The 57,671-nt window shown below is 37.2% G+C and carries 49 protein-coding genes, 1 pseudogene and 1 other annotated feature (2 of these 51 running past the window's edge); of the genes and pseudogenes, 42 read left to right on the forward strand and 8 right to left on the reverse strand.

The features are described 5' to 3' along the window. From CD001_RS17115 to CD001_RS17230, 23 genes are all read left to right on the forward strand, one after another. A protein-coding gene (locus tag CD001_RS17115) for a Rieske (2Fe-2S) protein (RefSeq protein ID WP_096188835.1) crosses the window boundary here: on the forward strand, positions 1–1,303 show its 3' portion. 461 nt of this gene lie to the left of the window's left edge; only the last 1,303 of its 1,764 coding nucleotides appear in the window; its start codon lies beyond the left edge, outside the window; it ends in the stop codon at positions 1,301–1,303. A gap of 275 nt (positions 1,304–1,578) precedes the next feature. Beyond that, positions 1,579–1,830: a hypothetical protein gene (locus CD001_RS27145; RefSeq protein ID WP_096188836.1), complete on the forward strand. Its 252-nt coding sequence runs from the start codon at positions 1,579–1,581 to the stop codon at positions 1,828–1,830. A 373-nt stretch (positions 1,831–2,203) separates the two neighbouring features. Beyond that, the gene (locus CD001_RS17125) at positions 2,204–2,407 is read left to right on the forward strand and encodes a hypothetical protein (protein ID WP_096188837.1); all 204 of its coding nucleotides are present in this window, start codon (positions 2,204–2,206) and stop codon (positions 2,405–2,407) included. Positions 2,408–2,429: 22 nt separating this feature from the next. Then, positions 2,430–2,723, forward strand: a complete 294-nt coding sequence (locus tag CD001_RS17130; protein WP_096188838.1) for a spore coat protein — start codon at positions 2,430–2,432, stop codon at positions 2,721–2,723. A 73-nt stretch (positions 2,724–2,796) separates the two neighbouring features. Continuing rightward, positions 2,797–4,257, forward strand: coding sequence for an alkaline phosphatase family protein (locus CD001_RS17135; protein WP_096188839.1), 1,461 nt, complete (start codon positions 2,797–2,799; stop codon positions 4,255–4,257). A gap of 207 nt (positions 4,258–4,464) precedes the next feature. Next, positions 4,465–5,427, forward strand: coding sequence for an oxygen-dependent tRNA uridine(34) hydroxylase TrhO (trhO, locus tag CD001_RS17140; RefSeq protein ID WP_096188840.1), 963 nt, complete (start codon positions 4,465–4,467; stop codon positions 5,425–5,427). A gap of 335 nt (positions 5,428–5,762) precedes the next feature. Continuing rightward, positions 5,763–7,421: a PucR family transcriptional regulator gene (locus CD001_RS17150; RefSeq protein WP_257009844.1), complete on the forward strand. Its 1,659-nt coding sequence runs from the start codon at positions 5,763–5,765 to the stop codon at positions 7,419–7,421. A 182-nt stretch (positions 7,422–7,603) separates the two neighbouring features. Beyond that, positions 7,604–8,812 (forward strand): M24 family metallopeptidase, encoded by a 1,209-nt coding sequence (locus tag CD001_RS17155; RefSeq protein WP_096188842.1) that lies wholly within the window; start codon positions 7,604–7,606, stop codon positions 8,810–8,812. Positions 8,813–8,854: 42 nt separating this feature from the next. Beyond that, positions 8,855–10,078 (forward strand): cystathionine gamma-synthase family protein, encoded by a 1,224-nt coding sequence (locus CD001_RS17160; protein WP_179298795.1) that lies wholly within the window; start codon positions 8,855–8,857, stop codon positions 10,076–10,078. Beyond that, complete coding sequence (locus tag CD001_RS17165) at positions 10,075–11,130, forward strand: homoserine dehydrogenase (RefSeq protein ID WP_096188844.1); 1,056 nt, start codon at positions 10,075–10,077, stop codon at positions 11,128–11,130. The genes CD001_RS17160 and CD001_RS17165 overlap by 4 nt, the downstream gene beginning before the upstream one ends. 41 nt (positions 11,131–11,171) lie before the next feature. Beyond that, the gene (locus tag CD001_RS17170; RefSeq protein ID WP_096188845.1) at positions 11,172–12,617 is read left to right on the forward strand and encodes an aldehyde dehydrogenase family protein; all 1,446 of its coding nucleotides are present in this window, start codon (positions 11,172–11,174) and stop codon (positions 12,615–12,617) included. A 258-nt stretch (positions 12,618–12,875) separates the two neighbouring features. Then, on the forward strand, positions 12,876–13,628 hold the full coding sequence (locus tag CD001_RS17175; RefSeq protein ID WP_179298796.1) for an alpha/beta fold hydrolase: 753 nt from the start codon (positions 12,876–12,878) through the stop codon (positions 13,626–13,628). Positions 13,629–13,714: 86 nt separating this feature from the next. After that, complete coding sequence (locus tag CD001_RS17180) at positions 13,715–14,164, forward strand: DMT family transporter (RefSeq protein ID WP_257009845.1); 450 nt, start codon at positions 13,715–13,717, stop codon at positions 14,162–14,164. A gap of 238 nt (positions 14,165–14,402) precedes the next feature. Further along, on the forward strand, positions 14,403–15,293 hold the full coding sequence (locus CD001_RS17185) for a nitrilase-related carbon-nitrogen hydrolase (protein WP_096188847.1): 891 nt from the start codon (positions 14,403–14,405) through the stop codon (positions 15,291–15,293). A 61-nt stretch (positions 15,294–15,354) separates the two neighbouring features. Continuing rightward, a complete protein-coding gene (locus CD001_RS17190) occupies positions 15,355–16,722 on the forward strand; it encodes an NAD(P)-dependent oxidoreductase (protein ID WP_096188848.1) in 1,368 nt (455 codons plus the stop codon). A gap of 86 nt (positions 16,723–16,808) precedes the next feature. Then, positions 16,809–18,092: an NAD-dependent dihydropyrimidine dehydrogenase subunit PreA gene (preA, locus tag CD001_RS17195; RefSeq protein ID WP_096188849.1), complete on the forward strand. Its 1,284-nt coding sequence runs from the start codon at positions 16,809–16,811 to the stop codon at positions 18,090–18,092. Positions 18,093–18,103: 11 nt separating this feature from the next. Beyond that, positions 18,104–19,519 (forward strand): dihydropyrimidinase, encoded by a 1,416-nt coding sequence (gene hydA, locus CD001_RS17200; RefSeq protein WP_096188850.1) that lies wholly within the window; start codon positions 18,104–18,106, stop codon positions 19,517–19,519. A gap of 153 nt (positions 19,520–19,672) precedes the next feature. Continuing rightward, positions 19,673–21,139, forward strand: a complete 1,467-nt coding sequence (locus CD001_RS17205; RefSeq protein ID WP_096188851.1) for an NCS1 family transporter — start codon at positions 19,673–19,675, stop codon at positions 21,137–21,139. Positions 21,140–21,181: 42 nt separating this feature from the next. Next, positions 21,182–21,397 carry a hypothetical protein gene (locus tag CD001_RS17210; RefSeq protein ID WP_096188852.1) on the forward strand — a complete coding sequence of 72 codons (216 nt, stop codon included), beginning with the start codon at positions 21,182–21,184 and terminating at the stop codon, positions 21,395–21,397. Between the two features lie 438 nt (positions 21,398–21,835). Continuing rightward, positions 21,836–23,446 carry a PucR family transcriptional regulator gene (locus tag CD001_RS17215; RefSeq protein ID WP_096188853.1) on the forward strand — a complete coding sequence of 537 codons (1,611 nt, stop codon included), beginning with the start codon at positions 21,836–21,838 and terminating at the stop codon, positions 23,444–23,446. 201 nt (positions 23,447–23,647) lie between these two features. Then, complete coding sequence (locus CD001_RS17220) at positions 23,648–25,114, forward strand: CoA-acylating methylmalonate-semialdehyde dehydrogenase (RefSeq protein ID WP_096188854.1); 1,467 nt, start codon at positions 23,648–23,650, stop codon at positions 25,112–25,114. 26 nt (positions 25,115–25,140) lie between these two features. Next, a complete protein-coding gene (locus tag CD001_RS17225) occupies positions 25,141–26,499 on the forward strand; it encodes an aspartate aminotransferase family protein (RefSeq protein WP_096188855.1) in 1,359 nt (452 codons plus the stop codon). A gap of 204 nt (positions 26,500–26,703) precedes the next feature. Then, positions 26,704–27,063 carry a hypothetical protein gene (locus CD001_RS17230; RefSeq protein ID WP_096188856.1) on the forward strand — a complete coding sequence of 120 codons (360 nt, stop codon included), beginning with the start codon at positions 26,704–26,706 and terminating at the stop codon, positions 27,061–27,063. Between the two features lie 201 nt (positions 27,064–27,264). Here CD001_RS17230 and CD001_RS17235 read toward each other — a convergent pair whose 3' ends face one another. Continuing rightward, entirely contained in the window at positions 27,265–27,552 is a 288-nt protein-coding gene (locus CD001_RS17235) for a hypothetical protein (RefSeq protein ID WP_096188857.1), read from the reverse strand. 200 nt (positions 27,553–27,752) lie between these two features. Between CD001_RS17235 and CD001_RS17240 the strand changes: the two genes are divergently transcribed. The 15 genes and pseudogenes from CD001_RS17240 (at position 27,753) to proS (ending at position 46,131) form a co-directional block, all read left to right on the forward strand. Next, a complete protein-coding gene (locus CD001_RS17240; protein WP_096188858.1) occupies positions 27,753–29,426 on the forward strand; it encodes a sigma-54 interaction domain-containing protein in 1,674 nt (557 codons plus the stop codon). A gap of 199 nt (positions 29,427–29,625) precedes the next feature. Continuing rightward, on the forward strand, positions 29,626–30,795 hold the full coding sequence (locus CD001_RS17245; RefSeq protein WP_096190659.1) for an acyl-CoA dehydrogenase family protein: 1,170 nt from the start codon (positions 29,626–29,628) through the stop codon (positions 30,793–30,795). A 171-nt stretch (positions 30,796–30,966) separates the two neighbouring features. Next, a complete protein-coding gene (locus tag CD001_RS17250) occupies positions 30,967–32,112 on the forward strand; it encodes an acyl-CoA dehydrogenase family protein (protein WP_096188859.1) in 1,146 nt (381 codons plus the stop codon). A gap of 12 nt (positions 32,113–32,124) precedes the next feature. Next, positions 32,125–33,750, forward strand: coding sequence for a long-chain-fatty-acid--CoA ligase (locus tag CD001_RS17255; RefSeq protein ID WP_096188860.1), 1,626 nt, complete (start codon positions 32,125–32,127; stop codon positions 33,748–33,750). Between the two features lie 24 nt (positions 33,751–33,774). Continuing rightward, entirely contained in the window at positions 33,775–34,644 is an 870-nt protein-coding gene (locus tag CD001_RS17260; protein WP_096188861.1) for a 3-hydroxyacyl-CoA dehydrogenase family protein, read from the forward strand. Positions 34,645–34,682: 38 nt separating this feature from the next. Next, entirely contained in the window at positions 34,683–35,462 is a 780-nt protein-coding gene (locus CD001_RS17265) for an enoyl-CoA hydratase/isomerase family protein (protein WP_096188862.1), read from the forward strand. Positions 35,463–35,487: 25 nt separating this feature from the next. Further along, positions 35,488–36,336, forward strand: coding sequence for a 3-hydroxyacyl-CoA dehydrogenase family protein (locus tag CD001_RS17270; protein WP_096190660.1), 849 nt, complete (start codon positions 35,488–35,490; stop codon positions 36,334–36,336). A gap of 13 nt (positions 36,337–36,349) precedes the next feature. Further along, positions 36,350–37,497: pseudogene (locus CD001_RS17275) on the forward strand (acyl-CoA dehydrogenase family protein). Positions 37,498–37,524: 27 nt separating this feature from the next. Then, positions 37,525–38,709: a thiolase family protein gene (locus CD001_RS17280; protein ID WP_096188863.1), complete on the forward strand. Its 1,185-nt coding sequence runs from the start codon at positions 37,525–37,527 to the stop codon at positions 38,707–38,709. A gap of 170 nt (positions 38,710–38,879) precedes the next feature. Continuing rightward, the gene (locus CD001_RS17285; RefSeq protein WP_096188864.1) at positions 38,880–40,235 is read left to right on the forward strand and encodes an MFS transporter; all 1,356 of its coding nucleotides are present in this window, start codon (positions 38,880–38,882) and stop codon (positions 40,233–40,235) included. Positions 40,236–40,694: 459 nt separating this feature from the next. Further along, the gene (locus CD001_RS17290; protein ID WP_096188865.1) at positions 40,695–41,867 is read left to right on the forward strand and encodes a TraB/GumN family protein; all 1,173 of its coding nucleotides are present in this window, start codon (positions 40,695–40,697) and stop codon (positions 41,865–41,867) included. 215 nt (positions 41,868–42,082) lie between these two features. Next, the gene (locus tag CD001_RS17295) at positions 42,083–42,958 is read left to right on the forward strand and encodes a dimethylarginine dimethylaminohydrolase family protein (RefSeq protein WP_096188866.1); all 876 of its coding nucleotides are present in this window, start codon (positions 42,083–42,085) and stop codon (positions 42,956–42,958) included. Positions 42,959–43,169: 211 nt separating this feature from the next. After that, positions 43,170–43,532, forward strand: coding sequence for an S-Ena type endospore appendage (locus tag CD001_RS17300; protein ID WP_306454078.1), 363 nt, complete (start codon positions 43,170–43,172; stop codon positions 43,530–43,532). Between the two features lie 428 nt (positions 43,533–43,960). Beyond that, a complete protein-coding gene (locus tag CD001_RS26970) occupies positions 43,961–44,311 on the forward strand; it encodes a BclA C-terminal domain-containing protein (protein WP_257009989.1) in 351 nt (116 codons plus the stop codon). 133 nt (positions 44,312–44,444) lie between these two features. Then, positions 44,445–44,648 (forward strand) — a binding site (T-box leader). A 52-nt stretch (positions 44,649–44,700) separates the two neighbouring features. Then, positions 44,701–46,131, forward strand: coding sequence for a proline--tRNA ligase (gene proS / locus CD001_RS17310; protein WP_142303607.1), 1,431 nt, complete (start codon positions 44,701–44,703; stop codon positions 46,129–46,131). Positions 46,132–46,289: 158 nt separating this feature from the next. Here proS and CD001_RS17315 read toward each other — a convergent pair whose 3' ends face one another. The 3 genes from CD001_RS17315 to ectA are packed head-to-tail and all read right to left on the reverse strand — an operon-like array spanning position 46,290 to position 48,573. Beyond that, complete coding sequence (locus CD001_RS17315; RefSeq protein ID WP_096188869.1) at positions 46,290–46,673, reverse strand: ectoine synthase; 384 nt, start codon at positions 46,671–46,673, stop codon at positions 46,290–46,292. Between the two features lie 15 nt (positions 46,674–46,688). Further along, positions 46,689–47,975 (reverse strand): diaminobutyrate--2-oxoglutarate transaminase, encoded by a 1,287-nt coding sequence (gene ectB / locus CD001_RS17320; protein WP_096188870.1) that lies wholly within the window; start codon positions 47,973–47,975, stop codon positions 46,689–46,691. 49 nt (positions 47,976–48,024) lie between these two features. Next, positions 48,025–48,573: a diaminobutyrate acetyltransferase gene (gene ectA / locus CD001_RS17325; RefSeq protein ID WP_257009990.1), complete on the reverse strand. Its 549-nt coding sequence runs from the start codon at positions 48,571–48,573 to the stop codon at positions 48,025–48,027. A 507-nt stretch (positions 48,574–49,080) separates the two neighbouring features. On the opposite strand from ectA, the gene CD001_RS26055 reads away from it, so the two are divergent. After that, positions 49,081–49,581 carry a hypothetical protein gene (locus CD001_RS26055; RefSeq protein ID WP_142303608.1) on the forward strand — a complete coding sequence of 167 codons (501 nt, stop codon included), beginning with the start codon at positions 49,081–49,083 and terminating at the stop codon, positions 49,579–49,581. Between the two features lie 84 nt (positions 49,582–49,665). On the opposite strand, the gene CD001_RS17330 is transcribed toward CD001_RS26055, so the two are convergent. From CD001_RS17330 to CD001_RS17345, 4 genes are all read right to left on the reverse strand, one after another. Continuing rightward, positions 49,666–51,051, reverse strand: a complete 1,386-nt coding sequence (locus tag CD001_RS17330; protein WP_096188872.1) for a class II fumarate hydratase — start codon at positions 51,049–51,051, stop codon at positions 49,666–49,668. Positions 51,052–51,352: 301 nt separating this feature from the next. Continuing rightward, positions 51,353–52,282 (reverse strand): VCBS repeat-containing protein, encoded by a 930-nt coding sequence (locus CD001_RS17335; protein WP_407081111.1) that lies wholly within the window; start codon positions 52,280–52,282, stop codon positions 51,353–51,355. Positions 52,283–52,342: 60 nt separating this feature from the next. Next, a complete protein-coding gene (locus tag CD001_RS17340) occupies positions 52,343–52,798 on the reverse strand; it encodes a CBO0543 family protein (RefSeq protein WP_142303609.1) in 456 nt (151 codons plus the stop codon). Continuing rightward, positions 52,728–53,864, reverse strand: a complete 1,137-nt coding sequence (locus CD001_RS17345; RefSeq protein ID WP_096188874.1) for a DUF2515 family protein — start codon at positions 53,862–53,864, stop codon at positions 52,728–52,730. The genes CD001_RS17340 and CD001_RS17345 overlap by 71 nt, the downstream gene beginning before the upstream one ends. Positions 53,865–53,986: 122 nt before the next feature. On the opposite strand from CD001_RS17345, the gene CD001_RS17350 reads away from it, so the two are divergent. The 3 genes from CD001_RS17350 to CD001_RS17360 form a co-directional block, all read left to right on the forward strand. Further along, positions 53,987–55,879: a terpene cyclase/mutase family protein gene (locus CD001_RS17350; RefSeq protein WP_096188875.1), complete on the forward strand. Its 1,893-nt coding sequence runs from the start codon at positions 53,987–53,989 to the stop codon at positions 55,877–55,879. Between the two features lie 361 nt (positions 55,880–56,240). After that, positions 56,241–57,560, forward strand: coding sequence for a serine hydrolase domain-containing protein (locus CD001_RS17355; RefSeq protein WP_096188876.1), 1,320 nt, complete (start codon positions 56,241–56,243; stop codon positions 57,558–57,560). Between the two features lie 4 nt (positions 57,561–57,564). Beyond that, a protein-coding gene (locus CD001_RS17360) for a M55 family metallopeptidase (protein ID WP_096190662.1) crosses the window boundary here: on the forward strand, positions 57,565–57,671 show its 5' end (the start). Its footprint extends 706 nt past the window's final position; the window shows 107 of its 813 coding nt (coding positions 1–107); it begins with the start codon at positions 57,565–57,567; its stop codon lies beyond the right edge, outside the window.

The following is a 57,671-nucleotide window of genomic DNA, read 5'->3' on the forward strand; positions in this document are numbered from 1 at the left end:
AAAACATAGGCAGAATGGCTGGCGATCTGGATTAACAATCTTAACTGCGATGACAAATGTTTTACCTTATTTAAATAAAAAAGGTAAAATACTCGCACTTTATCAAGGGCTCGTCCACGTAGCAAGAGAAAGTGAAAGAATGGGGACAAGATTTCTTTTAGAACCACTACCGGTAGATAAAAATGCCGACCTTCCGACATTTGAACAGCTGTCAAAATGGTACCGTAATAATATAGAAGTAAGAGATGTCCAAGGTGCTGAGCGAGTCCTCCGAACAGCAATCAGCATCGGGGCGACAACGGAACAACTTTCAAATATGATGATGAATGCGATTACTGACCATTTTTATATGAATGTAGGTCACACGTTAGATTTTCATAATAAAGCTTTCGAAATTCTCGGTCACATCGGTGATCGCCACCAAGAGCAAGTATTGACTTCTGTTCTTCCAGAATTACGTGATGCAACGAGAAGTGAAGAACTTCATAGCTGGCAATCACCAATTAATTTAGTAGAACCTTTACATGCAGCATTCGAACAACTCCCTCATATTGTTCACGAACAAATTGGCTTAAACGAATCTGAACTCATCGATGAGGAATTACTAGTCAATCAAATTCTTAGTGATAAACCTGTTGAGACGATTCAAGCTTTAACTGAAGCTTTACATCACATTTCTCCTATAAGGCTTGCAAAGTTAGTCACTCTCGCAGCAGCAGAACGTGTCGCAAGGTTTCATATTCAAAATGAATTTCGTGATTGGATAACTGTACTTCATACATTCACACATATCCATGCTGTTCATGAAGCTTTAAAACGTTCGACAACCCCTGAATTAACTCGTGCTATTTTTCATAGTGCAATGAGTATTTATTTAGACCGTTTCTTAAATATTCCATCAGCAAGAATACCAACAGGTGAGAAAAATAATCAAACATCAACCGACCCTAATGAATTACTCAACTTATTAAATGAACAACAGCAAACAGACCAAGCTGCCAAATGGGTGATGAATTATTTGTCATCTGGAGGAGACACACAACAACTGTTTAATACACTTGGTCATGCCTTACTTCGTGAAGATGCAGAATTTCATTCATTTCAAATGTATGAAGCCGCACTCATTGAGTATAAAAATTGGGAACAGGAAAACAGTCGAATTGCGACGAAAGCTAAAAACACGATGATTATAGCAATGACAAGATATTTAGCTGCACATGCGCCAACATCACGTGAAATCCCCCACACTGCAACGATCGCAATGAGACTTTTTAAAGGTGAGAAATTATTTGAAAACGATTAATGATTGTAATATAGTCAGAACACCGAGACATTATCCATTCAAACGTTTTCTCATACGATTTAAATATATATAACTTTAGGATGATCTTATAACGTTAACTAAGGCTTTCGCGGTTAAAAAATAGCTGTAAGCCTTAGTTTTGTTTATAAAAACATTATGATGTGTACACACTCTCGATTAAATCGCATAACTCTTGTACAAATTTATAGACAAGTTTTCTCTTTCATAACGTATGTATAAGAAGAGTGTTAATTTTATTGAGAGGAGGCATACACTTGTTTCTAGTAGTAAAAAAGAAATGGCTTATAGCTACAGTCATTTGTATCGTTTTAGCTTTATGTCTATTTGTGTTTATCCCTTTAACGACGGAGTATGGAGCCGAACAAACCGTCTCAACGAATGAGGAATTCAGAATTAATATGATTACGAGTGAATTTAGTACAAAAAACGAGGATGTAGCGAAATCGAATCATATCGTTGGGATCCTGGAACGATTCATCTTCCAAAAGACAAACCTGTTACTTTAAGTATTTATGGTGTAAACGGAAAAGAACATCCATTTATTATTGAAGGTACAGACGTCTCTGGAACAGTTAAGAAAGGGGAAGAAACGTTAGTGAATTTACATTTTAAAGAGGAGGGCATTTATCGCCTTATTTGTACTGCACACGCTTCAATTGATGATAATGGGCCGATGATTGCCTACCTCGTTGTTGACTAAATTTCTATATCGGCTTGTAAAGTGCTAGTCATTTCCGTCTTAGTATGATATTCGGAATAGCTAGTACTTTTATTTATTTCACAGCTAAAAATAGTATAAAACAACGATTTTACTGAAAGTAGCACGGATAAAAATCATACATTAATGAATACTAATAAGAACACTTGGAGGTGTGAGCAATGTATCAATTAACTACAAAAGAGTTGTCTTATATCGAAGATGAAATAAGAGCAGAAGAAATAACAGCGAAAACGATGAATTGGTGTGCTGCTCAATGTAAAAACCCTGATATTAAACGATTTCTAGAACAACTAGCAGAACAACACCAATTGAGAATTGCTGATATTTCCCAATACTTTAACCGTTCGGGGATGATCCAATAACAAAGATTAGGAGGACTGACATATGCCTAATAACATCGAAGGGCGCGGATTGACTGACAGAGAAATGCTCCAACTTTGTTTAGAATTAGAGAAAAGCCGGTGCCGGAGCGTAAGTAACACAATGGTAGAAACTAGCCATGAAGAACTTAGAGACATTTATCACCAGTGTTTTGAAACGGCTCTTTCTAATCAAAAAAAACTTTATGAATTTATGAATGAGAAAGGCTGGTACAAAGGAACCGTTGCTACAAAGAAAGAAATCGGGAAAGTGCAAGAAAACATGCAGAACAATTTACATCCTGATGAACAATTTTAACGCATAAAGGCTCCACAAATGGAGTCTTTCATTATGAATTTATATAAAAGTTATGTTTCGTAAGGAGGTTATTATGGAACGAAGAGTAAAACCAATCATTTTAATCATTATCGATACGTTAATGTCCACACCGTTAGAAGAAGCAGTACAAACGGGGATGGCGCCGGCATTACAATTTTTTATGCAAAAAGGAAGTTATTTTCCTAATATTGTTAGCTCATTTCCAACTATGTCTGTAACAATTGAAAGCAGTTTACTAACTGGTACATACTCTGATTCACATCTCATTCCAGCTCTTATTTGGTTTCATGAAAAAGAAAAGCGGATTATCAATTATGGTACTGGAGTTAAGGAAGTCATGAAAACGGGCTTTTCCCAATTTGTAAAAGATATGTTTTACAACTTAAACAATAAACACTTAAACGAACAAGTTAAAACGATACATGAAGAATTAGCCGACCGAGGACAATCTAGTGCATCTATAAATGCGTTTGTATATCGTGGAAATACGATTCACAAGATGCACTTACCAAAACTTATCCAAGCGTTTACTCGTTATAATGAGATTTGGGAAGTTAAAGCACCAACATTATGGTCTTTAGGTTCATTTTCAAAATTCAGCTCATCGACAAAAACACCGCAAAAATTCTCAGGCAATTATAAAGCAGGTTTTCAGGAATTAAAATATTTAATTCGTAATGGGTTACTTACAGATTTTACCCTCTGTGTGATACAAGATCTTGATTTACGGGTACACATTAAAGGTCCAATGGATTTAAAAGGAATAAAAAAAATTGACCGTGAATTGCAAAACGTTCTAAATTTGTTTCCGAGTTGGGAAGATGCAATTAATGAATGTACATGGGTCATTTTATCTGACAATGGGCACGCTTCAATGGGGAAAAAGAAAGAGCCTTATGTCATTGATTTGAGGAAGCTTCTAAGAGGTTATTCAATTATGCGCGGGACATTTGCCAGCGAAAAAAATGAACTGGCTCTTGCAGTGAATCAAAGAACTGCATTTATATATTGCTTAAAAAAGGAGATTAATAAAAAAAGTGTTATTGAACAATTGAAGGATGATACTCGATTAGACATTATCGCATGGTATGAAGATAATAAAACGAATGTTGTCTCAGGTGAACAAAGCGGAACCTTCTCTTTTTACAAGGGAGGAACTTTTTTTGATCAGTTTGGACAATCGTGGACGATTGAAGGGAATGAAAAGTTATTGAATCTAGCGATTAAAAGTAATGAAATTATTTATAATCATTATCCAGATGCCCTTGCGAGATTATCGAGCAGCTTACATTCACACGGTGGCGACTACATAGTCGTTACAGCAAAACCTGGATATGAATTTAAAGAAAAATCATCACCCTTACATGTAGGCGGAGCGGCTCACGGTTCACTCCATAAACAGGAATCATTAGTCCCAATGATTGTTGCTGGAACGGAAGTATTGCCAGAACATGAGCGTATTATAGATCTTAAGCCGTGGATTCTTCGTTTATTAAACAATAATCACCAATAAAGATTATATACATTTGATTTACGATCAATTGCAGAGATATGTATAGCTACGTTTATAATGATCATATATAGTGTCTTATTAACCCTCCTAGTATCCCCAGAAAAAATGCACGTATATTTTGTCATTCATACGTATTCTTTGTTATAATGTAATAATGTTTTGGTCTTAAAAATTAAATGACAATATTATTTAAAGGTGGTTATTCATATGAGTAATTCATATAGAGTGTTACTTTATTATAAATATGTCTCCATTGATCATGCTGAAGATTTTACCCAAGAGCATCTTGAATTCTGTAAGGGATTGGGCTTAAAAGGGAGAATCTTAATTGCTGACGAGGGGATTAACGGGACAGTTTCTGGTACTATCGAGCAAACAGATAAATATATGGAGGCTATGAAGGAAGATCCCCGTTTTAAAGATATGGTATTTAAAATAGATGAAGCAGATCAACATGCTTTTAAAAAGATGCACGTACGCTATCGAAAAGAAGTCGTAACATTACGATTAGATGAAGATATAAATCCGAATGAAATAACAGGTGACTATTTATCTCCAAAAGAGTTTTATGAAGAAATGCAATCACCTGATACAGTCGTCATAGATGCACGTAATGATTATGAATATGATCTTGGCCATTTTAAAGGTGCGATCAGACCGGATATCCATTCATTCCGTGAATTGCCACAGTGGATCCGAGAAAATAAAGAGAAGTTCCAAAATAAGAAAGTACTCACATATTGTACTGGCGGAATTCGTTGTGAAAAGTTCTCTGGATGGTTAAAAAAAGAAGGATTTGAAGATGTTGGCCAATTGCACGGAGGAATTGTCAGTTATGGGAAAGACCCTGAGGTAAAAGGACAGTTATGGAACGGAAAGTGCTACGTATTTGATGAGAGAATTAGTGTACCTGTGAACCAAGTCGAGCATGTCGTAGTAGGGAAGGATCACTTTACAAACGAGCCTTGCGAACGTTATGTTAATTGCGCGAATCCTGAATGTAATAAACAGATTTTATGTTCCGAAGAAAATGAACATTTTTTCTTACGTGGATGCACACATGAATGCCGCACCCATCCTAGAAACCGTTACGTAGAGGAACAAAATTTAACAGAGGAGCAAGTTCAAGAAAAGCTCGATAAAATTGAAGAACATTTATCTGTTAAATAGAGATAAAGATCTCTTTGTGTTTACGAATACAGATGAACGTTTTTTACATGTTGCTTGTCAAAATTACAAGTTACATGCAGGAAGCGAACGCATTTTGAACAATCAACACAAAACTAATGGCTCCTACAGTGGGGCCATTCTTTTTTATGTTTTTCTTCCGGCGTTAACACCTACATTCGATAAACAACGAAGGAATCTTCGAAAAATTTGTAAATATTATCGTGTGATGACATAATTTTAAATAAATATTGTAAAAATGATCTTATTTAATAATAAATGATCATGAATCAAATTATGAGTAGGAGGGATTCTATGGGATAACAGTTCGTGATATCTTGCAGCTGCCGGTTATGGAAACAGCAAAAGTGAAAACAGGAAAAGAATTATTAGGCGAAAAATGGGTTGAATGGATATCCGTTATTGAAGTACCGGTAGAGAACTTTGTTCGTAAAAATGAATATGTTTTAAGTACAGGTATCGGCTGTGAGGATGACCCTGTTTTATTAGAGCAGTTTGTTAAAGATGTTATTGATTCAGGTGCATCGGTATTAGCATTTGCAACTGGCAGATATATTTATCATATTCCAGATCGTGTCCTTCAAGTAGCAAAAAATCATCAATTTGTTATAATTGACATTCCATGGGAAGTCCGTTTTGGAGATATTTTAGAAACCGTATTACAAGAGATCCATGCAGATAGACAGGAAGAACGACAGCAAGCAGAGGAAATACGTCAGGAATTAATTAATTGCGTTCTCCAAAATAAAGAATTGCAAGATATCGCGAAAATATTATATAACCATATAAAAATCCCAATAGCGATAACCGATAATCTGAATACAATTCGTGCCAACGAAAAATTTAACGAGAAAACATTAAATGTGTTCATTATGAATAAATCAGGAATTCGTCAATTAATTCCCCAATCAGAAGTACTAAACAGTGAGCACCCTCTTTATCATCACATGGACGAATATATGATTGAACAACAAATGTGTTTTCAACTAACCATCGTAAATAACCATAAAAAACAAGGTAGCTTATTAATAAATCCCGAAGACCGCCACCAGTTATCCTGGTATGTAATGAATGTGCTTGAACATGCGTTGACAGCATGTGCACTTTATTTTTTGAAAGAAAACGCAATCGAAATGACAGAAATACGATTAAAAGACAATTTTATTTTAAATTTAGCTAAACATCACAACGAAGTAAATGATCAACTAATCGCGAAAGCACAGTTACTAGGATATGATTTGTCTAGACCTTATTTATGTATCGCTGGTGAAATATCGATAAATGAGACAAAGGCTCAAAAGACCCCGACAGAAGAAAAAGATATGCAGCCAAGGTCATCTTTACAAAGTATGAACTACTATTTACAAAAAGAAATAACGAACGCTGGAAAAGTACTTCATCGAAGAACAATGGCGACATTTGATGAAGGTGAAGTCATCATTTATGTCGAAGCAGATCATCACCCTTATATGGAAACAGCGAATCAGTTTTTAGATTTAATTGAGAGAAGAGTTAATGAGCTTCTCCCAGATATTGAGCTATCTTGGGGGATTGCTACCCATAAAGACGGTCACTTCGTATTTTATGAAAGTTATGAAGAAGCGAGAACCGCACTAGATATTGGAAGAAAAAATCATGGAACCGGAGAGCGAACCTTTTTTAGTGATACGAAAATGAACCGACTATTAATGGCTTTATCACATAAAAAGGAGATTTCCGAAATCGTTAAAGATACACTCGAACCATTGCTGGAATATGATAAAAAAAGGCAGACAGACCTCATTTATACGTTCATGGTCTATAACAAATATAAAGGAAATGTAAGTCAAACTGCGCGTGCATTAAATTTACATCGTCAATCACTGCTTCATCGGCTAAGAAATATTGAATCTCTAACAGGTCTATCATTAGTAGATTCTGATGATTTATTTTTACTAGATTTAAGTGTTCGACTTTGGATGTTAAAAAAAATCTAACCGATTAATCCTAGGTGTTATAAACGCTATCAAAATCGTTTATAACACTTTTTTCAAGTTGTATAAAAAAGGGTAAAGAAAGTTCATACACTTTGAACATTACATTTAGTTATGAATTTGCGTAAAATAAAAGTAACAAAAGTAGATTTAATATTCTGAACAAAGGAGAGGGGGCTAACTTAATGCTTCCATTTGATATTTTAGAATATCAAAGTCGATTGTCAAAAACAAAAAAACGGATGGCGGAAAAAGGAATCGATGTTTTACTCATTACAGATCCTGCAAACATGAACTATCTTTCAGGATACGATGCTTGGTCATTTTACGTCCATCAAATGCTCGTCGTCATTATCGATGAAACACAGCCTATATGGGTAGGACGTCTTCAAGATTCGAAAGGTGCGATGTCAACGACGTGGATTTATGATGATAACGTTATCGGATATCCAGATTATTATGTTAATTCAAATGACTATCACCCAATGGACTTTATTGCAGATATACTAACACAAATCGGTCAAGGTAAACGAAACATCGGTGTTGAAATGGATTGTTATTATTTTACTGCAAAAGCTTATGAGCGTTTAAGAAAAGGCCTTCCTAATGCTACGTTTAAAAATGCCGATCTCCTTGTGAATTATGTAAGAATGATCAAGTCAGACCAGGAAATAGAATATATGAAGCGTGCGGCACAAATCGCAGATCAAGCAATGTATAAAGGAGTTGAATCTGTACGTATCGGGCGAAGAGAGTGCGACACAGCAGCAAACATTTATTACCATATTGTTTCAGGGACAAAGGAGTATGGTGGTGATTATCCTTCAATTGTCCCGCTTCTTCCATCAGGAGAAAATACAGGGATTCCACACCTTACTTGGTCAGAAAAAGCATTTAAAGAAGGAGAAGCAGTCATTATCGAATTAGCAGGTTGTTATAAACGATACCACGTGCCATTAGCTAGAACTGTTTCGATTGGTCAATCTTCAGAACAATTAAAACAATTAGCCCCAATCGTTGTCGAAGGAATCAATGAAGTTTTAAATGTTGTAAAGCCAGGTACGACGTGTGAAGAATTAGAAAATGCTTGGAGGAAAACCATTCATAAATATGGGATAGAAAAAGAATCCAGACTCGGATATTCTGTTGGATTAAATTATCCTCCAGATTGGGGAGAGCATACGGCAAGTATTCGTAATGGAGATTCAACAATATTAAAGCCGAATATGACTTTCCACCTCATACCCGGATTATGGTTTGATCATTATGGAATTGAGATAAGCGAATCATTCCGTGTCACTGACAATGGATGTGAAACATTTACAACGTACCCACGTGAGCTGATCGTTCAATCGCCTTACCACATAAATCCTCATGATGGTAAGATCAGCTAATTGATGAACTGAAATATAACCAATTGAGAGAGGAGCTGAATAATGTTGAAAAATAAAAAATTGTCAACGAGTGCAGTTTGGTCAGGGGAAAAGGATTTTCTAGCCTTTGGTGCAACTCAGGTGCCTGTTGTGCACAGCGTCTCCTTTGGTTATGAAGATATGGACGAATGGCTGGATGTAGCAGTTGGGAAAAAGTCAGGTCATATTTATGGACGAAACACAAACCCTACCGTTCATGCATTTGAGGAGAAGATTAAAAACCTCGAAAATGCAGAAGCAGTTACTAGTTTTTCGACTGGGATGGCAGCGATAAGCAATACACTTTCAACACTCCTGCGCCCTGGTGATAAAGTTATCTCAATAAAAGACACGTACGGGGGAACAAATAAAATTTTTAGTGAATTTTTGCCAAACCAACACGTAGACGTAGTGTTATGCGAAACTGGGCATCATGAGCAATTAGAAAAGGAAATCTTAAATGGATGCGACGTATTATATCTAGAAACACCAACAAATCCAACTGTTAAAATTACGGATTTAAAACGTATGGCAGAAGCCGCGAAAAATGTTGGCGCAGTCGTTGTTGTAGACAATACATTTGCAACTCCGATTAATCAAAACCCTTTGACATTCGGTGCTGATCTCGTCATCCACAGCGCTACGAAATATTTAGGCGGTCATGCTGATGCGCTAGGCGGCGCGGTATGCGGAGACAAAAAACTCGTTGAACAAATCTATCATTACCGAGAAATAAATGGTGCAAGTTTAGATCCAATGGCAGCGTACTTGCTCCTTCGAGGGATGAAAACATTAAAACTAAGAATTGATAAACAAAATGAAAATGCTATGGGCATTGCCCGCTATTTAAAGACAGTAAATGAAGTAGATGCAGTATTCTACCCTGGTCTTGAAGAACATCCTGGACACGAGATAGCGAAAAAACAAATGAATGGCTTTGGGGGGATGCTCAGTTTTTCTCTAAAGGGAGGTATGGAAGCCGTTCGTCACTTACTGCCGAAACTGGTCTTTGCTAACCGTGCAGCAAACTTAGGTTCAGTTGAAACAGTAGTAGGACCTGCAAGAACAACAAGTCATGTAGAATGTACACCTGAAGAAAGAGCATCACTTGGAATTCCTGAAGGACTTGTTCGTTACTCTTCTGGTATTGAAGATCTTGAAGACTTAATCGCTGATTTAGATCAAGCATTTCAGTCACTACCTGAAAATATGCGAACTTCTCCTCACCAGGAGGTGAACGAATCATGAAGATTGCTATCATTGGATTTGGCGGTGTCGGGCAAGCATTAGCTGAACTGTTGCACAAAAGAAGAGAATATTTAATCGAAACTGAGGCATTGAACCCCGTTATTGTTGCCGTAACTGATGTAAATAAAGGAGCGGTTTACGATCCAAAAGGATTGGATATAGAAAAATTAAAAGCCGTTTTAAATGAAACAGGGTTGGTAGAGAGTTATCCAATGAACGAAAGAGTTACGAAAGGATTAGACAGTTTTCAAACTATTAAACAAACGAATGCCGATACAATCATTGAAGTTACTTACACGAATGTGCAAACTGGTCAGCCAGCTATTGATCATTGTCGTATGGCGTTTGAGAATAAAAAGAATGTGATTACAACAAATAAAGGACCAGTTGCATTAGCTTATAATGAACTATCACAATTAGCAAAAGAAAACAATGTCTTCTGGGGGTTTGAAGGTACAGTCATGAGTGGAACACCAGCACTCAGAATGCCCGTTACTAGCCTCACAGGAAATGAAGTAAAAGAGATAATCGGGATTTTAAATGGTACGACAAATTATATGCTTACAGAAATGGAAAAAGGAAAATCATATGACGAAGCTTTAAAAAAAGCTCAGCAACTAGGATATGCTGAAGCAGATCCAACAAGTGATGTTGAAGGATATGATGCAATGTATAAAGCAGTTATTTTAGCCAATCACGTCATGGGAACAAAAGTTGACTTAACAAAAATGGAAACGAATGGAATAACTTCCATCACAAATGAGTTAATTGAGCAAGCTGCATTAGAAAGAAAAAAGTGGCGGTTCATTACTCGAATAAAAAAGGATGGAAATTCAGTAAAGGTGACGGTAAAGCCTGAGAAACTAGACAAAAATCATCCGCTTGCTAATGTAACCGGTGCAACGAATGCGATTATTTATAATTGTGATCTTGCAGGACCTATTATGCTTACTGGTGCAGGTGCAGGATTAACAGAAACTGCATACTCCCTTATGATTGATCTCATAAATTTTAACAAATATTCTACTTCAACGATTAATCAACACGCATAAGGTACCTCATTAATTAGTTAAGGAAGGTGGTGCTTTATATTATGAAAACAAAAGTGATTGATGAAAAAATGTTCATTGCAGGGAAGTGGAGAAGTACAGAGAGAACATTCGATGTCTTTGACCCTGAAGATAATAAACTGATCGCAAAAGTCCCTTCCGCAACAGGTTCAGATGTAAGAGAGGCGATCGAAAAAGCGTTTAATGTATTTCAGCATTTACACTCATGGCCGACGCATGAAAGAATTCGTGTTCTGCAGCGAACAGCTAATTATATTAAAGAACATAAAGAAAAGTATGCTTTGACAATTGCACTCGAAGGCAGCAAAACGATCAATGAAGCTCGCGGTGAAGTAAAACGAACGATCCAGACGCTTACAATAAGTGCTGAGGAAGCAAGAAGAATCAATGGAGAAACGATTAATTTTGATCAAAATGATGGAAGTGAAAACCGAGTAGGATACCATTACCAGTTTCCTATCGGAGTTATTGCTGCAATCACTCCGTTTAACGACCCGTTAAACCTTGTTGCACATAAAATAGGTCCCGCAATCGCTGCTGGAAATCCGATTGTCGTAAAACCAGCTTCTGCGACACCGTTAAGTGCTCTTCTATTAGCAGAAGCCTTTGCTCATGCTGAACTGCCAGACGGTTATTTGTCCGTTATTCCTGGATCGGGAAGTGAAATTGGCGAAACATTAATTACTCATCCTTATATTAAAATGGTATCTTTTACTGGTGGATTAAAAGCTGGTGAAAAAATCGCTCACCAAACAGGTATTAAAAAGGTGAATATGGAGCTAGGGTCGAACTCTCCAGTTATTGTTATGGATGATGCGGACATACAAGATGCTGTTCAAGCATGTGTATCAGGAGCATTTTCCGCTGTAGGGCAAAATTGTATCGGAGTGCAACGTATTTTTGTACAAAATAGTACGTATCAACCATTTATTGAAGCATTTGTAGAACGTACACGTGAGCTAAATATCGGCAAAAAAATGTCTGAATTAACAGATATCGGGCCGATGATTAATGAAACTGAAGCTATTAGAGTAGAATCATGGGTAAATGAAGCAAAGCTGGAAGGGGCAATAATTAGAACGGGAGGAAATCGGAAAGGGGCATTTTATGAACCTACTGTATTAACCGATGTACCTGAACATGTAACGATTGCTCAAGAAGAAGTATTTGGTCCAGTCGTGCTCATTTATTCTTTTAATCAGTTATCTGAAGCCGTCACCCGTTCAAATGAGGTGAATTACGGTTTACATGCTGGAATCTTCACGTCTAATATAAACAGTGCCTTTTATACGATAAAACACTTAGATGTTGGTGGAGTGATGATTAATGACAGTAGTGATTATCGGATTGATGCTATGCCATTTGGCGGGGTAAAAGGTTCCGGTCTTGGTAGAGAAGGTATCCGCTCAGCTATTAATGCAATGACAGAATCAAAAGTGGTTTGTTTTCGGATACAGGACCTTAATTAAAAATATAGAAATTTTAATGACGTTCAGTCGATACACTTAAATGGATTCATCTCCAATCCATTTAAGTGTATTTTTGTACGATAAGCCGATGGACCAACCTTAAACGAACGAACGCTTTCTCCATTAAAGCTTGGCAAAACACAGATATTGTTTGAATGAAGCAACAAACAGAGACTACTATTCAAGATACATAGAAAAGAAAGGTTTCGCTAACAATGTATGTGTAGTTGATTTAGTTTATTAGGGGTGTGGAAAAAATTGTTATATTATGATCGTAAAGGAAATGGAGAAACGATTATATTAATTCATGGTTTTCTTAGTACATACCACGTTTATGATAAAGTAATTTCTGATTTGATCAAGCATTATGATGTTATCGCAGTTGATTTGCCTGGTCACGGGCAATCTCCATTCACGAATGAAAAAACGATTTATGACTATACCGATAAAATCATTCATTTACTCTCCTCCTTAAATATCCTACAGGCTACATGGATCGGACATTCGATGGGGGGATACATTACGATGGCGGCTGTTGAAAAATACTTGCCTTATGTAAAACGAGCTGTATTTGCTTATTCTTCACCTGTTGCAGATACCGTTAAAGGGAAACATCAACGGCTGCAACAAATTGAAACAATGAGAACAAAAGGGTTAAAAACATTCATCCAGGATCAACTTCCGAAATACTTCGCTGCACAATCAAATGAAAGAGATCTTGAAGAAGCTTATAAACATGCAGAACATACAACGATTGAAGGAGCAATTGCTGCAACATATGCAATGAAAGACCGGCCAGATCAAGTCAATATGGTTAATCAGTCAAAAATACCATTACTATTTATAGAAGGGAAAAACGATCTAGTAGAAATGCCATTTTTATCGACCTCTTCATTTATTACGAAAGTAAAAACAGATACAAGTCACATGGGAATGCTTGATAACCCTAGTCAATTTGTTTCTGTATTAATCGACTGGCTTAATCAAACAAAAACAGAAGCTCTACAATAGTTTCTGTTATTTTCAAATTTTTACATTTTTCGCACATTAAATGTGATATAAATGAAACTATTAAATTGAATGGTGGTGATCGTAGTGTGGTAAAGTTTTATTTTATCATAATAGCTGTCATTGGCGGGATGCTAGCAGGTACACAAGCTTCTATAAACGGTGAATTAGGGAAAAAGATAGGTAGTATTGAAGCTGCGTTTTTCTCTTTTTTTATTGGTACAGTCTTTTTGACGTTATGTATGATTTTCACCGGAAAAGGACAAGTTACCCAAATATTTTCATTACCTAAATGGCAGCTAATCGGAGGAATCCTTGGTGCATTGTTTGTTTCTTTTATTATTTTCGCTGTACCTAACATTGGTGTAGCTTTAACGATTTTCGCAGCTATTTTGGGGCAAATACTTATCAGCCTTATTATCGATCACTTCGGTTTATTCGGAGCGAGGCCAATTTCAATTAATGTAAAGAGGATCATAGGCGTCATGTTTATGCTTGTCGGTTTAATCTTTATATATCGCGGAACATTTACGCATTAACGATTTTACAATTTGAACATTCATATTCGCTGACAATTTAACATTATGTATAATGTATTAACTCAATATTCCACGTACAATTTAATTAACTTCGGAATATTCTGTTTATTTACAATTTTCAACATTATTGTTTTGGGGGAGGTAGATAGAATTCAATATCCATCAACGTGAAAGATGAAGTTCCTTTATATAAACATTTTATAGAAACATATTATAAACCTTTAAGGGAGGATTTTCTATGTCTGATAACGTGCAGATTGGTTTAATACAAGCTAAAAATGATGTGCATGGTGATGAACCAGTATATGTCCATAAAGAAAAAGCAATCGAAAAACATATTAAACTTGTAAAAGAGGCGAAACAAAAAGGCGCACAAATTATTTGTTTGCAAGAAATCTTTTATGGACCATATTTTTGTTCAGAACAAACGACAAAATGGTACGACTCTGCAGAAGAAATTCCCAATGGCCCAACTACAAAACGATTTCAAGATTTAGCTAGAGAGTTAGAAGTCGTGATCGTACTACCAATTTATGAAAAAGAAGGGATTGCAACATATTACAATACAGCAGCTGTTATTGATGCTGATGGCTCGTATTTAGGAAAGTACCGTAAACAGCATATTCCCCATGTCGGTGTAGGTGATCAAGGCTACGGATTTTGGGAGAAATTTTATTTTAAACCAGGAAACTTAGGGTATCCAGTATTTGATACAGCGTTTGCCAAAGTAGGCGTTTATATTTGTTATGACAGGCATTTCCCAGAAGGAGCTAGATTACTAGGATTAAATGGTGCAGAAATTGTCTTTAATCCTTCCGCAACAGTTGCTGGATTATCTGAATATTTATGGAAACTTGAACAACCTGCCCATGCAGTAGCTAATGGCTATTATATCGGGGCAATCAACCGAGTAGGGGTAGAAGCACCTTGGAATATGGGCGAATTTTACGGTCAATCATATTTAGTTGATCCAAGAGGAAGTATGGTATCCATTGGAAGCCGTGACCAAGATGAGGTTATCATTGGTGACATGAATAAAAAAATGATTCGAGAAGTACGTGATACGTGGCAATTTTACAGAGATCGTCGTCCAGAAACATATGACAAGATGACTGCACTCCTACCTTAAGTAACAGTATAAAGCCGCTTTCAAACACTACTGATATGAGTTAAAGAAGGAGGTATTACGAGTGAGCGACCTTCAAAATCTATCTTTACACGATCTACAATTAAATTTTGAAGAAGTGAACGCAGGTTTGTCTAAACAAGAGGCACTTGAGGAGGCGAACCGTTGTCTCTATTGTTACGACGCTCCCTGTATAAAAGCTTGTCCAACGGATATAGATATACCAAAATTCATTAAGAAAATCGCTTCAGGGAACATAAAAGGTTCTGCAAAAACAATTATGACCGCTAATCCCGTTGGGGCAAGCTGTGCTCGAGTTTGTCCAACTGAAGAGCTTTGCGAAGGTGCATGCGTACTTAATCATTCGACTAAACCGATTATGATTGGTGATTTGCAGCGCTATGCGACAGACTGGGCAATAAAAAATGAACAAGTTCTGTTTAAGTCTGGAAAGAAAAATGGTAAGTCAGTTGCCATCGTCGGAAGCGGACCCGCAGGGCTGTCAGCAGCGAGAGAGTTAGCACGATTAGGTTATCACGTGACGATTTTTGAAGCAGAAAATGAAGCAGGCGGATTAAATACTTATGGGATTGTTTCCTTTAGATTGCCACAAGCCATTTCATTTTGGGAAGTCAATCAAGTTAAACAGTTAGATGTCACGATCCAGACAAATACGAGAGTCGGAAAAGATATTAGTCCAGAGGATTTACTTAATCAATACGATACCGTCATTTTAGCCGTAGGTATGGGGAGAGTACCGAATCTCGGAATCGAAGGAGAAGAATTGATCGGTGTTTATGATGCGATTGAGTTTGTGAAGGCAACGAAAACGAAGCCTCTAAACAATGAATTTACCGGGAGTCGTGTTGCTGTGATCGGTGCTGGCAATACAGCAATTGACGGTGCGACCTGTTCAGTTCGATTAGGTGCTGAAAATGTAAAAATACTGTACCGACGAACTGAAAAAGAAATGACTGCTTATGACTTTGAATACGAATTTGCTAAGCAAGATGGTGTAGAGTTCCGTTGGTTAACAGCACCTAAAAAAATCATAGGTGATGAAAACGGAAGGGTCAAAGCGATCGAATGTTACAAAATGAAATTAGGGAATCCAAGTGAAGATGGCAGACGCCTTCCCGTCCCGATAGAAGGTTCAGAATTTACTCTTGAAGTGGACACTGTCATTAAAGCCATCGGACAATCTCGCTATACTGAACTAATTGAAAGTTTCGGACTTGACCATCGTAATGGTGTCGTAACAGTGTGCGAAAACACCTTCCAAACTTCTAATCCAAATGTTTATTCATGTGGTGATGTCATATTCGGAAAAGGGCAAGGGGAAGCGATGGTTGTCACAGCCGCTCAACAAGGAAAACAAACTGCATATGCAATCCACAAGAGATTACTTAGTCATTCAACTGAATCAGCATAAACACTCCGCTAAGAATGAAGTAATTTACATTTCCCATTAAATTTTTTAAACGACATTACGTGAATACGTATTGAGGAGGTCATATCATGGCTGATTTAAGCATTGATCTTGCAGGAATTAAATCACCTAACCCTTTTTGGCTTGCGTCCGCTCCTCCAACTAACTCAGGTTACCAAGTTCAAAGAGCCTTCGATGCTGGCTGGGGAGGTGCAGTATGGAAAACGTTAGGTGACCCTATTTTGAATGTAACTTCAAGATTTGCCGCAATGGACTTTAATGGTCAAAAAGTTGTAGGGTTTAATAATATTGAATTAATAACAGACAGACCGCTCGAAGTCAATTTACAGGAAATCTATGAAACGAAAAAGAAATTCCCCGACCATGCCATAATTGCATCACTCATGGTTGAACCTAAACAAGAAAAATGGCATGAAATTGTGAAACGAGTTGAAGAAGTTGGAGTCGATGGACTTGAGCTGAATTTTGGTTGTCCACACGGTATGGCAGAACGCGGAATGGGATCTGCCTCAGGTCAAGTACCAGAATTAGTCGAAAAGCAAACTTATTGGGTAAAAGAAGTTGCCGAAACGCCTGTCATTGTAAAACTGACACCGAATATTACAGATATTACAGTGACCGCAGAGTCTGCTGTTCAAGGCGGTGCGGATGCTGTCAGTATGATTAATACGATTAACAGTTTAGCAGCTGTCGATTTAGATACTTGGAATACAGTACCTCACGTCGCTGGAAAAGGAGCTCATGGCGGATACTGCGGCCCGGCAGTGAAGCCTATCGCATTGAATATGGTAGGTGAATGTGCACGTAATACAAATATTCATGTTCCGATATCAGGAATAGGCGGTATTTCTAACTGGCAAAACGCGGTAGAATTTATGCTCATGGGCGCTACAGGAGTCCAAGTATGTACAGCTGTTATGCACCATGGTTTTAGTATTGTAGAAGATATGATTGAAGGCCTTGAAAATTATTTAGACGAAAAAAAACTTTCATCTGTGAACGATTTGATTGGTAAGTCAGTACCTAAATATTCAGACTGGGGAAATTTAGATCTAAATCATAAAGTCGTTGCCAGAATTAATAATGATACGTGTATAAACTGCAATAAGTGTCATATTGCTTGTGAGGATGCCTCTCATCAATGTATTGATATGTTAAAAGACAGCGATGGTAAAGAATACTTAAAAGTTAGGGAAGAAGATTGCGTAGGTTGTAATTTATGTTCGATCGTTTGTCCGGTCGACGGAGCGATCGATATGATTGATATTCCAAGCGAACAACCAATGACATGGAACGAGCGCCAAGCTGTGATCCGAGCAACAGATATATCGAGTGAAAGCTTTGTAAAATAAGGAGGCTAACAATGAAGAAAGTAATCAAAAATGGGATAATTGTAACGGCTTCAGACACTTATCAAGCTGACATATTAATCGAAAACGGGAAAATCTCAGCAATAGGCGAAAACATTTCAGAAGAAGAAGTAGAGGTTGTCGATGCAAAAGGGTGTTATGTATTTCCTGGTGGGATAGACCCTCATACACACTTAGAAATGCCATTTGGTGGAACAGTATCAAGAGATGATTTTGAAACAGGAACGATCGCTGCTGCATTCGGCGGAACGACAACCGTAATCGATTTTTGTTTAACAAATAAAGGAGAACCACTTAAAAATGCGATTCAAACGTGGCATGACAAGTCAAAAGATAAAGCGGTGATCGATTATAGTTTTCATTTGATGATCGGTGAAATAAATGAAAATGTCTTAAATGAGCTTCCACAAGTGATCGAAGAGGAAGGAATTACCTCGTTTAAAGTTTTTATGGCTTATAAAAATGTTTTTCAAGCCGATGATGAAACTCTGTTTCGAACACTCGTTACAGCGAAAGAACTTGGTGGACTCGTCATGGTTCACGCAGAAAACGGTGATGTCATTGAATATTTAGTTAAAAAAGCACTATCTGAAGGGAAAACAGATCCTATTTATCATGCTCTTACGAGACCACCAGAAGCAGAAGGAGAAGCGACAGGCAGAGCAGCACAATTAACAGGTTTATCTAACTCTCAATTATATGTTGTTCACGTATCTTGTGCTGAAGCTGTTGAACAAATTTCGAATGCACGCTCAAAAGGATACGACGTTTGGGGCGAAACATGTCCTCAATATCTCGTTTTAGATCAAACGTACTTGGAAAAACCTCATTTTGAAGGGGCAAAATATGTATGGTCTCCACCTTTACGTGAAAAAGCACATCAAGAAGTATTATGGAACGCGTTAAAGAGTGGACAATTGCAAACGTTAGGTTCTGATCAATGCTCATTCGATTTCAACGGTCAAAAGGATTTAGGGAAAGGGGATTTCTCAAAAATTCCGAATGGTGGTCCGATGATTGAGGATCGTGTCAGTATCCTTTTTTCTGAAGGTGTTAAAAAAGGAAAAATTACGTTAAATCAGTTTGTAGATATTACGTCAACTAGAGTAGCAAAGTTATTTGGCTTATTTCCTGAAAAAGGGACAATTACAGTAGGTGCTGATGCGGATATCGTCATTTTTGATCCAACACTTGAAAGAACTATTTCTGCTGAAACTCATCATATGGCGGTTGATTACAATGCTTTTGAAGGAATGAAAATAACAGGTCAACCAGTAACTGTAATGTCAAGAGGAGAATTCGTCATAAAAGACGAGCAGTTTGTCGGAAATCCAGGGGATGGAAAGTATGTAAAACGTAAAAAATATATGTCAAATGAAGAGGTAGAACAGAAAAAGTTAACAACGTAACAGATCAGTTATATCATTCGCGAAGAGTTTATTTACAAACCAAAAGTATAATGACATCACTAAACATTAATAGCTTGACTTAACTACGATTGAGTCAAGCTATTGTTATATATCTATTATTCTCATCTGTGCAAATGAGAGGGGGGGATTGTGATGAGTAAGGAAAACGAGTATTTAAAATCTCCAGATTTGTTGCCTGTCAAACATTCTGGGAAAAAGATTAGTTCCTTCGGTTTTATGATTATGTGGGTCGGAATGGCGGTTGTATTAGCAGCCTTCGCCATCGGTGGTGCAGGTGTAGAAAGCTTACCATTAAGTATGGTCATACTCGCAGGGTTAATTGGCTGTATCGCAATAGGTTTGTTTATTACGATAATCGGTGATATCGGTATTGAACATGGCCTATCTTTTCCGGTTTATATGCGTGCTCCATTCGGAACAGTAGGTACTCATGTTCCTTCTGTTGTGCGAGGTTTAGCCGCATCATTTTGGTTTGGAATTAACACATTTTTCGGTGCAACAGCTATTAACGGAATACTATTTGTTTTGTTTTCCTTTGATAATTGGTTCCTCTGTTTTATCATCTTTGCAATTGTTCAATTATTTAATACAGCACTAGGAATCAAAGCAATTGAACGTTTTGCTGATCTAGCTGCACCGACGATCATCATTATCTCAATATGGATCTATTCTACTTTATCAGGAAGAGCTCTTGAACAAGGTAGAGATGTCTGGACTTGGGTTGAGTCACCGGCTTCCGGGGGTGCGGCAGCGACAGCTTTCTTTATTGTTATATTTAGTGTAATGGGTTTTTGGGCAACATTGGCTGCTGATATTCCGTCGATTTCTCGTTTCATTAAAGCACCAAAATTCGAGAGAAATTGGTTTAAAAGAAACAAAGCTTCTTTACTAGGCAGTGTGGTTGCCATGCCAATTGCTCAAACGTTCATAATCGTCATCGGTGCTGTTTCTTATATTGCTGTTTCAGACTACGATCCGATCGTCGCTTTACAAGAAGCTGCTGGCGGTTTCGTTCTTGTCATATTACTAGTCATGATTGTTTTTGCACAATGGTCGACAAATATTGCCGCAAATTTAGTCCCTGCAGCGACGATCTTTTCAAATGTTGGTGGTCCAAAAGTACCGTTTTGGGCTGGCGTGTTTATGGCAGGAATTGCTGGATCTATCGTGCAACCTTGGAATCTTTTCGACATTTTAATTCCGATTCTATTAGTTGTCGGCGGAATTCTCTCAGCGATTGTCGGGATCTTATTTACTGATTATTATATCCTCCGTAAACGCCGCGTAAATGTCCATGATCTATACAAAACAAACGGACAATACAAATATTTGAACGGGATCAATATTGCTGGTTTTATCGCTTGGATTACTGGTGGTGTTGCTGCTTATGTTCTTACGAATTATTCATTTATAGTAGGATTTATCGTTGGGGGAGCTGTCTATTATTTCCTTACAAAGTACTGGTGGTTTAAAAAATATAAACAAGCGGAAATTGAAGATCCAGATGATGAGAAGTACTTGGGCATTACTGTTGGTCGAGATTGGAATGTAGATGATGAAAAACAAGAAAAAAAAGCGATCATCTCAGACGGTTCATAATTTCTTTTCACTTATATAAATCTGAATAGGGGGAGCATGTAAATGGCTGAATATCAACAATTTTTAAATGAAAGGGATAAAATTGATCATTTAATTGAACAGGGCTATTCGATTAAGTCCGTAATAGAAAACTTAAGTGGTGCCTTTGTCGAGTTCGAATTAAATAAAAACGGAGAAAACCAGACTGAAACATTGCATATATTGAACGCTGATGCTAGGAAGTATTTTTCCACATTAATGATTAAACAAAACTCGTAAATCATCTATATCAATTTTTTAAAACAGGGGGTGTACCCCTGTTTATTTATTTCACAGGTGCTAGTTTTATCTTGGTCATGAAAGCAAGCGGCCACATGATCCCTTATTTGATAAATTTGAGCCATTTTATCAATTTAGCGGCCATGAGATCCCTTATTACCATCAAAATTAGCGAAATGAAGGCTATTTTTAAGCAATAGCGAACCTGATGTCCGCTAACTTTGGAAGAGTGCTGTTTTGTTCACAAATAGCGGATCTCATGTCATCGAAAGTTAATCATCCAGCGCAGCGGCCACAGGACGGATTCAGGTTTTATTCATAAATACATTTGGTGAATTGTCATAATTTTCTTAACTGAAATCCATTTCCATACTATAATAAATATAAGTGATTAAAAAATGAGTTCTCTTCCGTGCTAAGAGATAGAAGAGGTGCTTTATGATGGAATCTTATTTAACCATACGTGAAATACTGCACCGGAAACACTTTGAAAGTATTGAAGTCATAGCAGGTGCAAAAGGGTTAAACAAACAGGTCAAGTGGGTTCATGTCGTCGAAGTCATTCAAATTAAAAAATTGTTAAACGGTTATGAACTTATTTTAACAACCGGACTAGGCTGGAAAAAAGACAAGCACTTATTTATGTCACTCATTGAACAATTAATCGAAAGCAATGCGTCTGGCTTATGTTTAGAAATGGGGACAAATACGTCAAGTGTCCCTCCTGAAATTATTCAGAAAGCAAATAAGCATAAGTTTCCTATCATTATTTTCAACAAAGAAGTGCCTTTTGTAGAAATTACACAAGATATTCACTCACTACTCATTAATAGGCAGTACAAAATGATTTCTGATTTAGAAAGCTATTCACAGCAATTAAACAAAAAATTACTTGAAATTAATGATTATGAAGACATTCTAAAATTCCTTCAAAAATATTTAGACTTACAAATTATCGTCCAATTCAATGAAAATGAAAGGATGTTGTTTCCTGACCTGCTAGAAGAGAAGAAAAAAAAGATTACCGATATACTTAAGGGGAGCGTCACATCATCTAGTCAGCAAGTAGCAAAACAAACGGTACAAATTTTGGGCAATAAGTATGCAGAATTAATAGTTGTAAGTGAAACAAGAGAAATTACCGATTATGATTATTTATTGCTGGATCGTACATCAACTGCACTTGCTCAACACTTTTTGCGTAACCTGTTTATAGAAGAAAAAAAACGGATGGAGGAAAATGAATGGATGGTCGACTGGCTTGATGGCCGCCATACTGAGCAGGATATTATTGATTTTATTTCATACCACCAATCTGATATACGTGTTTATGGAGGTATTGTTTGCGTCTGTAAGTTCCATTCAAGTTTTAAAGCGAAAAATATGGACCTTACCTATTTCAAACTACTTTTCAGAACAGCATTTGAACAACATGGATTTTATATTTATACTGCCGAGATAAGAAATCAATTGATCTTTATATTAGTGAACCAAAGATCTCTTCCAAATTGGAAAGAAAGAATGCAAAAAGGGTTCTCAAAAATAAAAACGGATCGCTCGGGAAAATTGAATGTAAATTCCTTATCATTTGGAGTTGGTAAATATGTTAACAAATTAAATGAGCTCGATAAAAGTTATCAGACGGCAAAGGAAACGTTATTCATACAAAAAAATGTACCTGAGGAAAGTAAAAGTTATTACTATGATGAATTACAATTATATCGAATTATTACGATAATGAATAAACATACAGATTTAAATGAAATGGTGATGGAAAGTTTAAAACCCGTCATAGAATATGACAAAAAATATAACGGTGCATTATTAGAAACGTTAAAAGCGTATTTAGCTTGTAACGGTTCAAAACAAGAAACGGCGAAAAAATTATTTATCGTACGGCAAACGTTATATCACAGAATAGATAAGTTAGAAAAACTGCTTGGAGAAAAATTTATGCAGCCAGAAAATAGAATTATTCTTGAATTAATGACGGTCGCCTATGATTATTTAATAAAAATGAAAGAAAAGCAAAATCATACTACTCAATAATTTTTTGCCCGAGGTTGTCCCAAAGAGGACATCCTCTTTTTTGTGACATATTTTCGCATGAGGAAATCGTGTTGTTCATAATGTAGAACTTACAATCTGATTAGTTTTACATTGTGTCTAATGAAACAGGATGACAATTCATACATAATAAATACAAGGATGAAATGTGTGAATATTCCGAATCAACTAAGGAGGTATTACATGTCAGTTATAAAAAACGAAACGAACATATTAAAGAACTATATTAACGGCCAATGGGTTCATTCAACGTCAAAAGAGTCATTAGAAATTCCCAATCCAGCAACTGGAGAAATATTAGCGTACGTTCCGATTTCATCAAAAGAAGACGTCGATGAAGCTGTGAAAGCTGCAAACAAAGCCTTTAAAACGTGGAAAGACGTACCAGTTCCTAAACGAGCACGAATATTATATACGTATCATTATTTATTAACTGAAAGCCATGAAGAAATTGCTAAGCTTATCGTACAAGAAAACGGAAAAGCATACAAAGAAGCTTACGGTGAAGTGCAACGGGGAATTGAATGTGTCGAGTTTGCTGCTGGCACTCCGACATTAATGATGGGAGAGACGTTATCAGGAATTGCTGAAGGAATCGACTCTGAAATGTTCCGGTATCCATTAGGTGTTGTCGGAGGGATCGCTCCATTTAATTTTCCTATGATGGTTCCTCTATGGATGTTCCCGCTTGCTATCGCTTGTGGAAATACGTTTGTATTAAAACCGTCAGAACGAACTCCGTTACTTGCTAATAAACTTGCTGAATTATTTACAGAAGCAGGTGCCCCAGACGGAACATTAAATGTCGTACATGGTGCTCACGAAGTCGTAAACGGTTTGTTAGATCACAATGATATTAAAGCAGTCTCATTCGTTGGCTCGCAACCAGTTGCAAAGTATGTGTATGAACGAGCTGCCGCAAATGGTAAAAGAGTTCAAGCGCTCGCTGGAGCTAAAAATCATCACATCGTAATGCCTGATGCAAATATGGAAAAGGCCGTTCAACATATTATTAGCTCCACATATGGTAGTGCTGGCCAACGTTGTATGGCATGCAGTGCTGTTGTTGTAGTCGGTGCCGGAGATGAGTTTGTCAATCAATTAAAAGAAAAAGCGGATGAACTCACAATTGGGAATGGGTTAGATGATGATGTCCTCCTAACGCCCGTAATAAGAAAAACCCATAGAGAACGAACGTTAGATTATATTAAAGCCGGAGTTAAAGAAGGAGCTTCCCTTATTCGCGATGGCCGTATTGAGATGGACGAATATAAACAAGGGAACTATTTAGGACCGACGATTTTTGATCATGTAACACCTAATATGACAATTGCAAAAGATGAAATCTTTGCACCTGTCCTTAGCTTATTAAGAGCAAAAGATTTAGATGAAGGTCTTGAGTATATCCGTCAATCACGATTCGGAAACGGTGCTACCATTTATACAAAAGATGCAAATGCAGTACGTCAGTTTAGAGAAGAAGCTGATGCGGGCATGCTTGGGATTAACGTTGGAGTTCCTGCAACGATGGCTTTTTTCCCTTTTTCAGGCTGGAAAGATTCCTTCTACGGAGATCTCCATGTAAATGGTAAAGACGGTGTTAATTTTTATACACGAAAGAAAATGATTACGTCAAGATTTGACTTTTAAAAGTCGGAAGGGTAGGAGGTTTTCATATGGAAAAAATTGAACATCATCAATCTTCCTTGAACAAGGATAATCGATATATATGGCATTCAATGAAACCATATAATCCAGACTCCACAATGGTTGTGAAAGAAGCGGAAGGGGCTTGGGTAACTGATATTAATGATGAAAAATATTTAGATGCTATGTCAGGACTTTGGTGTGTGAATATTGGATATGGGCGTCATGAATTAGCAGAGGCAGCCTATAAACAATTAAAAGAGTTAGCTTATTTTCCGTTAACACAAAGTCATTTGCCTGCCATTAAATTAGGGGAAAAGATAAATGAAATGCTGGGCGATGAGTATGTTATATATTTCTCTAACAGCGGTTCTGAAGCGAACGAAACAGCTTTTAAAATCGCCAGGCAATATTATCAACAAAAGGGAGAGCATAGCAGGTATAAGTTTATCTCAAGGTATCGGTCTTATCACGGTAATACGCTCGGTTCCCTTGCTGCAACAGGGCAAGCTCAACGAAAATATAGATATGAACCGCTAGCACCTGGATTTATCCATGTCGCGCCCCCGGACTTATATCGGTCTAACGAACAACTTGACACGAAAGCCGAAGACCTTCAATCTGTGAAGGAGATTGACCAAGTAATGACATGGGAATTAAGTGAAACGATTGCCGGATTCATTATGGAGCCTATTATTACTGGCGGAGGTGTTTTATTGCCACCAGATAACTATATGTCAGCAGCAAAACAAGTATGTGAGAGGCATGGGGCGTTGCTTATTGTAGATGAAGTCATTTGTGGATTTGGCCGTACCGGGAAACCATTTGGCTTTATGAATTATGACGTAAAACCAGATATTATTACGATGGCTAAAGGAATTACGAGTGCATATCTTCCATTATCAGCAACTGCCGTGCGTAAAGAAATATATGACGCGTTTAAAGGTTCTGAAGAATACGACTATCTTCGTCACGTGAACACATTCGGCGGCAGTCCTGCTTCGTGTGCACTAGCATTGAAAAACCTCGAATTGATGGAAGAGGAAAACTTGTATGATCGCTCAAAAATATTAGGTGAACAACTTAAATCGGAATTAACGGTAAGATTACAAAACCATCCCAATGTAGGAGATGTGCGTGGGAAAGGGTTATTATTAGGGATAGAACTTGTTTCAGATAAAAAAACAAAAGAACCAATTCATGAAAGTGTGATGAATAAAGTCATTGCTCATTGTAAGAATAACAAATTAATTATAGGAAAGAATGGAGCTACTGTTGCAGGTTATACGAATGTTATAACCGTTGCACCGCCATTGTGCATTACAGAGGAAGATTTAGAATTCATTACGAATACACTAACTCAAGCAGTAAATCAAATAAACAAATGATGTAAAGACAGAGCACTTGTAATCACCGATTGGTTACAAGTGCTTTTCTTACGAGATAAATAATAATGAAAGACGGGGAGCGATCTCCTTTTAGTGCACTTGTTTCAATCACGAGGTTCTCCTTCACATTCATTTTAGTGGAATGATTCATTTTTTTGTGGAAACATTACATAGTGACGGCAAAGAAAACGAGGGATGGTGACGATGAATCAATCAATTCAACAATTAACTACATGGTTAGAAAATAATAAGCAACATACATTACAAATCTCTAAACAAGAACGGAGTACTGGAAAACTAGAAATGATTGACGAGGACCAAATACAGCTTTTTTTACAAGGCATATCCGTACGCAAAATTGAACGTCATGACCGTGATGATTATTTAGCAGATCAAGAGTTAATTCTCCAAGGGGATGGTCAAATTCAAAGTGAACGTGGTTATGTAGCATTACCTCAAAGTGTTTTTGAAATTCCTCTTATCGGTGACATTTCAATAACCGAACAACAAAATAGTATGATCATTGATACAGAAAAAGCAATTTACGAGATAAAAATTCAATAAGTATTCAAAAAAGTGAGCCTTCACTCCATTAATAAAGGATTGAGGGCTTGCTAAAACGGAACGAATAGCTAGAAAAAGGCTCTCCTAAAAAGAAGAAAGTTCAATGATCACCAATGGTTGATCGTAACATACGTATCGTAGATTTTAGGACAGCCACTCAATTTCATCTATTGTAGAGGTTGTTCAAAAGTTAGGGAAAAATTATAACTTCTCTTGAATCTCATACAAATATTTAAAAATCACACCGACTGCTCCGATATAATAGGCTGTTAAAAATAGCCAGCTTGTAGGATCTAAGGTCATTAAATTAACTAATATAAATAACGGAAAAACGGAGTAAAGAATACCATTTAAAAATTCAGCTAAATTAGATAATGCGAACGTGTTTTGTCGGAAAGAATTAATGATCCCTAATAAAAAGTTAACCCCAATAGCTGCGAGTACTACCCACATCGTATAAAGCATAAATCCCGAAAGAGCGAATGACATCAGACATTACCTCCTTTCTATTGATTTGTAATATCATATGTGCATCCATAAGACATGGTTCGAATCAAGTAATAAATTTTGTTGTTAAAAGGAATGTTCTCACCGTCAAGGAATGAATGATCATCCATCTAAAAGAGGAAATGAGCTTATTTCATCGAAGAATAAGATTGTACTGGAAATATGAAATGGAGAGTGATTCGATGAATATACGAACTCAGGAAGCTGTAACGTTTCCTCTGCCTATTATTATTACTAACGAGGAGCTCGTTGTTATTGATTTCAACGAACATGCTGAACATATTAAAACCTCTCCAATTGCTAAAGGTGTATCTTTTGATCGCCTTTTTGATACATTCGAGAAAAGCGGCAATTTTTATTTAGGCTCTTATAAAGATGAAAAACATTTGCTTATTCGTTTAAAAATGGAATCAAAACATTTTTACCTTTTATTTAATGGTGAACATTACTTTCATTTAATTGAAAAGGTTCAAGAATTAGATAAATATAACAGAGAATTAGATGCGATCATTGAAAGTTCTTATGATGGCTTTTATATTACAGACAATGAAGGAAATACATTAAAAGCTAACTCTGCTATTGAAAGAATTACAGGTATACCAAAGGATTATTATATAGGAAAAAATATAAACGATTTATTACGTCGTGGTATTTTAAAAGAATCGGTGACACTAAAGGTGCTTGAGCAAAAAGAAAGTGTTTCGCTTATTCAAATGAACCATAACCAAAAGGAAACATTGTTAACTGGAAGTCCTATATTTAATGAGGAAGGAGAAATTGAAAAAATTGTCACAAATATTCGGGATCTTACTGAACTAAACCAATTACATAAGGAATTATGTAAAGTTCAAAAGTTAAATGACAAGTATAAACATGAGCTTGAGCGATTAAAAGCACATAAAAACGATGATCCAGATATCATCTTAAAGAGTGATAAAATGCAAGAACTATTTCAAGTTGCTGAACGTCTTGCAAATGTTGATACAACCATCTTAATATTAGGTGAAACGGGAGTCGGAAAAGATGTATTCGCTCGGCACCTTTACCGTGTTAGCGACCGTTATGATAAAGGAAAATTGATTAAAGTCAATTGCGGTGCTATTCCGAAGGATTTACTTGAATCAGAGTTATTTGGATATGAAAGCGGTGCATTTTCTGGTGCAAGCCGTAATGGAAAACCAGGAATGTTTGAAATAGCAGACAGTGGTTTTTTATTTTTAGATGAGGTTGGAGAGCTATCGTTGACACTCCAAGTAAAGCTGCTTCGTGTTCTTCAGGAAAAAGAAATTCAACGAATTGGCGGCACGCGTGTAAAAAAAGTCGACGTTCGTATCATTGCAGCTACTAATAAGGACTTAAAAAAGATGGTCAAGAAAGGAACATTTAGAGAAGATTTGTACTACCGTTTGAATGTTGTTCCTGTTTCTATTCCTCCTTTACGAGAAAGAAGAGACGATATACTACCGCTTATTCAATATTTTTTAAATGAATATACAGAAAAATATGACATACAAAAGAGTTTTGACAAGGAACTGAAAGAATTTTTTTACGATTACGATTGGCCTGGGAATGTCCGTGAGCTATCAAATTTAGTTGAACGACTGTTGCTTACAATCCCTACAAAAATCATTACGATCTCGGACTTACCAGAAGAATATCGGACAGACTTCCTTTCTGAGTATGAACTAGAAAAGACTAAAATCGTGCCTTTAAACGAAGCCGTTGAACACACAGAAAAGAAATTGCTCAGAGAAGCACTAAAAAGATGGAAGTCAACTTATAAAATAGCAAAACACCTGCAAACAAGTCAGGCTACTATTGTAAGAAAACTACAAAAATACAATTTGAAAAAGTAATAATACAAAATTGTATTATAATTCAATTTTGTATCGCTACTTACGTCATTTTCATTCATTATTGAATTATTTTATTTTCTTTAATATGGAAGCGCTTTTATTAGCGCTTTTTTATTTTGGCATGACATTTGCATTTAAAGTTAAACAGGAAAAATAAATATATTTTTTACTATTAATTTTGGAGGACTGATGTATGACGATCGATTTTTCTTTAACTAATGAGCAGCTGGAATTCCAAAAACTCGCTAAAGATTTTGCCAGAAACGAAATTAGACCAGTTGCGCATATTTACGACGAAACCGAGGAAATTCCTTGGGATGTGATTAAGAAAGCCGCAAAACTAGGATTAACATCTTATCGCTACCCAACTGAATATGGTGGTTTAGGAATAACCGATCCAGTTACCTCGTTACTTATGACCGAAGAAATATACTGGGGTTGTGCCGGTATTGGGACAGCAATAAACGGCACCGGCCTTGCAGCAACCGGAATTATGGTTGCAGGAACTGAGGAGCAAAAGAAAAAATATATTCCTTTGTTTTGTGACCAAGATCATCCGCGGTTAGGGGCAATGGGACTTACCGAACCGAGCGCTGGTTCTGATGTATCGTCTATGAAAACGACAGCAGTCCGAGATGGAAATGAATACGTTCTTAATGGAACGAAGCAATTTATTACAAATGGTGGGATTGCTGATGTCCATGTTATTTTTGCCCAAACAGATAAAGAAAAAGGATGGGAAGGAATTGCAGCTTTCATTATTGATAAAGATACACCAGGATTAAAAATGGGCAAAAAAGAGGTAAAAATGGGGGTTCGTGCCTCACATACAGCTCAAGTTATCTTAGAAGACTGTCGAATTCCTTTAGAAAACAGGTTAGGGGGCGAGCCTGGTGATCCAACGCACATAAGTGGTTTAGCCGCTTTAAAAATGCTAGAAGCAACTAGGCCTTCTGTAGGTGCAGCTGCTTTAGGGATCGCTAGAGCAGCTTATGAATACGCTCTAGATTACGCAAGGGAACGTAAGCAATTTGGAAAACCGATTATTAAAAATCAAGCGATTTCTTTTAAATTGGCCGATATGGCGACAGAAATTGATGCATCACGTTTATTACTTTGGAGAGCAGGTTGGCTTGTCCAAAACGATCAACCTTTCAAACGTGGCGAAGGAAGTATGGCGAAATTATATGCGGGAGATACAGCTGTGAAAACGGCTCTTGAGGCCATCCAAATTATGGGCGGCTACGGATACAGTAGAGAATATCCAGTTGAAAAATGGCTGCGTGATGCAAAAATATATCAAATATGGGAAGGGACTGCCGAGATTCAACGGTTAGTTATTTCAAGAATGATTGAAAAGAACGATTAAATTGATCATTTGATAAAGTCCATCAATAAAAGACCCATTTTCTATGCAATAGGTTTGATACAAGACATTCAGAAAAAACCATAAACATTACAACTAATCATTGAGAAAGTCCTTGTCGTTAAGTGAGCAGGGATTTCAAAAAACAGACAAAGGAAAACGTGAGGTGGTCAAATGTCCGTAATGACGGATGAAATGACACAAATGAAGAATATGATTAAACAATTTGTAGAAAAAGAAATCGAACCTTTTGCACAACAAATTGAAGAAGATGACTGTATTCCGCCACATTTAATTAATAAAGCGAAAAAACTTGGTTTGTTCGGAATGAGTATCCCTGAAAAGTATGGTGGCATAGGTTTAAACACCTTAAGTAAAACCGTCGTATTAGAACAGCTTGGTCATACACATAATGGATACGTATCACTAATCAGTGCACATACCGGTATTGGGAGTACTGGATTAGTAAAGCTGGCATCCGAATCATTAAAACAAAAATATCTTCCTGAAATGGCTGCTGGTGAGAAAATTGCCTGTTTTGCTTTATCAGAACCTGGAGCCGGTTCAGATGCTACGAATCTAGCTACTACTGCTGTGAAAAAAGGAGATAAGTGGATTATTAATGGTTCGAAACATTTTATAACGAATGCACCTATTGCTGATTTATTTACTGTTTTTGCAGTAACAGATAAAGAGAAAGGGGCAAAAGGAGGTATAACTGCATTTTTAATTGAGAAAAACTATCCGGGACTGTTTATAGGTGCCAAAGACAAAAAAATGGGGTTAAGAGGATCATATACATCGCAAGTGATTTTTGAAGATTGTGAAGTGCCAGAAGAAAACGTGATTGGAGAGGTTGGGATGGGCTACATCTCTGCTCTAACGATTTTAGGTGAAGGACGTGTTGGACTGGCCGCCCGCTCTGTAGGATCTGCGAATAAATTAATTGAGATGTCTGCTAAATATGCGAAAGATCGGATCCAGTTTGGAAAACCTATCGCGAATAACCAAGCCATTCAATGGATGCTCGCAAATATGGCGACGGAAACAGAAGCTGCTAGACAACTAACGTTTTTAGCCGCTCAATTAATCGATAGCGGTAAGAAGGCAATAAAAGAAGCATCCATGGCAAAAATGAATGCAACAGAAGTCTTTAATAAAGTCGCCGATCATGCTGTACAAATACATGGTGGAATGGGATATGTAGCTGATTATCCCATTGAGCGGTTTTATCGCGATGCACGGATAACGAAAATATACGAAGGAACGAACGAGATTCAAAGAATGATCGTAGCACGTCATGTTTTAGACGAAGTATAGGGAGGTTAAATTGTGAATAAGAAAAGATGGCTAAATTTTTACCCTGAAACCGTTTCCGAAATGATTGAAATTCCTTCGACCACTTTATATCAAGTACTAGAAAGGACAGTAGAAGATTATCCTGATCAAAGAGCCGTCATTGATGGGGAAAAAGAGTGGTCCTACAAAGAACTAAAGAACTCTGTCGATCAATTCGCCGCTTCACTTTACAGCTTAGGCTTTAAACCTGGGGATCGTGTTGCATTAATGCTGCCGAATACAGTTGAATACATGATCACCTATTATGCAACTCTTCGATTGGGCGGTATCGTCGTTCAGGCTAATCCTTTATATCAAGTCTCTGAATTAGAGTATCTTTTGACGAATTCACGATCGACATGGTTTGTTGGAAATGATGTTCAGCAAAAAAAATTAACTGCTATTCCTTATTCAAAATGTATAACAACTATTTATGTGTCCCACGAAGTAACACCAAAGGATGAGCAAGTCTATCATTTTTACGAATTATTAACAAATGAGAAAACGATAAACCTACCTGATATAAATATCGATGCAAAAGAAGATGTTGCTGTCATTCAATATACTGGTGGAACGACCGGCCGTAGTAAAGGAGTGATGCTTACGCATTACAACTTAATTGCCAACATTCATCAAAGCTTTGAGTTCTCAGATGGCTTTTTTAAAAGACCTGGTGAACGAATTTTAAGTGTAATACCATTTTTTCATGTTTACGGAATGACAGGTGCTATGAACCTGACGATTTTTGCAGCAGGAACGATCATTTGCATGAAGCGTTTTCAAATTGAGGAAGCGATAAGCTTCATAAAAAAGTATCGACCTACTTTTTTTCCTGGTGTTCCAACAATGTATTTAGCTCTGTTAAAACACCCTGATTCTACCCCAGAAATATTATCATCCTTAAAAGTATGTAATAGCGGATCTGCTCCAATGCCAATTGAAGTCATGAAGGAGTTCGAATCAAAAACCGGATCTATCATTGTTGAAGGATATGGACTCTCAGAAACTGCACCAATTACGCACCGCAATCCGGTCACAGGAATTAAAAAACAAGGAAGTATCGGGATTCCTTTACCAAATACTGATAGTAAAGTTGTCGATCAAGCAACCGGTACAACTGAACTACCTCCAGGGGAAGTCGGTGAACTAATTATTAAAGGTCCTCAAGTGATGAAGGGATACTGGGAGAACGAAAAAGAAAATCGTATTGCTATTAGAGATGGGTGGCTTTATACAGGAGATTTAGCAACGATGGATAACGATGGTTATTTCTTTATCGTTGGAAGGAAGAAAGATTTAATCATTGCTAGCGGATATAATGTTTATCCAGCTGAAATTGAAGAGTTGTTATATCAACACCCAAGTATTGACGAAGTTTGTGTATTTGGCATTCCAGACCCATATCGCGGTGAAACAGTGAAAGCAGTCATTGTTCTTAAAAAGGATCATCACATGACCGAGCGAGATATCATGACGTGGATGTCAAAGCGCTTAGCCGCTTATAAAGTACCAAAACAGATTTCGTTTAGGAAGGAGCTTCCGAAAACAGCAGTAGGTAAAGTTTTGCGGTATAAACTCGTTGAAGAAGAAACAGAACAGAATATTCAAGGAAAGAGTTAAAAACAAGGAAGAGGAGTGATGACTATGAACATCGATCAAATCAAAACCATAGGTGTCATCGGTTCAGGGGCAATGGGGGCTCAAATTGCGATGGTATGTGCATTAGCTGGATATAACGTCTACTTACAAGACATTCAAGAAAAGAGTTTAACGAAGGCAAAAGAAACACTGACATATCAAATGAACCGCCGTTTACAAAAGGGAAAATTAACAGAGAATGAAGTAAATGATGCTTTTCAAAAGCTGAAATTTACAAGTTCACTAGAAGAAGCTGTAAAGAATACAGACTTCGTCATTGAAGCGATTATTGAAAAATTAGATGTAAAACAACAGTTGTTTAAACAATTAGATGAATTAGCACCATCTCATACTATTTTATCATCAAATAGCTCATCGATCATCAGTTCACAAATCGCTATAGCAACAGACCGTCCTGAGAAAGTTTGTAATATGCATTTTTTCAATCCAGCATTAGTGATGGAGCTCGTCGAAGTTGTTCAAGGAGAGCATACCTCACGAGAAACGGCTGATATAACTGTCGAGTTAACGAAACGTTTAAACAAAACACCAATCCTACTAAAAAAGGAAATCAATGGGTTTGTCGCAAATCGTATTCTCGGAAAAATAATGAACGAAGCGATTTTTTTACTAGAAAATGAAATTGCTTCTGCTGAAGAAATTGACCTTGCTTGTACAAAAGCGTTAAATCATCCAATCGGACCGTTTGCATTGATGGATTTAACCGGTTTAGATGTTCATTACAATGTTAGGATGCAAAGATACTATGAATCTGGTAATGAAGATGATATGCCTTCACAAATCATTAAAGATAAAGTAAAGCGTGGGGAACTAGGAAGAAAATCTGGTAAAGGGTTTTATACGTACACTTCATAAACATAAACGTTCAATTTCAATAAAAGGGGAGAACACCAATGTCTTACGAAACCATTCAAATTGAAAGAAGCGGACAAATAGCTTACATTTACATCGATCGACCTGAAGTACGAAACGCATTAAACAAAAAAACATTGGACGAAATGGTTGATGCTTTACATTCATTGAAAATAGATGATCAAGTAGGCTGTGTCGTTTTTAGCGGCTCTGGTGACAAATCCTTTGCGGCAGGCGCTGATATTGGCCAGCTCCAACAAAAAACGATGATTGATGCCTTAAAAAAAGGTGGAATGCAACAAGTATATGACGAAATCGAAAATTATGAAAAGCCGACAATTGCAATGATAAATGGATTTGCACTAGGAGGGGGCTGTGAATTAGCGATGGCTTGTGATATTAGAATTGCATCGACAAATGCGAAATTTGGTCTTCCAGAATTAAATTTGTCCATTATCCCAGGTGCTGGTGGTACACAACGGTTGACAAGACTTGTTGGAAAAGGAAAAGCATTGGAATTGATTTTAACTGGAAAAATAATAGACGGGAAAGAAGCTGAGCTCATCGGTCTCATCAGTGAGTTAGTTGAACCGGAACAGTTACAAAAGAAAACAGAAGAAGTAGCTAAGCAAATCCTTGCAAAGGGACCACTTGCTGTTAAACTTGCAAAATTATCTATTAACTTAGGCGCAGAAACTGATTTAAAAACCGGACTCATGGTCGAAAAACTATCTCAAGCAATCTTATTTTCCTCTGAAGACAAAGTAGAAGGTACAAAAGCCTTTCTAGAAAAACGGAAACCACAATTTTATGGTAAATAAAATCTAATGAAGGAGGAATAAAGTGATTCGAACGATTACAGTTATAGGGTCTGGAACAATGGGGAAAGGAATTGGTTTAACGGCTGCAATCTCAGGATTCAACGTGCGAATTCAAGACATAAGTGAAGAGTCTTTGAACAAAGCGAGAGCCTATTTTGATGAACAAATTGAAAAAAGTCATGCTCGAAGTACCGTGAACGAAAATGATGTTCGCAACGCGAAACAAAATATTTCCTTCACTACCGAATTGCAAGAAGCCACAAAAGATACCGATCTCGTCATTGAAGCAATACCTGAAGTAATGGAATTGAAAACAATATTATTTCAAGAGCTTGATCAAATAACGCCTAACCATACGATATTAGCGACAAATACTTCGACAATGAGTCCAACTGAAATTGCTGCACAAACGAATCGTCCTGACCGGTGTATTGCGATGCATTTCTTCAATCCAGTTCCTAAGATGAAGTTAATTGAAGTGATTTGCGGCTTAGAAACATCTGAACAGACGATCAACCGTATTTTTGAAGTTGGGAAAATGATGAATAAAGAGTGTGTAAAGATCAATGAATTTCCTGGATTTGCTGTAAGCAGAATGAATTGCCTAATTGGCAACGAAGCGATGACAATGCTTATGGAAGGTGTTTCATCCGTTGAAGGCATTGACAAAGCGATGAAACTCGGATTGAATCATCCGATGGGTCCGCTTGAATTAGCTGATTTAGTTGGCTTAGATACACGCCTTCACAATATGGAATATCTACATCAAACGTTAGGTGAAAAATATCGTCCATGTCCACTATTAGTCAAATATGTAAAAGCAGGAAGGTTAGGAAGAAAGTCAGGCAAAGGTTTTTATACGTATTCAACATAAAGAGGGTGTAACGATGGATTTTTATTTGAATAACGATATTCAATTATTAAAGAGCAACATACGTGATTTCGTTAAGCATGAAGTTGATCCATTTGCTAACCAAATTGAAGAAACAGATGAAATCCCTTCTTCAATCGTACAAATGTCAAAGGAACTCGGTCTATTCGGGTTGAGTATCCCCGAAGAATATGGAGGTTTAGGGATCGGAATGGTTGGTAAGTGTGCTCTTTATGAAGAACTCGGCAAAACACATAACGGCTTTACAACTTTAATCGGTGCGCATACCGGGATCGGGACCGTCGGTATTGTTGAAATGGGTAATGAGAAACAAAAGGAAAAATATTTGCCACAGCTTGCAAGTGGAGAAAAACTCGGAGCCTTTGCGTTAAGTGAGCCCTCGGCAGGTTCTCACGCGACGAATTTAAAAACAACTGCAGTTAAAAGAGGAGATACTTATATTCTTAACGGATCTAAGCATTATATAACAAATGCGCCAATTGCAGATGTGTTTACTGTTATGGCTGTTACTGACCGAGAGAAAGGTGCTAAAGGAATCACATCTTTTATTGTTGAAAAAGACTCTCCAGGATTTCAAGTTGGTGCCATTGAAAAAAAATGGGTCTTAAAGGATCACAATCAGCAGAAATATTTTTTGAAAATTGCGAGATTCCTGTAGAAAATGTTCTCGGTGAGGTAGGTCAAGGATATGTCAATGCACTAAAAATATTAGCAAATGGAAGAGCGGGGCTCGCTGCGAGAAATCTTGGCTCAAGTCAAAAGCTATTAGATTTATGTATGGCGTTTGTTGAAGAACGAAAACAATTCAACGTTCCGATTATTGAACATCAAGCCGTTGCTCATATGATTGCAGAAATAGCGATGGATATTGAAGCACTTCGTTCTTTTACATATCGTGTTGCCTGGATGGTTGATCAAGATGAAAAAGTCATTAAAGAAGCTGCTATGTTAAAGTTATTCGGTTCTGAAGTATATAACCGGGTTGCTGATAAAGCGGTGCAAATTCATGGTGGTATAGGATATATAACCGATTATCCGATTGAACGATACTTCCGTGATGCTAGAATTACAAAGATTTATGAAGGGACTTCTGAAATTCAAAAAAATATTATTTCCAGGCAATTACGTAAGGAGTACAGTTAAATTTTCGAGATGAAGGGGTGATGATCATTGGATAATGAAGTTGTCGTTGTCAGTACTGGTCGAACTGCGGTTGGTCGATATGGCGGAACATTACGATCTCTAAACTCAGGACAGCTAGCAGCAACAGTAATAATTAACGTATTAAGGAAGGGGGGTATTTCACCACACTTTGTGGATGAAGTCATTCTAGGTGAAGTTAGACAAACAACCGAATCATCAAACGTCGCTCGTGTTGCTGCACTTCGGGCTGGTATTCCAGAAACTGCAACGGCGTATACGGTCAATCGACTTTGTGCTTCTGGGATGCAGGCAATTACTTCTGGTGTCCAGCAAATATGGGCAAATCAAGCGGATATCGTGTTAGCGGGAGGAACAGAAAGTATGAGTCAAGCTCCTATTTATCTACGACAATCACGCTTTGGCGAAGGAAATTCAACACTCGTAGATTCTAATTTAGAAAATGGTCAGCAGCCGCAAGAAATATATAGCAGTCAATTAAGTATGGGAATAACAGCCGAAAATGTTGCAGAACGGTATGACATATCTAGGTCTGCTCAAGATAAGTTTGCCTTTCAAAGTCAAAAAAAAGCAGCAGAAGCTATTCAGAGTGGAAAGTTCAAAGATGAAATCGTCCCTGTACAAGTGATGGAAAAGAAGGGGACTGTTTCATTCGATGTAGATGAATTCCCTAGACCAGATACAACTATTGATAAATTAAACCAGTTAAAGCCCGTGTTTAAACAACATGGGACGGTAACACCAGGTAATTCATGTGGAAGAAATGATGGAGCAGCTGCCATCGTTTTAATGAAACATGAAAAAGCGAGAGCTCTTCAATTGAAGCCGTTAGCGAAAATTGCAGATTGGACAACAGCTGGTGTATCACCCGATATAATGGGTATTGGACCTGTTCCAGCAATAAATAAACTACTAAAGAAAACAGGGATTTCCCTCTCTGAGGTTGGTTTAATTGAGTTAAACGAGGCTTTTGCTGCACAAGCATTAGCTGTCATAAGAAATTTGCAGCTGAATGAACAAATTGTCAATGTAAACGGAGGAGCCATCGCCCTCGGTCATCCGTTAGGTGCAACTGGCTGTAAGATCGTTACGTCACTTATTTATGAAATGAATAGAAGAAAAGAAAGATATGGACTTGCAGCACTTTGTGTAGGAGGCGGGCAAGGAATGGCCCTATTACTTGAACAAGTTTAATAACATATTACGTCAATGAACCTCTTTTCTGGACTCATTTGACTGCAGTTAAATGTAAGCCCTTACAATTATGTTTTGATAGTGGATATACCTTCACAAAAGTCATAATGAATACTATTACTTTTAATGCGGTAAGCAATGCCTCATTAATAGAAAAGGGGATAAAAAGTATGATATTAAATAAAGCCGATAACAAGCTGTTAAATGTGGAAAAGCCTAGTAAGAAAGAAATGTGGACTTATGGAATAGGTAGCTTCGGTATTTTTGCTGTATGGAGTTTAATGAGTTCATTTTTAACTTATTACTACACAGATGTAGCTGGTATTGCAGCAGGTGTTGTCGGCACATTAATGCTAATAGCGAGACTTTTCGACGGTGTAACAGATATTGGTATGGGCTCAATTGTTGATAAAACAAAATCAAAATTTGGTAAAACACGCCCTTGGATATTATGGATGTCAGTTCCTTTAGGGATTATGACTGTCATGCTTTTTTCGGTTCCAGATATTAGTGCAACAGGTAAAATCATTTACGCATATATAACGTACTTGTTTTTCGTTTTTATTTACACATCCGTTTCAATTCCTTATAAAACATTACTCGGTGTAATGACACAACACCAACATAGTCGATCACAGTCTAACATATATGCAGGAATATTTATTATGATTGGGAACCTTATCGTTGTTACATTAACACAACCACTAGCGGCTTCAATTGGCTGGACGGCTCTTTCCGTAATATATGGTGTGATGACCGTCGCTTCCCTCTATATTACGTTCTTTTTTGTGAAAGAAAGAGCTGCTACCCCTGCTCATAAAAAAGAAATAGAAAAAGTCCCGTTTAATGCAGGATTTAAAGCATTAATGAAAAACAAATATTGGTTTATTATTACTTTATACTGTGTTACCTTTTATGCAACAATTGGTCTGACACAAGGTGCAGCCATGTATTATGCCCAGTATATTATTGGTAATGTTCGTTATTTTCCGTTTATCGGTCTTGCTTCAGCTTTACCAATGTTAATAGGTGTATTTTTTATCGGCCCCTTTGTAAAAAAGTTCGGGAAAAGAAATATCGCCATTTCCGGAGCATTTATCTTTATAACAGGTCAGCTAATAAAGCTCATTGACCCAACAAATTTAACCATTTTTCTTTCCGGACATGTATTAGTTGGAATTGGAATTATGCCTGCCATCGCCCTAACATTTGCAATGATTAATGATACGATTGAATATGGAGAATTGAAATCAGGGATCAGGACAGAAGGGTTAGTGAATAGCGGAGCGAGTTTTGGTATTAAAGTAGGTACTGGAATTGGTTTAGCTTTAATAGGATGGCTTCTTGGCTTTGGTGGATATATTGGTGGTGCTGCCGAACAATCATCATTAGCGATTCACATGATATTGGCACTTAATCTTTATATCCCTTTAGCATTTGGCGTCATCAAAGTTATTCTATTATGGTTATTTAAAATCGACAAAACATACCCAATCATACTTGCAGAACTTCAGACAAGAAAATAATAAAGTGTTCATGAGGCTGGGACATAACCCAGCTAATAAGCGTGGCCCTCACCGTTTAGTCGTTGAGAGCCATTTCTTATTAATAAGATATTTGTTTGTATGGGTCAATTACACTCTCTTGCACTTCAGCTATAGTGATTTCAAATTTTATTTGATTATAAAATGAAAATAAATGGGTGTCCTCAAAATAGTATGTTGGTAAAGTTGTTCTTAAAGGGTGAAATTAAACTGCACGTTTTCAAGCGAATTCTTTTTAAAAAATTTTTCACCTAGAATAGACAAAAGAAGGCGAATATGCTGGTATGAACTTGACGATAAATTAATCATGGACGACTAAAAAAAGTCTAGTATAATAAAAAGGTATTAGTATTTTATAACGTGTAGCTAATTTTTGATACAATAAAGTAAATCGTGAATGCGAAAGATAATACAAAGTTCAAAAAGGAAGGTAGTTGTGCGTTGGAAGAAAACATTACTAGAATACATTTAGAAGATAAAGAATTAATTATAATAGGGACAGCCCACGTATCTAAAAAAAGTGCCGAACAAGTAAAAGAGGTCATTGAAGCCGAAAAACCCAATTCAGTCTGTGTTGAATTAGATGATCAGCGATATCAATCGATTGTATCTAAAGACCAATGGGCAAAAATGGATATTTTCAAAGTAATTAAAGAAAAAAAAGCTACTTTTCTATTAATGAACCTTGTTATATCCTCCTTCCAAAAAAAATTAGCAAAGAATTTTGGGATCAAACCTGGTCAAGAGATGATTCAGGGGATTGAATCAGCAGATGAAACTGGAGCTACACTCGTTCTTGCTGATCGAAATATTCAAATTACCTTTTCACGCGTTTGGCACGGTTTAGGTCTCCGTGGAAAAGTAAAGCTTCTACTTGAGATATTTGTTAGTATTTTTAATAATGATAATATTTCAGAAGAAGAATTGGAGAAAATGAAGTCACAAGATGCTCTCGATACGATGTTAAAAGAATTTACCGAGTCATTTCCCGAATTAAAGCACCGTCTCATTGATGAACGAGATCAGTATTTAGCTCAAAAAATTAAAGAAGCTCCTGGTGAAAAAGTTGTTGCAGTATTAGGAGCAGCACACGTTCCTGGCGTTAAGGTTGAAATCCATAAAGAACACAATTTAAAGGCATTGTCTAAAAAGCCTCTAAAATCAAAGTGGCCGAAATTGATCGCGTGGTTCATACCTTTGCTAATTTTAAGCATCATTGGATATACGTTTTATGCAAACCCAAGTGCTGGCATGCAGCAAACAATGAGTTGGGTATTGTGGAACGGTTCCTTGTCAGCACTAGGAACTGCCATTGCTCTAGGACACCCACTGACAGTTATAACAGCTTTTGTCGTTGCACCATTAAGTTCCTTAAATCCATTGATGGCAGCAGGGTGGTTTGCCGGCATTGTACAAGCCTTTATTAAACGACCTAATGTTGCTGATTTTGAAAGTTTGCCTGACGATGTTACGAGTGCAAAAGGCTTTTGGAGAAATAAAGTTACACGTATTTTACTAGTCGTTATTCTTGCAAACATAGGCAGTACTTTAGGAACAATTATCGGTGGATCAGATGTTGTCCGCCTATTTATTAAAACAATCTTTGGCAATTAATTCTTATTAAAACTACTCAAACAGACACTGTTGAATGAACTAGTGTCTGTTTTTTTATATTTCCATAATGGAAAACAATGTATTTTGATTCGTCTTATCGAAGCAAAACTAGGGAAGCTGTGGTGTAAAAGTAAATAATATCGGGAAATACATAAAATGAAAGACGTTGGAAAAAATAGTTAAAATATAATGGAGATTATGAGGAGGACCTTACGATGGAAACACCTCAACAAAAAACATACTGCTTTAGTGAATACGATGTGCTTAAGCGGGTCATTTTATGTCAACCTCAATATATGACAATGCGTGAAGTTATTAATGAGACTCAGGAACATTTCCAAGATGAAGGAATCCATATTGAAAAAGCGTTAGAACAACATCAAAATTTAATTAATACATTGAAAAGTCACGATATTGAAGTCATATTACTCCCATATCATAAAAAATACCCCGAGCAAGTATTTACAAGAGATATCGGTTTTACATTAGGACAAACGACCTTCGTAGCAGAAATGAAGAGTGATGTTCGAAAAGGAGAAGAAGACATTTTAAGACAATGGCTAGAAGATGAAGGAATGTCTTATTATAATTTAATTGGAGACGAGATAGAAGGAGGAGATGTCATTATTGATCGTGACAACATCTATATCGGATTGAGCAATCGAACAAATCAAGCAGCTGTAGACCATTTACAAAGCTTGCTTACCCAATTTAATGTTACTTCTATCTCTTTTAAAGAAAAGTATTTACATTTAGACTGTGTATTTAATGTCATTTCGCCTGATATTGCCCTCATTTATCCTGAGGCATTATCCAAACAGGATTATGATTTTTTTGCTTCTAATTATGAGTTAATTGAAGTGTCCAAAGAAGAACAATTTACTCTTGGGACAAATGTATTAGGGCTAGGGGAGAAAAAGATTTTGAGCCTCCCGATAAACAAAGGAGTCAATAAACAGCTTCAGCAACGAGGATTTGAAGTAATTGAAGTCGATATTACTGAAATCATCAAATCAGGCGGTTCTTTCCGGTGTTGTACGTTACCGATTTTGCGACAAGAAATGAACAATAAATCGTGTAAAATTAAATAATTTATACAACGAAAAGGCTGCAACTGCAGTCTTTTTGAATTCTACTCGGAATATGCCATTTACTTTATTCACAAAGATGAGAAGGAGACTTTCTGTATGAGAGAACTTTCATATTTTCGAACTAAAATCCCCTAACTTAACCTCATAATTAAATATTCTAAATAAATGGTATTCGTCCAAGCAGTCCAAACATTTTAATCATTTAATAGTAATGTGTAATGAAACAAAAGGAGGTGAGTTCATCTCCTGTTGTCCAGAGCCTCAAGTAGTCACATCATCAATGTGTAATACATTTGATACAGATGTATTAGCAGCAGATGCATTACAAATTTTTGAGCAAGCAGAAGGAAGTGCATCAGGCTATGTAACAATTACGAATTTTACCGGAAGTGGCGGACCAGTATCTTTAAGTTCAACTGCTGATGGTACGGTAATATTAGCTGGGGATATTGATCCAGGAAATAGCTTCACAGTCTTTGTTCCAAATCTTACTGAACTTTATGTTTTCTCTACCGATGGAGAAACTGTCATTGGTCAAGTTTCTATAAATATATTCCAAACAGTTCGCCCTTAGTTCTAATAAAATCGACCTCATCACTTCCGAAGAGGTCGTATTTTTGATCCCTAAATTTATGAGAATTTTTTAAGTTTATTAATGAACATCGCTTTCTGAAAACTTCTAATTCTTACTCTTAAATCGTAAATATAGAATACAATGACTCAATACAAAGGTGTGATGAAATTGTGTTCTAATCATAAAATACAAGGACCTCCTGGACCTGAGGGACCTAAAGGGCCACGAGGTGCACAAGGACCTCAAGAGGAGAACGTGGCCCCCGCGGACCTCAAGGGCCTCAAGGGTTCCAAGGGAAAGAAGGACCTCCTGGACCTGAAGGGCCTCAAGGTGAACAGGGGCCTCAAGGACCTCCGGGACCACAAGGACCAACTGTAACAGGGACTTCGGGATACGCTGGGAGTACTACAGGAGCAGCTATAGCCGTCATATTAGGTGGAACACCAGTTCCACTACCTAGTCAACAAAACCTTTCACCTGACATCACGCCAAATGCTGCCAATACAGTATTTACAATCGGACCAGCCGGGAGATATTTTATTACGTTTAATATTAGATTAACTGCAGCATTACTTTTAGGAGCAAGATTAGTAGTGAACGGAAGTCCTGTTCCACAAGCGACGATAAATGCGGTATTATCAACGACATTATTTTCGAGTAATGTCATATTAACATTACCTGCAAACTCAACAGTTTCTGTCCAGTTGTTTGGATTATTAGGAACTGCCACACTTCAATCCGGCTCAGGTGCAAGCTTAACAATGATTAGGTTACAGTAAAGTCTTTCTACACAAAGCAATAACAAGATTAAACCATAATCATTACTATCATTCCATCAACCAATATATATTACATAAAATAAAATATTAGAGGTTGACATTTTCTAACATTAACTATATAATCATCGAAATAATAGATACGTTGATGAGGATTAGTAAAGTGTATTAGTCTTTTCCAGAGAGGGAGCTTTTAGCTGAAAGGCTTCTATTGACATTCACTTGAACCTGCCTTTGAGTTCTATACCCGAAAAGGTATAGCGGTTAAATACCGTTATCATGAAAGAGTGTAAAGCTTTGCTTTAAATTAGGGTGGTACCGCCAGCTTGTGGTCCCTAGTTTCGGCAAGGTTTTTTGTGATTTCAAAATAAATCTAAAATAGGGGTGAAATTATGGGAAAGGAATTTGTCCAACGAATTACGGATATGGATGAAAATTTTGCTCAGTGGTATACAGATGTAGTAACAAAAGCAGATTTGATCGACTATTCAAGTGTTCGCGGTTCGATGATTATCCGCCCTTACGGAAATGCCATTTGGGAGAATATTAAAAATGAACTGGATCAAAAAATAAAAGACACAGGTCATGAGAATGTGTACATGCCTTTGCTTATTCCTGAAAGTTTACTTCAAAAAGAGAAAGATCACATAAAAGGATTTGCACCTGAAGTCGCTTGGGTCACACATGGTGGTGAGGAAGAATTAACCGAACGATTATGTATACGTCCGACTTCTGAAGTTCTCTTTGGTGAGCATTTTAAAAATATTATACATTCGTATCGTGATTTACCGAAACTGTACAATCAATGGTCGAATGTCGTCCGGTGGGAGAAAACTACCCGACCATTTTTACGTACGTTAGAATTTTTATGGCAAGAGGGACATACTTGTCATGAAACAGAGGAAGAAGCATTTGAAGAAACAATGAACATGCTAAACGTATACGCTACATTATGTGAGGACATATTAGCGATCCCAGTGTTAAAAGGAAAGAAAACAGAAAAAGAAAAGTTTGCAGGTGCGAAATCTACTTATACGATTGAAAGCTTTATGCACGATGGAAAGGCATTACAATCAGGAACATCACATCATTTTGGCAATGAATTTGCAAAGGCACTAAACATACAATTTACAGACCGGAACGGCAGTCTTCAATATGTACATCAAACCTCTTGGGGTTTTACGACTAGGATTATCGGGGCAATGATTATGGTTCACGGTGATAACAGAGGTTTGGTCATCCCACCGAAAGTAGCACCAGTACAAGTGATGATTATTCCAATTGCTCACCATAAAGAAGGTGTGCTCGACCATGCTTATCAATTAAAAGAGAAACTTTCAAATTATGCTCGTACAGAGATTGATGCAAGTAGTAAAAAACCTGGCTGGAAATTTAATGAGTATGAAATGAAAGGAATACCACTTCGATTAGAAATCGGACCACGAGATATTAAAGATCAGAAAGTTATTCTTGTAAGACGGGACACGAATGAGAAAATAACTGTACCGATTGAACAACTGGAAACAAAAATTGAAGAAATTCTCAATGACATACAACACCATCTTTTTACTCAAGCAAAAAAGCACCGTGATCACAACACTTACGAAGTAAGAAGCTTTGAACAATTTAAAGAGGTTATGGAAACTAAAAAAGGCTTTATTAAGGCAATGTGGTGCGGGGAGGAAACTTGTGAAAGTAAGATAAAAGAAGTTACAGGGGCTACTTCACGCTGTATACCATTTGAAGGGGAAGTGATTTCTGACAAATGCGTATGCTGCAGCCATGATGCCAAACATTTCGTTTATTGGGCTAAAGCTTATTAAACAACCATAAATTGGTAACGAACTCGGTTATTGTGCTTTACTTGAAGATCCTAATGGAAACTTCATAGAAATATGGAGTGATAATTAACATTAAAAAAGCGCCCACTCCCCACTACTGATGGGGAGTGGGCGCTAAAATTTCGTTCAACTTTTTCGTATTAATCAACTAATGGGTATACGCCATTTTTATCGTGCGTCTCACGCCCAGTAATCGGCGGGTTGAACACACACACCATACGCATATCTGTCGTTGCACGCAGCAAGTGCTCATCATGTTCATCTAGCGCATACAAAGTATTTGCAGAAATCGGATGAACCTTTTCATCTTTCAACGTGACAACTTCTCCTTCACCTTCGATACAGTACACGGCTTCTAAATGGTTTTGATACCAAATATGCGTTTCTGTTCCTGCTTTAATTATCGTATCATGTACAGAATATCCCATACCTACATCTTTTAAAATTAACCGGCGGCTGGTCCAATTTTCACCTTTGACTTCTTGTTCTGTATTAATTACATCCTCTAGTTTTACGACTTTCATGTTGTTTTCCTCCTTTTAGTTAGATACTAATTTTTCCGCAAGTACTGCTTTCACACTTTCTTCAATAATCATAAATCCTTGTTTCAGTTCATTCTCATCGATATTTAACGCAGGGAAGAGCTTGAACACTTCATCATTACTTCCGGACGTTTCCATGATCAAGCCTCTGTTAAATGCTTCTTCAGCGACTTTTGAGGAAAAACCTTCGACTTCAGAAGCAATTCCTTGCATAAATCCTCTCCCGCGCACTTTGCCTTTTATTTCAGGATATTTATTTACTAAACCTTCTAAGAAGTCTGTTATTTCAGCTGACTTTTTTTGGATACTTTTCTCAAATGAATCATCTTCCCAATAAGAGAGAGAAACTCCTGCAGTGATAAATGCATGGTTGTTTCCTCTAAACGTCCCATTATGTTCACCAGGACTCCAAATATCGAGATCTGGTCTAATTAATGTTAATGCAAGCGGTAATCCGTAACCTCCAATTGACTTAGAAAGACAGATGATATCTGGCTGAATCCCCGCAGGTTCGAATGAGAAGAATGTACCTGTACGTCCAACACCTGCTTGAACGTCATCAATAATAAGAAGAATATCCCACTTTCTGCAAATTTCTTCAACTCGTTTTAACCATTCGAATCTCGCTGCATTTATTCCGCCTTCACCTTGAACCGTCTCAAGTATCATTGCTGCTGGAATCGCAACGCCACTCCCACTGTCTTCCAAGAAGCTTTCGAGATAGTCTAAACTTGATAAATGATCATCCTCTTGTGCAAATTGATCAAATGGCATCGTAACCGTATTAGTTAGTGGAATTCCAGCGCCTTTACGCTTCATAGCATTTCCCGTAACTGATAAAGAACCTATTGTCATCCCGTGAAAACCATTCGTAAAACTAATAACATCCGTTCTACCAGTTACTTTACGTGCAATTTTTAATGCAGATTCTACTGTATTTGTACCTGTAGGACCAGGGAACATCACTTTATAATCCATGTTTCTCGGCTTTAAAATCACTTCGTTAAATTTCTTTAGAAATTCACCTTTCGCAGTTGTTGCTTTATCAAGAGAATGAGTAATTCCATCATTTGAAATATATTCAATAAGCTGTTCCTTCATTTTTGGCTCATTATGCCCATAGTTTAATGCACCAGCTCCTGCAAAAAAGTCTAAATATTCTTTGCCTTCTTCATCCCACATTTTTGACCCTTTTGCTTTCGTAAACACTGCAGGAAAGCTTCTCACATAGCTTCTTACACTTGATTCTAATTCATCAAAAATCGATAAGTTATTTTTTGTCATGTCTAATATCCCTCCAGAATTATTTTAAAACGTATGTTATTCATGTATTTTAAAGTGGACCAATTCGATAAGTCAGTTCACTCTCATGTTCATTGCCTGGGAACACATCAGCAGGGAAGCAGGGAGTCACGATACAGCTAGCGTTATGATCCCTTGCTAACCGTCTAAATAAAGACTGTGATGCTTCATTTGATGGTGTTACCGTCGCTTCTAAGTATCTGACATCTTTACATGCTTTTCTAGAAAGCAATTCATTTAGCATTTTCGATCCTATCCCTTTACCTCTTTGAGAAGCATCGACTCCGACTTGCCAAATAAAAATGACGTCTGAACGTTCTGGAGGAATAAAAGCAGTAATAAAACCTACCAAGTGGTCGTTTTCTTTAGCAACGACACACGTCTCTGTGAAAAACTCACACATCATCAAGTATTTATACGGGGAATTTAAATCCAATGTTGACTCTTTAACTAACTGCCACATTTCAGCCCCATCATCTATGGCAGGTTTTTCAAATACGACTTCTTCGTTTTCAAGTGTTGCAACCGATCCTTTGTCTAGAGCGTTTCTCTGTTTTTGAGAAAGCGACTTGTCATTAATAATTTACATCCTCTCCTTTAAAGGTTTTGTGAAACAACATCTATAAGGATAGTAAGAGACTGTTAGATTATCAAACGCGTTTAACAAGTATTAAACGCAATATACATCGCTTAATACAGATGCGAGGATATGAGAAGGTTTATCTATTAAATATCTCTGAAATTTGTACGAATTCGAACAAATTGAAATTATTCGACCAACTTGGATATAAAACGACGTTGTTCTCATAGGGAAAACTGTACTTCGTAAAAAAACATAAACTTTTTTACTAACAAGAGAAAAGTTTCAGGTAAAAGTCCTATATATTCATACAATATTTGTTAAATCCATTATAAAAAGCGATGTTTCTTGTAAACACCGCTTTCTTCATTACATTATTTGTTAACTACAGGCTCTGCCTGTGTGAAAATTCCTTTAAAGGTTGTATTCGTGAGATCTCTTTAAAAGTAACGAATAGTTGGAAGGTATACTGTGCTTCTTCCTCTGCAAGGTTAAACGAAGAAGAGAATGCATCGAAGCAGCTTGATTGCTTTTCTTACGCCAAGGGACTCGAAATCTTCTCTTGGCGGTACTATTAGAGAAATCAGCGAAGAATCGCTCGTTGCTCCTGCGATTACTCGTCGCAGAAAAACAGTGCTCCTGCGATTACTCGTCGCAGAAAAACAGTGCTCCTGCGATTACTCGTCGCAGAAAAACAGTGCTCCTGCGATTACTCGTCGCAGACTGCGTGCTTCTTCCTCTGCAAGATTAACCGAAGAAGAGAATGCGTCGAAGCAGCTCGTAGAGAATTCAGCGAAGGATCGCTCGTTGCTCCTGCGATTACTCGTCGCAGAAAAACAGTGCTCCTGCGATTACTCGTCGCAGACTGCGTGCTTCTTCCTCTGCAAGATTAACCGAAGAAGAGAATGCGTCGAAGCAGCTCGTAGAGAATTCAGCGAAGAATCGCTCGTTGCTCCTGCGGTTACTCGTCGCAAAAAAACACGGACCAATTTAAATAAGGTCCCTTAAGGGACTCTGGTTGTAAAGTGCCCTTATAGGGCGAAATGAAAACCGCCCGTTTTACGGGCGGATACTTATTTAAACCCCATTCATTTATACCATCCCATAAGGATCAATAGCCTGCTGAACTTCTGGAGTCATAAGCCCTAACTCAGTAATCACTTGCTTTATCGTTTTATTTTGTGTATCTGCCTGCATCCCAATTTGTGAGGCAAGATCAAAACCCATAATCGGATTTAGTCCGGTAACGACCGAAAGGGAAGCTTCCATCCAATTTTTACAAATTTGTTCATTTGCTTCAATTCCAGTAATACACTTTGTCACTAATGTAGAAATTGCATTTGAGAGAATCTCAATTGATTCAAGCAAAGAGTAGGCAATGACAGGCATCATCACATTGATTTCTAATTGACTTGCAATACCTGCAGTTGCGATTGTCTTTTCATAACCGATTACTTGACAGCTGACCATATGAACCATCTCTAAAATAGCTGGATTTACTTTCCCAGGCATAATCGTAGATCCTGGCTGTACAGGAGGGAGCGTAATTTCAGCTAAACCTGTTCTTGGACCTGAACTTAATAACCGTAAATCGCTTGTTATTTTAATTAAGTGAAGGGATAGTTCTTTTAACACCATGATCGTATGGATCGCAGCATTCCTATTTTGCATAAAGCTAAATTGGTTATCAGGTTTACGAAAAGGCAGTTGAGTCCGATCACATATTTTTGAAATAACATTTTGCGGATATTTAGGATGAGTGTTGATAAGTGTACCGATGGCATTACCACCTAATCCTATTTGATAGAGAGAGTCTAACGACGCCTCAATTTGAGAATATAGAGCACTAATCGTTCCTGCATAACCAGAAAATTCTTGCCCTAATCTGATTGGCAGTGCATCATGTAGATGTGTTCGACCAGCCTTCCTTATTGGCATTAATTCAATCGATTTCTTATGGAGCTCCTGTTGTAATTGCAAAACAGCAGGAAGGAGCCGATGGACAATCATTTCTACTGCCGCGATATGAAGAGCAGAAGGAAATGTATCGTTCGTCGATTGTGCCATATTTACATGATTGTGCGGGTGAATGCGAAAATCTGCCATTGATTCTCCTAATAATTCGGTAGCTCGGCTTGCAATGACTTCATTTGCATTCATATTTTGTGAAGTACCTGCGCCAGCTTGATATACATCAACGACAAATTGGTGATCCCATTTTCCTTGTATCACCTCTTCGGCTGCTTCGACAATCGGCTTCCCGAGATTATTCGGAAGGACTCCTAATTCCATGTTTGTTTCTGCAGCAGCAGCCTTAATAATCCCTTGCGCTTTAATAAAAGGTCGAGGCAACTTTTTCCCGCTAATTGGAAAGTTATCAACCGCCCGTTGAGTTTGAGAGCCATAATAGGCTTCAACTGGAACCATCACATTACCTAAAGCATCTTTTTCCGTACGGAATTGGTCAGTGTTCTTCATTATTCTCTCCTTGTTACTTTACTTAGAAGCATTCTCCATATTTAATATGGTTACCATTAAGTGGAGAAACATGAACCATTTCCATAAAAATAACCATCTCCATATAAAACAAGCGGTTTTATTAAATTCGCCTTATAAGGTCACTATACGAACATAGTCCATTAAGGAGACTTATTAATTCTTGTTACTTTTTAAGAGGTATTACGATTACAAGCCTTAGCACATAGGCAGAGCCGTGTACTAAGGCTTGAATAAACAGCAGAAAAAAATGAAACGAAATGACAAACATTAATGACTACATTTATAATTTCTCGCCAAATATAGCGACATTTTGACGCTCAGAAACAAAACGTTGTCCGTCCCACTTCAACACAGTGATGACATATCCAAGTGAATCAGCATTATACCTTCCTGCAGCTCTTTGATAAGCTTCAAGTTCATACGTATCATCTCTGTTAAAGTCAACAGGGTATAGACCTGATAAAGGATTTACCCATCCTTCTACCGGCGATCTTAATCTACCATTTTCGTCATAAACCTCATTTAAATAATCTGTTCCTTTATATGTTAAATCAATGATAAACTGTTCATTCTCGTGGTGACTAGTTAATGATGCTTTATATAGATTTTCATAATTGACATCATATTGGTAGCTTGCATTAAATTGATCAGAATTAAAAACCTCTCTCATATGACCGTTCAAATGAGAAAAGATATAGGCATATATTGCTCCACCGCTGCCACCTGTATCGATCACGACTAAAATATCAGCAACTCGATTTCCCGTAAAATCACCAAGAAAAAGCGTCGGATTGTATCCCGCGTCATTTTGTAAAGAAATTTGTTCATATTGACCAGCTCTCCCATTATGGATGAGCACTGTAATATCTTGTATGAAAGGACTATCAGCAGTTTGATGACCAGTAAGTAAAACAGTATCGGTAAGCGAGTCTCCATCAATATCACCATATTTTGTATCGATGATAAAAGGGAGGGGTGCATGCATTTGTCTAGTGAGTAGGGGTTCAATGTTCGATTTCATTGCTAGCAGTACTTCCCTTGAAGGGTAAGGGGCCGGAAACGTTAAGGCAATATCAATTGTATGCAATGCTTCTTTTAATCGACCTTCTCTTGCATGAGTATTGGCTAAATTGTACCAATAATGTAGATAGTTTGTTTCCCTTATTTTACTGTAATAATCGTTCATCATGTTATGATAATCATTATTCATACATACCAGCTCCCCTTCATTTTTTCTAAATTCCCAATTGACTTCACAATAATAAAGGTACTATTCATTCATCATCCAGTTATAAAACTTCCATATTATAAAGATGAAAACAAAATAACCAATAATAGAATAATAATGCTGCCATTGAGAGGAATGTTGAAACATTCCTATTTGTTCGGCAATTTGCTCCATAATAGGTGTGAGTAGACTTAACAGGGCGATAAACAAAAATATAAGCAATGGACTCAAGCGCTTTAAAATAGAAATTACAATAATAGTAAATATCGGTATAAACACCAATGTAAAATAGACATTAATAGAAAAAATAGTCGGGAAGGGCCGGTGGGGAAAGGTATAAAATTCTTTCCCAATAAACCAAAGATCTAAATAAGTTGCCAAGAAAGTAGCTAGGATGGATGTACTCACATATGCCTTTATTTGTGTTTTATTTTTTAAATAGTCCTTCTTTTGCAAGGATTGCAAGTTCAATTTTCTCCAACGTTTCACAGTACTCATTTGAAATTTCCCCATTCACATTTATCTTTGAACTTTTTAAATAATGCACGACTTTCCAGTCTGAATACGAATACCAATCATCTTCTGCTGCTTTTTTATGCTTTACATTGTTCCATGCTTGACTTAATGAGGGACTGTAAATCCGGTGTGAACCAGTAATTAACGAACAATTTTTTGTACGGCGCTTATACGTTTTTCCAGGTATCGAATCATTCGTAGTATTGTATAACTGCGGCCAATAATCTTTACGTGAACCAGTATGGCGCTGTTTGTAAGACCACTTAAGCATTTTTGGCAGCATATGATCATTAAATAATAATTCATATAGTCTTTTTCCTAATAAAATACGTTCGTGTAAGGCAGCAAAATGGTGAATCGTCTGTCCTGTTATCTTGATGTTTGTACCATCTATGTATGGAAAAAGAACTTGATTTAAACTGAGAATATCTTGTAATTTGAATTTTAATGTCTCTAGAACAGACGTTTTATAATGGCTGTTTTGAATCACTCTTTTTTCCAAATAATTTTGCTCGTTTACGACGAGAGCCATCGCTAAGAGATAGTCATCTTTGTTCTCATAATAAAAGTTCCAGATGACTTCCATAAAGGCTGATACTTTAAAGATTGGCAGAAGATAAAATAATTTTTTTTGCCTGATTTGGCTTTCCTCATATAACAACAATTGCGGATATACATCTTGAAAGATAAGCCAATTTCCACGCTCTAAAAAGGAAAAGAAGTTTCTTTGCTCTTTCTCGGTCAGCAGTTTCGTCAGTAAATCACCTTTTAAATCGGTCATATTCCAACCGCCATTTCGCGAAACCATATGGCCTAATAAAGCCCAGTGAATTTCAGGGTTATTTCGATAGTAATGTAAATAAGCTTCTGTTCTAGTTACATTGTTTTTATTTTTATCCGCTGTTTTTTTTCGGATAGCTGTGATCAGTTTCAGTTCCTCTTCATTTAACGATTCTAGTAGTATATGTTTTCCATCTATCTTTTTTAACTGCTTCTTTATTATTTTTAATGATGGAGGCAATTTATGACGTAGACATCTCCTTTTCATCTATCCACCTCAGCTCTTCTCATTACTAAATCATCCTATTCGATGAATTGACTCGATATGAATAATTGGTCATTTCATGAATAAAGGTAATTTATAATACAGTATAGAAGGGCGGATTATGTATGAAGAAACTGATAGAACCAGAAGTAAACCGTCTCATACAACGATTACAAGAACTCCAGGCAGAGGATGGATCGTGGAAGTTTTGTTTTGAGTCTAGTCCAACGACTGATGCCTATATGATCATACTATTACGGTCTTTAAACATGAAAAATGAGGAAGAACTTATCATCGAATTAGTCAAAAGAATGATTAATAGGCAGTTAGAAAATGGCGCGTGGAAAATTTACGAAGATGAAAATGAAGGAAATTTATCACTGACGATTGAAGCTTACTACGCTCTCCTCTATTCCGGTTATAAACAAAAACATGACCCGGAAATGAAAAAGGCTGAACACTTTATTCATACCCATGGTGGAATTTCTAAAGCTCTATCTTTAACAAAAATGGTATTGACCGTCACTGGACCACTACCATGGCCAAAACGATTTCCAATCCCGATCGAGTTTCTTTTGCTGCCTCAAGCTTCACCGCTTAATTTCTTTGATTTTTCAGGATATGCAAGAGTACACATTGCGCCTATGTTAGTAATCGCAGATCAAAAATTCGTATTAAAAAGAAACGATACCCCAAACTTGTCTCACTTAATGAGCGACAGAAAAACGAACGACTTTTTTGATGAATTTCAATCCGAAGAGGCACGATCATTTATTTCTTTTCTTCGTCAAAGCATTGAAAGGTTGATAGGTTCACCAAACGAACTTCATCAAATGGCATTAAAAAAAGCTGAACGATTTATGTTAAACAGAATTGAGCGTGACGGTACACTTTACAGCTACTTTACGACGACGTTTTTAATGATTTATGCGTTACTGTCTTTAGGCTATTCAACAAGGAGTCCTGTTATCCAAAATGCTGTTAATGGATTAAAATCATTGACTTGCCGTACAAATAGTGGTCATCATCTGCAGCATACAACTTCTACTATATGGAATACTGCACTAATATCAGACTCACTGCAATCAGCGGGTGTTCCTTTCCATTCTTCAATGATTCAAAAAGCGAATGACTATTTAATTAAAAGACAGCATACCCGCTACGGTGACTGGGTTATCCATAACCCTCTAGCATTACCGGGCGGATGGGGCTTTTCAAATATAAATACGATTAATCCTGACGTTGATGATACGACTGCAGCATTAAGATCATTAAGAAGAACGGTTGAACAGATTCCGAGTTACAGAGAGTATTGGTATAGAGGGATTAATTGGGTACTTTCGATGCAAAATGATGATGGAGGCTGGCCAGCATTTGAAAAAAATACAGATAAACGTATATTAACATTCGTGCCTATATTCGGAGCAAAAGATGCAAGCATTGATCCTTCTTCAGCAGATTTAACGGGGCGCACGTTACATTTTTTAGGGCGATATGCTCGTCTATTTAAACAACATCACCAAGTAAATAGGGGTGTCCGGTGGTTATTAAACAATCAAGAAAGAGATGGTTCATGGTATGGGCGCTGGGGGATATGTTATATATACGGAACTTGGGCAGCGATAACAGGAATGACAGCTACAGGAGTGAGATCGGATCATGCTTCTATCCAAAAAGCTGTTCACTGGTTAATGAGTATTCAAAATGATGACGGAGGTTGGGGGGAATCGTGTAAAAGCGACATAAAGAAAACATTTATTGCATTAGGAGAGGGCACTTTATCTCAGACCGCTTGGGCAGTTGATGCGTTAATATCTGTATATGAGCAGCCTACAGATTCAATAAACCGTGGTATCTATCATTTAATCGGAAAACTGTATGATAATGATTGGACGTACACATATCCTACCGGGGGAGGTCTTCCTGGCTACTTTTATTTTTATTACTACAGTTATAATTATATTTGGCCACTCCTTGCATTAAGTCATTATGTAAATAAATACAATAACATTCGATAGGAGGACTCAATCGAAAGTGCCTGGTAACGTGTGGTGGCAACTTAAGTTACCAGGCCCTCACGAGTCTTTTTTTGTTTGACGAAAGTTCATCATAATTGTGATCCAACTCTGTTTATCTATTTTTATTAAATCAATGCTCTAAACGATTCATGAAGAGGTTCAAAAAGTCCGGGAAAAATAGCTTTCGTATCTCTTCGTTGACTCGTTTCTCCGTGACTCAAGTATGAACACCATACGCTTCGCTACTCAAAACTTCGTCCCTTGATCTACTCGCCTCTTTATTGTCCTCCTTTTTGAACACACACTTAAAGGAAAACGAAAGACATATGTTGAATGTAATAGATAGATAGGAGGTAACTCAATGTTGAATAACGGATGGACTCAATTAGAGGATTACATAAGAAATATAATGGAAATAGAGCATATACCCGGATTAACAATCGGAATATCTAAAGGAGGAGACACCCTTTTTCAAAAAGGATTCGGCTTTAGAGATGTGAACAAACAATTGCCCGCAACCCCCGAAACAATGTTCGGAATTGCTTCGGTTACGAAATCAGTTACTGCTCTAGCAATACTTGAATTGGAAAACATCGGATTATTATCTATACATGATCCTGTCGTGAAACACCTACCTGAGTTTTATTTAAATGGAGTGGAAGATATGACTACGATCAAAATCTCTCACCTTCTATCTCATACAACAGGTATGCCACCAATGGAACGAAGAGAACAAATCGAAACTTATAACGAACACCTTTCATATATCAAATCTGCGCAATACGAACTCCTTGGCAAACCAGGAGATTATTTCAGCTATTGCAATGATACATTTTTATTGTTAGGTGCAATCATTGAAAAATTAACAGGCAAGTTATTCAGACGCTATATAACGAATCAATATCTCGAACTATTAAATATGACAAGGTCAACTTTTAGCTTAGAAGAAGTGAATAAATTTAGTAACGTCTCTATTCCGTACAACATGAACCGGAAAACACATGAATGGACTATCTCACAGTGGCCAGCACTAGGGACATATGAAACTGGCGGGGGAATCCGTTCAACGGTTGTCGACCTATTAAAATATGGTCAAATCTATGTAAATGGCGAGTATCCATTCACTCAAAAAATGTGGGAGCCCGTTCACGAAACTGGCAGAGGTACATATTACGGATTTGGATTTAACGTAACTCCTGCATATGCTGACAAATATACGATTGTCCAGCATGGAGGAGGACAACCTGGTGTGTCATCTCATTTTGGCTTTGTCCCAGAAGAAAAGTTAGTCGTTTCCGTATTAACGAATGTCGGAGGTGTTAGCGCAGGGGATATTTGGCATGCTGCAGTAAATGCAGCACTATCGCTCCCTCTCGATTATAAAAAATACAAAGAACCGGTATACCCAATGCCGATTGAAGAGCAAGTCAAATTTGAAGGTGAATACGTTTCAAAGGAAAGTGGACCTGTTTCAATCTATCGCAATTATGACCAATTATTCGCTTACATAGACGGTGAAGAAATGGCACTTCGAGCAAGTGGACGAGACACACTCGTTATGATAAAAAATGAAAAGCCACTTCGGTTTTATTTTCGTGAAGAAAAAGAAAAACCGTGGGCGCTGTTTAATGGATCGAGAATGTTAAGAAGAATACGAAATGATAAAATTGAAAGGGTGTAGCGAAATGAAAGTATTTATTTCTGCAGATATGGAAGGAGTAGCGGGGGTCGTTCATCAAGAACATACTGGCAGAAGCGGAATAGAGCATGACCGTGCAAGAAAACTATTGAC

The sequence above is a fragment of the Evansella halocellulosilytica genome, from assembly GCF_002335745.1.
In the GTDB taxonomy this organism is placed as follows: domain Bacteria; phylum Bacillota; class Bacilli; order Bacillales; family Salisediminibacteriaceae; genus Bacillus_CA; species Bacillus_CA halocellulosilytica.

What these genes read in the sequence shown, in the direction of transcription:
- CD001_RS17125 (WP_096188837.1), top strand. Translation starts at nt 2,204, where the DNA reads ATGTATCAATTAACTACAAAAGAGTTGTCTTATATCGAAGATGAAATA.
- CD001_RS17130 (WP_096188838.1), top strand. Translation starts at nt 2,430, where the DNA reads ATGCCTAATAACATCGAAGGGCGCGGATTGACTGACAGAGAAATGCTC.
- CD001_RS17135 (WP_096188839.1), top strand. Translation starts at nt 2,797, where the DNA reads ATGGAACGAAGAGTAAAACCAATCATTTTAATCATTATCGATACGTTA.
- trhO (WP_096188840.1), top strand. Translation starts at nt 4,465, where the DNA reads ATGAGTAATTCATATAGAGTGTTACTTTATTATAAATATGTCTCCATT.
- CD001_RS17155 (WP_096188842.1), top strand. Translation starts at nt 7,604, where the DNA reads ATGCTTCCATTTGATATTTTAGAATATCAAAGTCGATTGTCAAAAACA.
- CD001_RS17160 (WP_179298795.1), top strand. Translation starts at nt 8,855, where the DNA reads ATGTTGAAAAATAAAAAATTGTCAACGAGTGCAGTTTGGTCAGGGGAA.
- CD001_RS17165 (WP_096188844.1), top strand. Translation starts at nt 10,075, where the DNA reads ATGAAGATTGCTATCATTGGATTTGGCGGTGTCGGGCAAGCATTAGCT.
- CD001_RS17170 (WP_096188845.1), top strand. Translation starts at nt 11,172, where the DNA reads ATGAAAACAAAAGTGATTGATGAAAAAATGTTCATTGCAGGGAAGTGG.
- CD001_RS17185 (WP_096188847.1), top strand. Translation starts at nt 14,403, where the DNA reads ATGTCTGATAACGTGCAGATTGGTTTAATACAAGCTAAAAATGATGTG.
- preA (WP_096188849.1), top strand. Translation starts at nt 16,809, where the DNA reads ATGGCTGATTTAAGCATTGATCTTGCAGGAATTAAATCACCTAACCCT.
- hydA (WP_096188850.1), top strand. Translation starts at nt 18,104, where the DNA reads ATGAAGAAAGTAATCAAAAATGGGATAATTGTAACGGCTTCAGACACT.
- CD001_RS17205 (WP_096188851.1), top strand. Translation starts at nt 19,673, where the DNA reads ATGAGTAAGGAAAACGAGTATTTAAAATCTCCAGATTTGTTGCCTGTC.
- CD001_RS17210 (WP_096188852.1), top strand. Translation starts at nt 21,182, where the DNA reads ATGGCTGAATATCAACAATTTTTAAATGAAAGGGATAAAATTGATCAT.
- CD001_RS17215 (WP_096188853.1), top strand. Translation starts at nt 21,836, where the DNA reads ATGATGGAATCTTATTTAACCATACGTGAAATACTGCACCGGAAACAC.
- CD001_RS17220 (WP_096188854.1), top strand. Translation starts at nt 23,648, where the DNA reads ATGTCAGTTATAAAAAACGAAACGAACATATTAAAGAACTATATTAAC.
- CD001_RS17225 (WP_096188855.1), top strand. Translation starts at nt 25,141, where the DNA reads ATGGAAAAAATTGAACATCATCAATCTTCCTTGAACAAGGATAATCGA.
- CD001_RS17230 (WP_096188856.1), top strand. Translation starts at nt 26,704, where the DNA reads ATGAATCAATCAATTCAACAATTAACTACATGGTTAGAAAATAATAAG.
- CD001_RS17235 (WP_096188857.1), bottom strand. Translation starts at nt 27,552, where the DNA reads ATGTCATTCGCTCTTTCGGGATTTATGCTTTATACGATGTGGGTAGTA.
- CD001_RS17240 (WP_096188858.1), top strand. Translation starts at nt 27,753, where the DNA reads ATGAATATACGAACTCAGGAAGCTGTAACGTTTCCTCTGCCTATTATT.
- CD001_RS17250 (WP_096188859.1), top strand. Translation starts at nt 30,967, where the DNA reads ATGTCCGTAATGACGGATGAAATGACACAAATGAAGAATATGATTAAA.
- CD001_RS17260 (WP_096188861.1), top strand. Translation starts at nt 33,775, where the DNA reads ATGAACATCGATCAAATCAAAACCATAGGTGTCATCGGTTCAGGGGCA.
- CD001_RS17265 (WP_096188862.1), top strand. Translation starts at nt 34,683, where the DNA reads ATGTCTTACGAAACCATTCAAATTGAAAGAAGCGGACAAATAGCTTAC.
- CD001_RS17285 (WP_096188864.1), top strand. Translation starts at nt 38,880, where the DNA reads ATGATATTAAATAAAGCCGATAACAAGCTGTTAAATGTGGAAAAGCCT.
- CD001_RS17295 (WP_096188866.1), top strand. Translation starts at nt 42,083, where the DNA reads ATGGAAACACCTCAACAAAAAACATACTGCTTTAGTGAATACGATGTG.
- CD001_RS17300 (WP_306454078.1), top strand. Translation starts at nt 43,170, where the DNA reads ATGTGTAATGAAACAAAAGGAGGTGAGTTCATCTCCTGTTGTCCAGAG.
- proS (WP_142303607.1), top strand. Translation starts at nt 44,701, where the DNA reads ATGGGAAAGGAATTTGTCCAACGAATTACGGATATGGATGAAAATTTT.
- CD001_RS17315 (WP_096188869.1), bottom strand. Translation starts at nt 46,673, where the DNA reads ATGAAAGTCGTAAAACTAGAGGATGTAATTAATACAGAACAAGAAGTC.
- ectB (WP_096188870.1), bottom strand. Translation starts at nt 47,975, where the DNA reads ATGACAAAAAATAACTTATCGATTTTTGATGAATTAGAATCAAGTGTA.
- CD001_RS26055 (WP_142303608.1), top strand. Translation starts at nt 49,081, where the DNA reads ATGCATCGAAGCAGCTTGATTGCTTTTCTTACGCCAAGGGACTCGAAA.
- CD001_RS17330 (WP_096188872.1), bottom strand. Translation starts at nt 51,051, where the DNA reads ATGAAGAACACTGACCAATTCCGTACGGAAAAAGATGCTTTAGGTAAT.
- CD001_RS17335 (WP_407081111.1), bottom strand. Translation starts at nt 52,282, where the DNA reads ATGAATAATGATTATCATAACATGATGAACGATTATTACAGTAAAATA.
- CD001_RS17340 (WP_142303609.1), bottom strand. Translation starts at nt 52,798, where the DNA reads ATGAGTACTGTGAAACGTTGGAGAAAATTGAACTTGCAATCCTTGCAA.
- CD001_RS17345 (WP_096188874.1), bottom strand. Translation starts at nt 53,864, where the DNA reads ATGAAAAGGAGATGTCTACGTCATAAATTGCCTCCATCATTAAAAATA.
- CD001_RS17350 (WP_096188875.1), top strand. Translation starts at nt 53,987, where the DNA reads ATGAAGAAACTGATAGAACCAGAAGTAAACCGTCTCATACAACGATTA.
- CD001_RS17355 (WP_096188876.1), top strand. Translation starts at nt 56,241, where the DNA reads ATGTTGAATAACGGATGGACTCAATTAGAGGATTACATAAGAAATATA.